This is a genomic window from Pseudomonas sp. PA-4-8C, from assembly GCF_021606625.1.
GTDB lineage: Bacteria > Pseudomonadota > Gammaproteobacteria > Pseudomonadales > Pseudomonadaceae > Aquipseudomonas > Aquipseudomonas lactis.
In genome coordinates, this window is sequence record NZ_WKCD01000009.1 from 1 (window position 1) to 57,671 (window position 57,671).

Here is a 57,671-nt window from a genome sequence, read left to right on the forward strand (position 1 = left end):
GGCCTGGACATGCCTGGCCCAGGACTCGCGCCGCGCGTGCATCGTTTCCATGTGAATCCCCTGCTGAAAAATACAGAGGATGCGGGCAGGGGTGCTCGAGGAGAAGGTGGGCGGGCTGGACGCTTACAGTACACCTACGCATTCACCAACCTGAACCGGGAAACCTATAAGGCGCTTCCGGCGATTTTTGCCGACTCGCTTCCGGATGACTTCGGTAATGCCTTGATCAACGCATGGTTGGCGCAGCAGGGTCGCGACAAGCTTTCGTTCACGCCGGTGGATCGACTCCTCTACCAAGGTAATCGCGGCATGGGCGCGCTGGAATATCGGCCGGCCATGAACACTGAGGCCAATGAGGCCGAAACCATCGAGGTCGCGGCGTTGGCCCAGTTGGCTGGGGAGGTGCTCTCGGGGCGCCAAAGCCTGGAGGACCGGCTGACATCCAATGACCCTAGCGTGGACGACGCCGCGTTGCAGCGCTTGATCCAGGTGGGCACAAGTGCCGGTGGCGCTCGCGCAAAGGCGATCATTGCCATCAATCGCGAAGGGCATATCAGGTCAGGGCAGGTTCCAGCGCCCAAAGGCTATAGCTACTGGTTGCTCAAGTTCGATGTCGCAAAAAACACCGACGTGCTTGCCGATAGCCAGGGGTTTGGTCGCATTGAATATGCCTACCACCTGATGGCCAGGCAAGCCGGTGTGGTAATGACTGAGTGCCGTCTGCTTGAAGAGGGCGGGCGTGCTCACTTCATGACCAAGCGATTCGACCGCACCGATGACGGCGACAAGATTCACACCGCGACGTTGTGCGCACTGGACCATGCCGACTACAAAAAACCGGGTGAGTACTCCTACGCCGAGGCCCTGAGCGTGTTCAGGGCGCTGAAACTGGGGCGCCGGGAGGCGGAGCAGTTTTTCAGGCGCATGGTGTTCAACGTTATCGCTCGAAACCAGGACGACCACACCAAGAACATCAGCTTTTTGCTGGACACTGACGGTACCTGGTATTTGTCGCCTGCCTATGACGTTACCTGGTCCTACATGCCTGGAAACTTCTGGGTCGACAGCCATCAGATGAGTATCAACGGTAAGCGCGACAATTTTGTGGTGGCTGACCTGCTCAGTGTGGGCAGCCAGATCAAAGGGCTGAAGGCCAAGCAGATCATCCGCGAGGTGCATGAAGCGGTGATGCAATGGCCCGTGATCGCTGCAAAAACGGGGGTCTCGTCGGTCATGATCGATGCCATTGCCAAGACCCATCGACTGGACCTTTCGCCTGACTCTTAAGTCAATAAAACCGCCACTTTGCGCCGCTAGACAGATGGTCATCCCAGGGGCTGTTTATCTGGATTATTACGGTATACTGCGCGGCCTTCGGCCGGTCCAACCGGCCTTAATTCGTACACCAAGCCACGCCGGTCTCCCGCGTGGCTTGTTGTTTTTTGACGCGCCTGCGGGCGCCCAGAGAGAAGAGGCACGACGATGAGTGCATTGGTTGGCGTGATCATGGGCTCCAAGTCCGATTGGTCCACCCTTAGCCACACCGCCGATATGCTGGAAAAACTCGGCATTCCGTACGAAGTGAAGGTGGTCTCCGCCCACCGCACCCCGGATTTGCTGTTCCAGTATGCCGATGAAGCAGAATCCCGTGGCATCGAGGTGATCATCGCCGGTGCCGGCGGCGCTGCGCACTTGCCTGGCATGTGTGCGGCCAAGACTCACCTGCCCGTACTTGGCGTGCCGGTGCAGTCGTCGATGCTCTCGGGCGTGGATTCGCTGTTGTCCATCGTGCAGATGCCGGCCGGCATCCCGGTGGCAACCCTGGCGATCGGCAAGGCCGGCGCGATCAACGCAGCCTTGCTGTCGGCCAGCATCCTGGGTGCCAAGCACCCGCAGTTTCATGCGGTGCTGAAAAAATTCCGTGCTGAGCAGACAGACAGCGTGCTGGACAATCCAGACCCACGCATCGCCTGAGGTTGTTATTGATGAAGATCGGTGTAATCGGTGGCGGCCAACTGGGCCGCATGCTGGCTTTGGCGGGTACGCCGCTGGGGATGAACTTCGCTTTCCTGGACCCGGCGCCGGACGCCTGCGCTGCGGCCCTGGGTGAACACCTACGCGCTGACTACAGCGACCCGGACCACCTGCGCCAACTGGCCGATGAAGTCGACCTTGTGACCTTTGAATTCGAAAGCGTCCCGGCTGAAACCGTGGCCTTCCTGTCGCAGTTCGTGCCGGTGTACCCGAGCGCCGAAGCCTTGCGCATCGCTCGCGACCGCTGGTTCGAAAAGAGCATGTTCAAGGACCTGGGCATTCCGACACCCGCCTTCGCCGATATCCAGTCCCAGGCCGACCTGGACGCCGCAGTCGCCAGCATCGGCCTGCCGGCGGTGTTGAAAACCCGCACCCTGGGTTACGACGGCAAGGGCCAGAAAGTCCTGCGCACCGCCGCCGATGTGGTCGGTACCTTTGCCGAGCTGGGCAGCGTCGCCTGCCTGCTGGAAGGCTTTGTGCCGTTCACCGGCGAAGTGTCGCTGATCGCCGTGCGGGCCCGTGATGGTGAAACCCGCTTCTACCCGTTGGTGCACAACACCCACGACAGCGGCATTCTCAAGCTTTCCGTGGCCAGCACCGACCACCCGCTGCAGGCCCTGGCCGAAGATTATTCCAGCCGCGTCCTCAAGCAACTGGATTATGTCGGCGTGATGGCGTTCGAGTTCTTTGAAGTCGACGGTGGCCTGAAGGCCAACGAAATCGCCCCGCGTGTGCACAACTCCGGGCACTGGACCACCGAAGGCGCCGAGTGCAGCCAGTTCGAAAACCACCTGCGGGCGGTGGCGGGCTTGCCGTTGGGCTCCACGGCCAAGATCGGCGAGAGTGCCATGCTCAACTTCATCGGTTCTGTGCCGCCAGTGGAGCGCGTGATGGCGATCAAGGATTGCCACGTGCATCACTACGGCAAGGCCTTCAAGGCCGGGCGCAAGGTCGGCCACGCCAACCTGCGTTGCAAGGACCGCGCGACGCTGCAGGCGCAGATCCTCAAGGTTGAAGCGCTGATCGCCGAACAATAAGCCTGGCCCTGGCGGGAACCATTGGGGTTCTGCGTCTCTCTGATTGCAGGATGCCAAAGCCTGACTAGGCTTTGGCATGACTCATACCAATCAGAGGGAAATGCCATGGGTATCATCGGAACCATCTTTATCGGCTTGATCGTCGGCCTCCTGGCGCGCTTCCTCAAGCCTGGCGACGACAGCATGGGCTGGATCATGACCATCCTGCTGGGTATCGCCGGTTCCCTGGCCGCGACCTACGGCGGTCAGGCCCTGGGGATATACCAGGCAGGCCAGGGCGCAGGCTTCATCGGCGCGCTGGTAGGCGCCATCGTGTTGCTGGTGATCTACGGCCTGGTCAAAAAGAAGTAATCAGCCGACAAAGTCCTCTGCGCTGCGCAGGCGCAGAGGGCTAGAATGCTCGGCACTTGTATTTGCCGAGCCTCTCCATGCGCCGTCTTCTGTTAACGCTTCTTCTGCTGGGCTCTGGCCTGGCGCACGCTGGCGAACTGCCGGAAACCGACTGGCTCGACCTGATGCCGCTGTCGGATCAGAAAGCCCTCGAGGCCATGCCCGAGATCGACCACAACTCCCCCGAAGCCCAAGGCACGTTCACCGAAAAGGGTGGCTTGAAGCAGAGCAAAGGTTTGCCTGCGGTGATGTATTCCACCAAGACCGTAGCGGCCATGAACGGCAAGAATATCCGCATTGGTGGCTACCCGGTGCCGCTTGAAACGGACGCCAAGGGCCGCAGCACGCTGTTCTTCCTGGTGCCTTACCCGGGCGCCTGCATACACGTGCCGCCACCGCCGCCTAACCAACTGGTGCTGGTGCGCTATCCCAAGGGGCTGAAGCTGGATGATATCTACACGCCGCTGTGGGTCACGGGCACGTTGAAGGTGGAGAAGGTCAATAACGACTTGGCGGATGCCGCGTATGCGCTGGAGGCCGGGAAGGTTCGGGTGGTGCAGGAGTCTGATCTCTAAAGCCCAAAGCATAACCCCTGTGGGAGCTGGCTTGCCTGCGATAGCAGCGCCTCGGTGTTCCTGACACATCGAGTTGTCTGCATCGCAGGCAAGCCAGCTCCCACATTGGGTTGGGTTTACAAGGCCAGGGCCGTGATACGAACGCCCAAGGTGTGGCTTTCGCCGGGCGCCAGGTTCACCACATCATCCAGCACATTCGCTGTCTCGATGCACAACATACCCTGCCAGCCGTCATCGGCCATATCGTCGAAAGCCTTGGCGCGTTCGGTCCAGGGGTTCCAGACCACGGTGGATTTGGAGCCTTCGCTGGTGAGCTGGATACGGCGCTGCCAGTCGCTATCAACGATATTCAACTGTGCCGGCGTATTCAGGTAAATGCGGTCTGTCTCGGCGCGAAAGTGCAGCAGCCCGGCTTGCTGCTTCTCGGCCCACCCATCGGCGGTATCGATGTAATCCACGCCATCCAGGCCCTCGACCTGCACCTTGCGCACATCACTCACGGCGAAGTAGGTGTGCAATGCCTGGCTGAGGGTCACGGTGTCGGTGCCACGGTTGTGACTGGTCAGGCGGATATGCAGGTGATCGTCCAGCAGCAGGCTCAGCGTCAGGTCTACCTGATGGGGCCAGCCTGGAAAGCCGCCCGCCGGCACCGGCAATACCAGGTCCACTCGCAGCGTCTGGCCGTCGAGTTCGGTGGTGGCCAGCTCCCAACGCGCGGTGCGCACAAAACCGTGGGCGCCGGCAGGCTGATCGCTCTGGCGCATGGCTTTGACGCTTTGCGGGTTGCGGTCGAACACCCCAAACCACGGCCAGCACACCGGTACGCCGGTACGAATGCCTTTGCCCTGCTTGAACACGGCCTCAGGGTTCGGCCAGATCAGCGGCTGTTCGCCCTCGCGCTGGTAACTGAAGATATGCGCACCCTGTTGGGCCACCATCAGCTCGGCACCGTTGTGGCGGATGCGCCAGCAGTCCAGCTCGTCGATTTTTACCGTCTCAACGTGGGGCGTAGGCATGACAAAGCTCTCTTAATGGCAGGCAATGGGGCAATTGACCGTTAAAACCCGGCGAGGTTTAACGCGCCCGTGACGGTACGGAACGCGTGCGGCCGCTGCCATCGATGGCGACGAACACAAATACGGCTTCGGTCACCTTGCGCCATTCGCTGGACAACGGATCGTCGCTCCACACTTCGACCATCATCTGGATCGAGCTGCGGCCGATTTCCAGGGCCTGGGTATAGAAGGAAAGCTGCGCACCCACGGCCACCGGCACCAGGAACGCCATGCGATCAATCGCCACGGTGGCCACGCGCCCACCGGCGACCTTGCTGGCCATTGCCGTGCCCGCCAGGTCCATCTGCGCGACCAACCAGCCGCCGAAGATATCGCCAAAGCCGTTGGTTTCACGCGGAAGCGCGGTGATTTGCAGGGCGAGATCGCCTTGCGGGATAGGATCTTCTTGTTCGAGTTCGATCATGCCGGGGGTGCCTCTGACCCGTGACTCTTGGACTATGTAATCGGTGAATAGCCGTCTTGGAAAAACGATTCAGCCCCGAACATACTACGTTCGTCACGTTTTTCGAAAGGCGCCTTGAGGGAAACTCTGCGAAATCGGCTGGCCGGTGCCAACGACGGTTTCGCGCAACTTCCACGCAATAGACCGGTGCAGGGCTGGGAGTATATCGGTCGATAGCCTGCGCGACGACCATCTGCTCCTGATTTTGTGCATCTATATAGAAGAGTTTCCAGGCGTCAAAAAATTGGCCAAAACGGTCATTCAACTTGAGGGGTTTGACCATTGTTTCTTTTTAGCGCTGGCCGTCAGTATCTGATGGCGTTTTCGGCCCCCCATAACAATTCGGAAAGGGAATAAGGTGCTTCGCAAGTGGGGATGCTTGCGAGGTGGCGCTGATGCGGCGCAAGGGTTTGGACTGTGCTTTTCCGGGCAATTTGCTATCGTGCCGGACCTGCCAGGCGCAAACCCACGCTGTTGCGGATTCCTGATCTGACTAATAAGAGAAGCCTTGCCATGACCACAGTGCCTTCAAGCATTGCGCCGCCCGCACGACCGCTTAACCGCAACGACTACAAAACCCTGTCGCTGTCTGCCCTGGGTGGAGCGCTGGAGTTCTACGACTTCATCATCTTTGTGTTTTTTGCCACTGTGGTCGGGAAGTTGTTCTTCCCCGTCGACATGCCCGAATGGCTGCGCATGATGCAGACCTTCGGCATCTTCGCCGCAGGCTACCTGGCCCGCCCCTTGGGCGGCATCATCATGGCGCACTTCGGTGACCTGCTGGGGCGCAAGAAGATGTTCACCCTGAGCATCTTCATGATGGCCGTGCCGACCCTGATCATGGGCCTGCTGCCGACCTATGCACAGATCGGCCTGTGGGCGCCGCTGCTGCTGCTGTTGATGCGCATCATCCAGGGCGCAGCGATTGGCGGCGAAGTACCGGGCGCCTGGGTGTTCGTCTCCGAGCACGTGCCGCCGCGCCACATCGGCTACGCCTGCGGCACCCTGACCAGCGGCCTCACCGCCGGTATTCTGCTGGGCTCGCTGGTAGCCACCGCTATTAATACGGCCTATACACCGGAACAGGTCTCTGATTACGCCTGGCGTATCCCGTTTCTGCTCGGTGGCGTATTCGGCCTGCTGTCGGTGTACCTGCGTCGCTGGCTGCATGAAACCCCGATCTTCGCCGAGATGCAGCAACGCAAAAGCCTGGCCGCTGAACTGCCGTTGCGCGCCGTGTTGCGCGATCACCGTGGCGCCATTGTGTTGTCGATGCTGCTGACCTGGCTGCTGTCGGCCGGCGTGGTGGTAGTCATCCTGATGACCCCGACCGTGCTGCAAACCATCTACCACTTCAGCCCTACGGTTGCGCTGCAAGCCAACAGCCTGGCCATCGTGACCCTGAGCCTGGGCTGCATCGCCTCGGGTGCCCTGGCCGACCGTTTTGGCGCCGGCCGCGTGCTGGTAACCGGTTGCGCACTGCTGCTGGCGACTTCCTGGACGCTGTATCACAGCCTGATGGCCCACCCGGACTGGCTGTTCCCGTTGTATGCCTTGACTGGCCTGTTTGTCGGCACCATCGGTGTGGTGCCCTACGTGATGGTCAAAGCTTTCCCGCCGGTGGTGCGTTTCAGTGGCCTGTCGTTCTCCTACAACGTTGCTTATGCCGTGTTCGGCGGGCTGACGCCATTGGTGGTGTCGCTGCTGATGAAGGAGAGCCCGATGGGGCCGGCTTACTACGTGGCTATCCTCTGTGTGATGGGGATGGCGGTAGGCGGCTACCTGTGGAAACACGGCCGCTAAAACCCGCCTGATCACTGTGGTGGGGGAGTAGGCTGCCTCACCACAGTGAACGTGTTTGTTCTGTTTTTTACTTCGCTTCCCGATAGTGGCCTTTCATCTAATTGTCATATTTAAGACATAGAGTGTTCACACGGCCTGCCGATACTTGGCCCCGATCCAATTATCCCTATCTGCTAGGAGCAAGGCATGAAACTGAAACGTTTGATGGCGGCAATGACTTTTGTCGCTGCTGGCGTTGCGACCGCCAACGCGGTGGCCGCTGGTGTTGATCCGGCAATCCCGGCTTACGTCAAGACCACTGGTGTGTCGGGTAACCTGTCCAGCGTCGGTTCCGATACCCTGGCTAACCTGATGACCCTGTGGGCCGAGGGTTACAAAAAGGAATACCCGAACGTCAACATCCAGATTCAAGCTGCCGGCTCTGCCACGGCGCCACCTGCGTTGACTGAAGGCACCTCCAACCTGGGCCCGATGAGCCGCAAGATGAAGGACACGGAACTTGCGGCCTTCGAGCAGAAGTACGGCTACAAGCCAACCGCTATCCCGGTTGCCGTGGATGCCTTGGCGGTGTTTGTGCACAAGGACAACCCGATCCAGCACCTGACCATGGAACAGGTCGATGCGATCTTCTCGTCGACGCGTCTGTGCGGCGCCAAGGCTGATGTGAAAACCTGGGGCGACCTGGGCGTGACCGGCGACCTGGCCAACAAGCCAGTGCAACTGTTCGGGCGTAACTCGGTATCCGGCACCTACGGCTACTTCAAGGAAGAAGCCCTGTGCAAAGGCGACTACAAGCCAAACGTGAACGAACAACCGGGCTCGGCTTCGGTTGTGCAGTCGATCAGCTCCTCGCTGAACGGCATCGGTTACTCGGGCATCGGCTACAAGACCGCCAGCGTGAAGACCGTGCCACTGGCCAAGAAAGGCAGCACTGACTACATCGAAGACTCCGAAGAAAACGCCCTGAACGGCAAGTATCCGCTGTCGCGTTTCCTCTACGTGTACGTCAACAAAGCCCCGAATAAGCCACTGGCGCCGCTGGAAGCTGAGTTCGTGAAACTGGTGCTGTCCAAGCAGGGCCAGGAAGTCGTGGTCAAAGACGGCTACATCCCACTGCCAGCCAAAGTCGCCGCCAAGGCCCTGGCTGACCTGGGTTTGAAAGAAGGCAACTAAGCCTGCGATACCTGATGTAGACGCATGCTTTTTTGTGGGAGCGGGCTTGCCCGCGATGCTGGCGACGCGGTTTAGCGTTGAAATCGTGTTGATGCCATCGCGGGCAAGCCCGCTCCCACATAAGCAGTCTGCATCCCTAATTTTTTATCCGCTGCCAGCCCTGCTTCGCGGCGGATTTGTTGCGTCACTGCACTGTCATCTTTCTGTCATACAGGATCGCTAGGGTGTGCGCATGAATGATCTGGCCAATTCCACCATGACGACGACTTCCCCTCCCAAGCGCATTGATTTCAATACGCCTGAGCTGCAACGCAAGCGCCGCATTCGCGCGCTCAAGGATCGCTTCACCCGTTGGTATGTGCTGGTCGGCGGCCTCGCCGTGCTGGCTGCCATTACCCTGATCTTCTTCTTCCTCGCCTACGTGGTCGCGCCCCTGTTCCAGGGCGCCTCGTTGACCAAGGAAGACGCGTTGACGCCCGCCTGGATGCAAGACGCCGGCAAGCCGTTGATGATTTCCCTCGAAGAACAGAACCAAGTCGCCATGCGGGTTTCCGACAAAGGCCAGGCGCTGTTCTTTGCCGTGGACACCGGTGCCGAGCTCAAGCGTGTCGACCTGCCGATTCCCGCCGGTACCAGCGTTGCTTCCATTGGTGAAGACCAGCCGGGCAGCCCGCTGGTGATCCTCGGCTTGTCCAATGGCCAGTCCCTGGTGTTCCGCCACACCTATAAGGTGTCGTACCCGGACGGCAAGAAAACCATCACCCCGGCAATCGAATACCCCTACGGCGAAACGCCGATCGTGCTGGATGACGCCGGTCGCGCTCTGGAACACGTCGCGCTCAACGCCACCGACACCTCGCTGGTGGTGGCAGGTTCCGCTGGTTCGCACTTGAACGTGCTGACCCTGAGTCGTGAAGAAAACATGATGACCGGTGAAGTCACCAGCGAGCAGAAACGTGTCGAGCTGCCGCAGATGACCGAGCCGGTGAAGGCGATCTTCATCGACCCACGCCAGCAGTGGCTGTATGTGATCAACGGCCGTGCCCTGGCCGACGTGTTCAGCCTGCGCGACAAGAGCCTCAACGGTCGCTACAAACTGCTGGAAGACGCCGACACCGAAATCACCGCCAGCACCCAGTTGGTTGGTGGTATCTCGCTGATCCTGGGTAACTCCAAAGGCGGCCTGGCCCAGTGGTTCATGGCCCGAGATGCGGATGGCGAACAGCGCCTGAAACAGATCCGCACCTTCCAGATGGGCACTGCGCCCGTCGTCGAAATCAGCGCTGAAGAGCGCCGCAAAGGCTTCACCGCCCTGGATGCTGCTGGCCAGTTCGGCGTGTTCCACAGCACCGCCCACCGCACCTTGCTGGTGGACCCGGTGGTCGACGGCCAGGGCCTGTTCGGCATGTCGCCACGGGCCAACCGTGTGATCGTCGAGGCGGGTGGCAAGCTGCAACCGTTGCTGCTCGACAACCCGCACCCGGAAGTGTCGTGGAGCGCGTTGTGGAGCAAGGTCTGGTACGAGAACTACGACGAGCCTAAATACGTCTGGCAATCTACGGCCGCCAACACTGACTTCGAACCCAAGATGAGCCTGGCTCCGTTGACCTTCGGTACCTTGAAGGCTGCGTTCTACGCCATGCTGCTGGCGGCGCCACTGGCGGTTGCCGCAGCGATCTACACCGCTTACTTCATGGCACCGAGCCTGCGCCGCAAGGTCAAGCCGGTGATCGAGCTGATGGAAGCCATGCCGACGGTGATTCTCGGCTTCTTCGCCGGCCTGTTCCTGGCGCCGTATGTGGAAGGGCACCTGCCGGGCATTTTCAGCCTGTTGATGCTGTTGCCGATTGGCATCCTGGTCGCCGGCTTTGTCTTCAGCCGTTTGCCTGAGTCGATCCGCCTGCGTGTTCCCGATGGGTGGGAAAGCGCGATTCTCATCCCGGTGATCCTGTTCGTGGGCTGGCTCTCGCTGTACATGAGCCCGTACCTGGAAACCTGGTTCTTCGGCGGTGACATGCGCATGTGGATCTCCCACGATCTGGGCATTACCTACGACCAGCGCAACGCGTTGGTGGTCGGCCTGGCCATGGGTTTTGCGGTGATCCCGAACATCTACTCCATCGCCGAAGACGCCGTGTTCAGCGTGCCGCGCGGCCTGACCCTGGGCTCCCTGGCCCTGGGTGCCACGCCGTGGCAGACCATGACCCGCGTGGTCATCCTCACTGCCAGCCCGGGCATCTTCTCGGCGCTGATGATCGGTATGGGCCGCGCCGTGGGCGAGACCATGATCGTGCTGATGGCCACCGGCAACACCCCGGTGATGGAGATGAACCTGTTCGAGGGCCTGCGCACCCTGGCGGCCAACGTTGCGGTGGAGATGCCCGAGTCGGAAGTGGGCGGCAGTCATTACCGCGTGCTGTTCCTCTCGGCGCTGGTGCTGCTGTTGTTCACCTTCATCATGAACACCCTCGCCGAGCTGATTCGTCAGCGTCTGCGCAAGAAATACTCGTCGCTTTAAGAAAGGTAGAAGTCTGTGAAACAGAACTCCCTGAATGGATGGTTCAAGAGCGGCGCCCCCGGCGTCTGGATCAGCGGTGGCGCGGTGTCCATCGCGGTCATCATGACCATTGGTTTGCTGGCTGTGATTGCGGTGCGGGGCCTGGGCCATTTCTGGCCGGCCGACCTGATCCAGGCCAACTACAACGTGCCAGGCCAGGCCAACCACATCGTGATCGGCGAAGTGGTGCAGAAAGAAGAAGTGCCGCGTGAGCGCCTGAAAAGCGCGGGCCTGCCGGTGCCGGACCAAGGCCCGGAATTCATGACCCGTGAGCTGATCAAGGTCGGCAACCGCGACCTGAACGGCAACGATTTCACCTGGATCGTCGGCGAGTGGCTGAAGGACCAGACCAAGCCTGCGAACCTGATGGCCATCGAGCGTCGTGAGTGGGGCAACTTCTACGGCACCCTGGTCAACGTCAAGCAGGATGGCAAGGTTATCGCTGAAGGCGAAGCTGCGTGGCCGGAACTGCAGGCGCGTGTCGAGCGTGTGAACAAGCTCGCCGCTCAGCTCAAGACCTTGGAAAAATCCGATATCGGCGCGATCAACGCCGGGCTGGAGCGCATCCGCCTGCACGGTCGCAAACTGGAACTGGAAGGCAAGCTCGACGCAGCCGCCCAGGCCGACATGGACGCCGACCGCGCTGAGCTGAACGCCCGCTACCAAGACATCGAAGCGCGCCTGGCCGACCTGCACGCACAGTTCAACCGCGACGCCCTCACCGCACGTGACGGCAACGGTAAGGAAGTGGAAATCGGTATCGGCAAAGTGGTGCACGCCTACCAGCCGAACGCCATGGGCACCATGACCAAAATCGGCTTCTACTTCAGCAAGGTCTGGGAATTCCTCAGTGATGACCCACGGGAAGCCAACACCGAAGGCGGGATCTTCCCGGCCATCTTCGGCACCGTGATGATGACCCTGATCATGGCAATGATCGTGACCCCGTTTGGCGTACTGGCCGCGGTGTACCTGCGTGAATACGCCAAGCAGAACACCTTGACCCGCATCATCCGCATCGCCGTGAACAACCTGGCCGGTGTACCGGCTATCGTCTACGGCGTTTTCGGCCTGGGCTTCTTCGTGTATGTATTGGGGGGCTCGGTCGACCGTCTGTTCTTCGCTGAAGCCCTGCCGGCGCCGACCTTCGGTACGCCGGGGCTGCTCTGGGCCTCGCTGACCCTGGCCCTGCTGGCGGTGCCGGTGGTGATCGTGGCCACCGAAGAAGGCTTGGCGCGCATTCCCCGCACTGTGCGTGAAGGCTCCCTGGCACTCGGCGCGACCAAGGCGGAAACGCTGTGGAAGATCGTGCTGCCGATGGCCAGCCCGGCAATGATGACCGGCATGATCCTCGCCGTGGCGCGTGCCGCCGGTGAGGTGGCACCACTGATGTTGGTGGGTGTAGTGAAGCTGGCGCCGTCGCTGCCGCTGGACGGTAACTATCCGTACCTGCACCTGGACCAGAAGATCATGCACCTGGGCTTCCATATCTATGACGTCGGCTTCCAGAGCCCCAACGTCGAAGCCGCACGGCCGTTGGTGTACGCCACTGCCTTGCTGCTGGTACTGGTGATCGCCACGCTCAACCTGTCGGCGGTGTGGATTCGTAACCACCTGCGCGAGAAGTACAAGGCGTTGGACAGTTAATGCGATCCAATGTGGGAGCTGGCTTGCCTGCGATGCAGACGACGCGGTGTATCAGTAAGACCGCAGTGATGCCATCGCAGGCAAGCCAGCTCCCACAGGCACAGAATTTGAGTAAGCCGCCCCGGCGGTTCAACGAAATGAATTGGTAGCACAGGGAGCATCCCATGCAACACGAAACCCAATCCCACGGCATCAACATGTCTGCCCTGGGTCGCGACAAGCAGAGCCTGAGCCTGGCCCAGGAAACCGTGGCCATCGAAGTCCCTGGCCTGAGCCTGTACTACGGCGACAAGCAGGCGTTGTTCGACGTCAGCATGAACATCCCCAAGCAACGCGTGACCGCCTTCATCGGCCCGTCGGGCTGCGGCAAGTCCACGCTGCTGCGAACCTTCAACCGCATGAATGACCTGGTGGACGGTTGCCGTGTAGAAGGTGCGATCAACCTCTACGGCACCAATATCTACCGCAAGGGCGAAGACGTGGCCGAGCTGCGTCGCCGCGTGGGCATGGTGTTCCAGAAGCCCAACCCGTTCCCCAAGACCATCTACGAAAACGTGGTCTACGGCCTGCGTATCCAGGGCATCAACAAGAAACGCATCCTCGACGAAGCGGTTGAATGGGCGCTCAAGGGCGCGGCATTGTGGGACGAGGTCAAGGACCGCCTGCACGAATCGGCACTCGGCTTGTCCGGCGGCCAGCAGCAGCGTCTGGTGATCGCCCGTACCATCGCCGTAGAGCCGGAAGTGTTGCTGCTCGACGAACCGTGCTCGGCCCTCGACCCGATCTCCACCCTGAAAGTCGAAGAGCTGATCTACGAGCTCAAGTCCAAGTTCACCATCGTCATCGTCACCCACAACATGCAACAGGCGGCGCGGGTTTCCGACTACACCGCGTTCATGTACATGGGCAAGCTGGTGGAGTTCGGTGATACCGACACCCTGTTCACCAATCCGGCGAAGAAGCAGACCGAAGACTACATCACCGGTCGCTACGGCTAGGAAGCTGTGGTTCTGATTGCACTGACGCTGCGGTTCTCCGCACCTTACCGGACGCTCCAAGGACGCCAACATGATTAGCAAAGAAGGCCTTACCCACCACATCTCCGCGCAGTTCAATGCCGAGCTTGAGGAAGTGCGCAGCCACCTCCTGGCGATGGGCGGGCTGGTGGAGAAGCAAGTCAACGATGCGGTCACCGCGCTGATCGAGGCCGACTCGGGCCTGGCCCAGCAGGTGCGTGAGATTGATGAGCAGATCAACCAGATGGAACGCAATATCGACGAAGAGTGCCTGCGCATTCTCGCCCGTCGCCAGCCGGCAGCCTCGGACCTGCGTTTGATCATCAGCATTTCCAAGTCGGTGATCGACCTGGAGCGCATCGGTGACGAAGCCACCAAGATTGCCCGCCGCGCCATCCAGCTGTGCGAGGAGGGTGAAGCCCCTCGTGGCTACGTGGAAGTGCGCCATATCGGCGATCAGGTGCGCAACATGGTGCGTGATGCCCTCGACGCCTTCGCTCGCTTTGACGCCGAACTGGCGTTGTCTGTGGCCCAGTACGACAAAATCATCGACCGCGAATACAAGACTGCGCTGCGCGAGTTGGCCACTTACATGATGGAAGACCCGCGCTCGATCTCGCGAGTCTTGAACATCATTTGGGTGCTGCGTTCCCTGGAGCGTATCGGCGACCATGCGCGCAATATCTCGGAACTGGTGATTTATCTGGTGCGCGGCACCGACGTGCGGCACATGGGCCTCAAGCGCATGAAAGCCGAAGTTGAAGGCACTGCTGATCTAATCCCTAATGTTTCGGGCGAATCTGACGATAAGTAAGGTTGCCCGAGAAATTAACGCCCGGCCTCTGGCCGGGCGTTTTCGTTTGTGGCATCTGAATTTTTTGCACAGCAGGCGCCATAAAGTCCTTCTGTGACCCGCGAGCTTTGGCAAAATGCCATCAGTCAGGCGTTTTGCAGACGTTTTTATAGGATGAAGGGTCGATGAGTAAAGTCAGTGTGTTGGTGGTGGATGACGCCTCGTTTATTCGCGACCTGGTGAAGAAGTGCCTGCGCAATTACTTCCCTGGGATCAAGATCGAAGATGCGGTGAACGGCAAAAAGGCGCAATCCATCCTGATGCGCGAAACCTTCGACCTGGTGCTGTGTGACTGGGAAATGCCGGAAATGTCCGGCCTTGAGCTGTTGACCTGGTGCCGCGAGCAAGCCCACCTGAAGGCCATGCCGTTCGTGATGGTGACTAGTCGTGGCGACAAGGAAAACGTGGTGCAGGCCATCCAGGCAGGCGTTTCCGGCTACGTCAGCAAGCCGTTCACCAACGAGCAGTTGCTCAACAAGGTCAAGCAGGCCCTGCACAAGATCGGTCGCCTCGATGCACTGATTGCCAGCGCGCCGACCAAGATGAACTCAGCCTTCGGCAACGACTCCCTGAGCGCCCTGACCGGCGGCAAACCCGAAGCGGTCAAGCCGGCCCCGGTGGCGGCGCCCAGCAAAGGCCTGCTCAACACCCCGCCCGTCAAGGCCCCCGCGGCAGCGGCGCCGGCTGGCAGTCGCGGTCAGGGCCAGTTGCGCCTCGCAAGCGGCACCCAGCAATGCGTGATCAAGGCCCTGAGCATCAAGGAGGCGTTGCTGGTGGTAAAGCGTGGCGAGGTCCTGCCTCAGGTACTGGAAAGCGCCGTGCTCGACCTTGAGCAGGGCGACAACGCCGAAGTCGCACGGCTCAACGGCTACCTGCACGCCATCGTCGCCTACGAGCCAAAGCCCGACAGCGACTGGTTGCAACTGACCTTCCGCTTTATCGACCAGGATGCGCAGAAGCTGGATTACATTTCCCGCCTGATCGCCCGTGGCACGGCGCAGAAGCATTTCGTGCCGGGTGCGTGACCCTTCAAGGCGACGCTTGGTCCATGTGGGAGCGGGCTTGCCCGCGATAGCAATCTATCAGTCAACGATGCGCTGGCTGACCCACCGCTATCGCGGGCAAGCCCGCTCCCACACACAGCACTGCGCCTGCAGTCAGTCCAGCAGCAGCACCTTGGCCAGTACGATCTTCGGCCCTTTCATCTTCTTGATGATGATCCGCAAGCCTTCCACTTCCAGCACTTCCTCTTCTTCCGGCACGCGCTTGAGCGTGTCGTAGATCAGGCCGGCCAGGGTTTCGGCTTCGATGTGGTCCAGGTCGACGCCCAACAGGCGCTCCACCTTGAACAACGGCGTGTCGCCACGCACCAGCAGTTTGCCGGGCTGGTAGGCGAGGATGCCGCGCTCGGCCTTGCGGTGTTCGTCCTGGATATCGCCCACCAGCACTTCCAGTACGTCTTCCATGGTCAGGTAGCCGATGATCTTGCCGTCGGCTTCTTCCACCAGGGCGAAGTGCGCGCCGCCTTTGCGGAACTGCTCCAGCAGTTGCGACAACGGCATATGCCGCGATACGCGTTCCAGCGGGCGGGTCAATTCGGCCAGGTTGAACGATTCGGGGATATGGTCCAGGGCCGCCAGCTCCAGCAGCAAATCCTTGATGTGCAACAAGCCGACAAACTCGTTGCGCACCGCGTCATACACCGGGTAACGGCTGAATTTGTGACGACGGAACAGCGCGAGGATTTCCTTGAGCGGGGCGTTGAAATCCAGGGTCACCAGGTCTTCCCGGGAGTTGGCCCAGTCCACCACTTCCAGCTCGCCCATTTCCACGGCGGAGGCCAGTACGCGCATGCCTTGGTCGCTGGGGTCCTGGCCACGGCTGGAGTGCAGGATCAGCTTGAGTTCTTCGCGGCTGTAATGGTGCTCATGGTGCGGGCCAGGCTCGCCTTGGCCAGCGATGCGCAAAATGGCGTTGGCACTGGCGTTGAGCAGGTAGATGGCCGGGTACATCGCCCAGTAGAACAGGTACAGCGGCACGGCCGTCCACAGCGACAGCAGCTCGGGTTTGCGGATCGCCCAGGACTTGGGGGCCAGTTCGCCGACCACGATGTGCAGGTAGGAAATCACGAAGAAGGCGGCAAAGAACGACACGCCCTTGATCACTTCCGGCGACTGCACGCCGACCGCGCCCAGCATCGGCTCGAGGATGTGCGCAAAGGCCGGTTCACCGACCCAGCCCAGGCCCAGGGACGCCAGGGTGATACCCAGCTGGCAGGCCGACAGGTAGGCGTCGAGCTGGCTGTGCACGGTACGCAGGATCTGCCCGCGCCAGCCGTTCTTATGGGCGATGGCCTCGACGCGGGTGGCGCGCAGTTTGACCATGGCAAATTCCGCCGCAACGAAGAAGCCGTTGAGCAGTACCAGGATCAGTGCAAAAAGAATCATGCCGAAATCGGCGAAGAGTGTAGCCAGGGTAATGCCAGGGGAAGGGTCCATGATGGGGTTTTGCAGGTTCCGTGTGTTCAATAAGGGGTGACAGGTGGGCCTGAAAGGCAGGCACAAGTCGGCCAATGTAGCGGCTGACGGGGCGCTTGCCTAGTGCCCGCTGCCGGGCGGGGCTGCAAAGTCGTGACGCAGAGCCCGTGTGGGAGCTGGCTTGCCTGCGATGGCGGCCTGCCTGCTACCGATGATTTGGCTGACCCGCCGCCATCGCAGGCAAGCCAGCTCCCACATTAGGCCGTGCTCACTTCAACTTAATTATCGGCCTCGACCGCTCGCTCACGGGTCACCTGCGCCGGCGGAAAATGGCAGGTAAAGGTACTGCCATGCCCCAGCACGCTGCTGATCTCCAGGCGGGCCCGATGGCGCAGCAGCACATGTTTGACGATGGCCAGGCCCAGACCGGTGCCACCGGTGTTGGAGTTGCGGCTGGAGTCGACACGGTAGAAGCGTTCGGTCAGGCGCGGCAGGTGCTTGGCGTCGATACCGATCCCCGAGTCCTGCACACTCAGGTGCGCGCCATGCTCGTCGGCCCACCAGCGAATGCGGATATTGCCCTTGTCCTGGGTGTACTTCACCGCATTGAACACCAAGTTGGAGAAGGCGCTGCGCAATTCGCCTTCGCTGCCCTTGAGCAATACGGTTGGGTCGGCCTCCAGTGTGATCTGCTGCCCGCGTTCGCCCGACAGGGCCTGGGCATCGTTCTTGATCGTCTGCAACAGGCTCTGCACAGCCACGGGGTGGTTGTCCGAGGGGTAGTCCGTGGCTTCAAGCTTGGCCAGCAACAGCAGGTCGTTGAGCAGGGTCTGCATGCGTGAGCCTTGCTGCTGCATCTGTTGCAGGGCGCGGCTCCAGCGCGGGTTGATCTCGTCGACATTGTCGAGCAACGTCTCCAGGTAGCCGCAGATCACCGTCAACGGCGTGCGCAGCTCATGAGAAACGTTGGCCACGAAGTCTTTGCGCATCTGTTCCAACTGGTGGATACGGGTCACGTCACGCACCAGCATCAAATGCTCGTTGTTGCCGTAGCGGGTCAGGTACAGCTGGATGCGCACGCGGTCGTTGGTGGGCGAGGGGATTTCCAGGGCTTCTTCGTAGTTGTCCTGCTCGAAGTATTCCTTGAAGCGCGGGTGGCGCACCAGGTTGGTCACCGGCTGGCCGCTGTCCTGGGGCGTCTTGAGGCCCAGTAGTGTCTCCGCGGCACGGTTCCACCATTCCAGGTTGCCGTCGCTGTCGAGCATGATCACCGCGTCCTTGAGCGCGGCGGTGGACTCCTGCACCCGGTCGATCACCGCTTGCAGCCGCCCGCGTACCCGTTGGTCGCGGCGTTGCAGGTGGTAGATGCTGTCGAACACCTCGCCCCACAGGCCGTAGCCATCGGGCGGTGCTTCATCGGGTTTGTGCTGGCGCAGCCATTCATGCAAGCGCAGCAACTGCTTGAGGGTCCAGCCCAGGTACAAGGCAATGCCCGCGGCCAGGCTCCAGCCGTAGTAGCCGCTGACCAGCCCCACCAACAGGCAGCCGGTGACCAGCAAGAGCATGTGGCGGATCAGGGTGCCATGCCAGTTTTGATTCACTTGAACATGCGTCCTTGTCAGCTGTTTAAGTCAGGCTATTGATTCACGAAACGGCTGGCTCAGCCTTTGGTAGAAAATCGATAGCCGGTGCCGCGCACGGTTTGTACCAGATTCTCGTACGCATCGCCCAAGGCTTTGCGCAGGCGGCGGATATGCACATCCACCGTGCGCTCTTCCACATAGACGTTGCCGCCCCACACCTGGTCGAGCAGTTGGCCACGGGTGTAGGCGCGCTCCTGGTGGGTCATGAAGAATTGCAGCAGGCGGTATTCGGTCGGCCCCATTTCCGCAGGCTTGCCGTCGATGGTCACGCGGTGGCTGATCGGGTCCAGGATCAAGCCGTCGACTTCGATAGGCGCTTCGCCATCGGTCGGGCCGGCACGGCGCAGCACGGCTTTGAGGCGTGCCACCAGTTCCCGTGGGGAAAACGGCTTGGTGATGTAGTCATCGGCGCCGACTTCCAGGCCCTGGATCTTGTTGTCCTCTTCGCCCTTGGCGGTGAGCATGATGATCGGGATATCCCCGGTCAGCTCGTCACGCTTGAGACGGCGGGCCAACTCGATGCCCGAGGTGCCGGGCAGCATCCAGTCGAGCAGAATCAGGTCCGGCTTGCGGTCGACGATAATGGCGTGGGCCTGCTGGGAGTTCTCCGCCTCCAGGCAGTCATAGCCGGCCATTTCCAACGCGACGGCGATCATTTCGCGAATGGGCGCTTCGTCGTCAACGATCAGAATGCTCCTGCCAACCATGCTCAATCCTCTTGTCATTTAACTGTCTTGCGCCGCATTAGATAACGGAATTATTGCAGTCGTGTGACAGTAATTTAGTCGCTTGGGCAATTAACGGCACTCTGGACTACCCTTTGGGTCCGAATCCTGACAACCACAAAAGGAAGGTTCCGATGACTTACAGCACTGTTTCCTGGAAAGCCCTGCTGGTATCTGCGGTGTTGACGCTGCCAGGCCTGGCGTTTGCGGCAGAGCCGGCGATGACCAAAGACGGGATGTTGGTGGATCACAAGGGGATGACGCTCTACACCTTCGACAAGGACGCTGATGGCAAATCAGTGTGCAAGGACCAGTGCGCGACCAACTGGCCACCGCTGAAAGCAGAATCCACCGACACCAAGACCGGCGATTGGACGGTGATCACCCGCGACGACCAGACCAGCCAGTGGGCCTACAAAGGCAAGCCTGTCTATACCTACAAGGACGACAAGAAAGCCGGTGACAAGACCGGTGATGGGAAGGGTAGCGTCTGGCACATCATCAAGCCTTAAGTCTGCGGCGCTGCTGAATCCATCGGGGGGCAAGCCTCTCCCAATTTTTTGATCTGCGAATACAGTCAAAATGTGGGAGCTGGCTTGCCTGCGATGACGTCCCAACAGTCACCACAGAATCCTCAGCGAACTGCGTAATCCACCACAATCCCGACAAAAATCGCCAACCCGGCCCAGTGGTTATGCAAGAACGCCTTGAAGCACTTCATGCGGTCCCTGTCCCGTGTGTACCAGAACTCCCAGGCAAAACAGCCCGCTGCCGCCAGCAGCCCCAGGTGGAACCACCCGCCCAGCTCGAACCGCGCGCCGGCCAGCAACAGACACGCCAGCGCCAGGCCTTGCAACGTGAGGATGATCACGCGGTCGGCATCGCCAAATAGAATGGCGGTGGATTTCACCCCGATCTTCAAGTCGTCATCGCGGTCGGTCATGGCGTAATAGGTGTCGTAGCCCACCGTCCACAACAGGTTGGCGATGTACAGCAGCCACGCGGTGGCAGGCAAATCGCCGGTCTCGGCGGTAAACGCCATCGGCATGCCCCAGGAAAACGCGGCGCCCAGCACCACCTGGGGGTAATAGGTGTAGCGCTTCATGAACGGGTAGCTCGCCGCCAGAGCCAGGCCGCCCAGGGACAGCAGGATGGTACTGGCGTTGGTCAGCAGCACCAGCAGGAAACTGATGCCCATCAGCACGGCAAAAAACACCAGGGCTTCTTTCGAACTGATCTTGCCGCTCACCAGCGGGCGTTGCTCGGTGCGTTTCACATGGCCATCGACCTTGCGGTCGGCCCAGTCATTGATCACGCAGCCGCCGGCCCGGGTGAGTACCACGCCCAGCACGAAAATCACGATATTGATCAGCGACGGCGAGCCCTTGCCGGCGATCCACAGGGCCCACAGTGTCGGCCACAGCAGCAGGTAGATGCCGATGGGCTTGTCCATGCGCGTCAACTGAATGAAATCCCAGGCCCTGGGGTTCAGGCGGTTCAAGGACTTGAGCAGACGTTGGTACATCAGCAGTTCTCCGGATGATCGTGCAACGCGTGCCAGAAACTCGGCAGAAAGACTTCCGCCACCAGCACGCTCAGCGCCCCGCGGTCGAAGCGCGAGCGGCGCGCCCACAGGTTATCGGCCTGGTCCGCTGTTGGCAGCCAGGCACGAGGGTAGTGACACACTTCAATAGCCTGGCGGGTAAAGGCGCGGTCGCAGAACAGCAACTCGCCCAGCGAACGGCTGCCCAGCTCGTCCATGTGCAGCCCGTCGCCCTGCAAGGCACTGCGGGCCGCCACGCTGCGGGCGAACACCCAAGGCTGGCCGTGCCCGCGCAAATACACCTCGCGTACCCAACCGATACTGGCCGGCGGCAGGTCCAGCGCGGCACATTCGTCGTCGCGCAACGGTTGCCAGCCTTCGAACAGCGGCGTCACGCTGAAACCCTCGTTGGAAAGCCACGTCAGCCGTCGCGTCAGCGAGCCTTCGTCAAACAGCCAATTGAGGGTCAAGGGCGTGGGCAAGGGGCTCAGAAGGCTCTGGGTCAGCCATTGGCAAGCATCGGGAAGGGCGATTGAGTGCGGCACGGTGAGTCAGTATTGGCAGCAAAAGAGGCCGCGAGCTTACCATGGCACCCTGGGCTTTTGCCGTGCCAAACCCGTCGTTTGCGTCGAACATGCTTGCATCTGCAGGCCCCGATCAGTACAAAACGCCCTGAGCCGCGCGGCAACGCTGGATCCATCGACCGCCGGCCAACACGCCTGAACCTGAGGAAGCACGTAATGAAGAAGTGGCAATGTATCGTCTGTGGCCTTATTTACAACGAAGCGGACGGCTGGCCGGATGACGGTATTGCACCAGGCACTCTGTGGCAGGACGTCCCGGAAGACTGGCTGTGCCCGGACTGCGGTGTGGGCAAAATGGATTTCGAAATGATCGAAATCGGCTAATCAACGAATTAAGAAACGTACTACAAGGAGAAGGGAATGAACGCACCTGTCGTGATCATCGGCACAGGATTGGCCGGTTACAACGTCGCCCGGGAGTTTCGCAAGCTCGATAGCGAGACCCCATTGCTGCTGATCACTGCCGATGACGGACGCTCCTACTCCAAGCCCATGCTCTCCACCGGCTTTGGCAAGAACAAGGAAGCCGATGGCCTGAGCATGGCCGAGCCTGGCGCGATGGCCGAGCAACTCAAGGCCCAAGTGCGCACCCATACACGCATCAGCGGCATCGACCCAGGCCACAAGCGTCTGTGGATCGGCGAGGAAGCAGTGACCTACCGCGACCTGGTCCTGGCCTGGGGCGCAGAAACCGTGCGCGTACCGGTCGAAGGCGATGCGGCTGAGTTGATTTTCCCGATCAACGACCTGGAAGACTACGCGCGCTTTCGTGCCGCCGCTGCCGGTAAACGACGCGTACTGCTGCTCGGCGCCGGCCTGATCGGTTGTGAGTTTGCCAATGATCTGATCCTGGGCGGCTATGAAATCGACCTGGTCGCGCCGTGTGAGCAAGTCATGCCGACCCTGCTGCACCCGGCGGCAGCCGCAGCGGTGCAAGCCGGGCTGGAAGGCATCGGCGCGCGTTTCCACCTGGGCCCGGTGCTCAATCGCCTGCAACGCACGGCTGATGGCCTTGAAGCGCACCTGTCGGACGGCGAAGTGATCCACTGTGACCTGGTGGTGTCCGCCATTGGCCTGCGCCCTCGCGTGGACTTGGCCGCAGCCGCCGGCCTGCAAATCAACCGCGGCATCATGGTGGACCGCCACCTCAAGACCTCCCACGCCAACATCTACGCCTTGGGCGACTGCGCAGAGGTTGATGGTCTGAACCTGTTGTACGTGATGCCATTGATGAGCTGCGCCCGCGCCCTGGCGCAAACCTTGGCCGGCAATGCCACGGCGGTGAGCTATGGGCCTATGCCGATCACGGTGAAAACCCCGGTGTGCCCGCTGGTGGTGTCTCCTGCGCCACGGGGCACCGAAGGTGTGTGGAGCGTCGAAGGGCAGGGTGCCGACATCAAGGCCCTGTGCCGCGATGCCAGCGGCCGCCTGCTGGGTTACGCACTGACCGGCAGCGCCGTCATGGAAAAACTGGCGCTGAACAAAGAACTTCCGCCGTTACTGGCGTAAATACCAGCCGTTCTGTCGCAAACATCACGTTCATACCCGGAGAAAGGCCGCCGCGAGACTGGCGCGGCGCCCGAGGGCATGCCATCCTCACTCCCGTCTGCCGCAGAGTAGAGCCTGCGGCGCCTTGGCGCTGCTCCACCAGAGAGCAGCACGGACATAACAACAAAAAACCGTCAAAGAGGCTTCACATATGCGTAAACCAGATCTCGCAGCCGCCATCGCTGAAAAAGCCGATCTCACCAAAGAACAGGCCAACCGCGTCCTCAACGCCGTCCTTGAAGAAATCACCGGCGCCCTGCACCGCAAGGACAGCGTCACCCTGGTCGGCTTCGGCACCTTCCTGCAACGCCACCGCGGCGCCCGCACCGGCAAAAACCCGCAAACCGGTGAGCCAGTGAAGATCAAGGCCAGCAACACCGTCGCTTTCAAGCCAGGCAAGTCGCTCAAAGACAGCGTCAACCCGTAAGTTAAGCGGTACCGTCTCGAAGGGAGGCGGGGCGGTAAAGAAGATGGGCACGCCGACTGGGTCGGGTGCCCATTTTTTGTTGGGTGCTGATGCGTATGCCAGATTAAGCCAGCTCGCCTAATCGCATTTTCAGGTGAATTGAACTAGGAAATAGCCGCCCACATCCCCTTCCTTCAGCTTTTTCGCTCGATTATCGGCGAACACATAGCCGATACCTCCACCGAATATTCCTTCGTGACTAGGGCTGATTTTTGCAATGTCGGCGTCGGTGAGTTGAGCCAAGAAATAGTAGCGAGGGCTTTCATACAAAGGGTCTTGCAACCAAGCGGGGCGCCCAAGGGCCTTGCTGATACCCGCGCCACTGTCCACGTCTTCCAATTCTTCCTCCATTTGTTCGGGAGTGAACGGTTGCTGGGCAATATACGTTCGCGGAATTGGATCAACCAACGCAGCGGGTGTGAGTTCGGAAGTCGCCAGCGCGTGAAGCAGAACCTGGCTATGGCCAAGTTGAAGTTTTTCCATCTCGCTTTGTTGATGGACAGTCAACTTTCGTACAGACGATCGTGTGTACGTTTCGTCAGTTCGCTCAACGGAGACGAACACCGTAAGCGCCATCCCGGAGGGTATGAATGGGACGTCCAAGAACGTTGAGGTCATCGTAATCACCGGCAGCATAAGCTGACCGGTTTGCGGATCTTTAGGCCACAGTGCAAGGTCTGCAAGCCACGCACCTCCGCCTATTTGTCCAAGGTTATGGTCTTGCTCTGAGAGGATAATTTGATTGATACCCATAGCCGGTGATCCTTTAGAAACAACCTTTTCGTTTGGCGAATAACGTGGCAGAGCGCCTCTCGCTGTGGATTTCGATCAAGCGATGCTCGGCATCGTAGATGAAGGTTCCCGTTGACCTTGGGTGTTGTTCTGGTTATCAAGACAGATGCAGGTAAAACAGTTCCACTTCATTTGGGTCTTCAGAGGACCTCAGCACAGCTTTGTATTTGTCTTCAAGTTTCTGATTTAGACCTTCGTTATATAGCAAATAAAGAGCAGGATAATCAGTGTTGGTGCGAATCCAGTCTTCCGAATCTGCTTCGTCAAACCAACATTGGGCTAATCCAATACTGGTCAGCAACTGCTCTTTCCAGTCAGGTTTTTCATCCAGGCTGTCAAATGAATACAACCATATTGAAAAACGCTCATTGAAGTTCTCAAGCGTTTCGCCGGGATTTTTTAGTGGCCGCCAGTCCGTCAGTTCGGCGACAACATGGTTGGAAGTCCGGGTTTTAATAGTCTTCTCGATAATAGACTGGGACCAGTTTTCCGGATATTCAAACCGTTCGTCTCGGAGTGCTTTATTAAGGACGTTGTTCACGCACGTCATCAGCGCTGGGTCCACTATCTGAAGCGTCAAGTGGAGAGAAAACCATCCCTTGCTCTTGGATAGATTTATCGTGTAGCGACGAACTCGACCACGCTCGCCATTCGTTTCAAAATTTCTGCCTTTTTTTAGCGCGTACCCATGTTTCGCGAAGGGTTCTGCTAAGAATGAGGTCAGTAACTTCAATATATCTTTTACAGTTTCAGTCATTACGGCAACCTCCATAGTGGGACCCTGGCTTCGCTAACGGTTACGCCTTTTGTGCTCTTTCCAGAATTACCAAATATGCCTTTCCCATCGGCGATGATTTTGTCTTTTGCAAGCTGGGCTTTAGACCGTACAGCACCACCTGACTTGACCTCAATTGCGACGACTTTCCCGGTTTTGTTATTTTTTATCAAAATGTCTACGTAGCGGCCTCTCCCTGCACCTGGAGTTTTGACATAAACCTGTGTACCGAGCACGGTCACTTTGGGATTATTTAATAGCTTCTGATGCACCAGGTTTTCAGCGGCTTTACCGTTGACTTTATTCTGCCTCCTTTGTGCTGAGGAACAGGCCCAGCCCCAGGGGTCTATCCAACCCGTCGGGTTAGGAGCGTATTGGTAAAGATTGCCGCCTCCCGCCAACCCAATCGGATCCGGCGTCGTAAACCTCCCCACATCCGGATCATAAAACCGAAACGTGTTGTAGTGCAGCCCAATCTCCCGATCCAGATACTGCCCCTGGAGCCGCAAATTCTGCTCTTCTATAAAGTACGCTTCACGCACTTCTTCGTCCGCATTCCCCCACACCTGATAGCGCGCCTGCCACACCGTTTTCCCATCAGCTTCGGTCAGTTGCTCAGGCAATCCATTCAGGTCGTTGTGGTAGTAGCGCACGCTTTGATGCTCACCCGTGCCGTCCACTCGAGCCAGCGGTACATAGCCGTCTTCTTCATAGAGATAGAGGCTGGTCTGGCTATGCCGATGCTCCTGCAGCAGGCGCAACCCCTCCCAATCAAAGCGGGTTTCACCCAACGGATAACCGTTGCTGTCATGTTCGGTTTTAGCGATGCGCCGGCCGAGGGGGTCATAGGTCATTTTTACGACCGTTTCGCGTCCATCCTTCTGGCTACGGACTTCGATCAGGCGATGCTCTGCGTCGTAGGCAAAGAGCTGTACGCCGCGTAGGGCACTGCGCTTTTCGATCATTCGGCCGAAACCGTCGTAACGATAGCGTTTGTCCTGATAGGTCAACAGCTTGTTATGCACCACCAGCCCCGCACTGGCTGACGGACCGTCCAGCAGGTTTGCTGCGGCATCGTAGGCAAACGTTTCTCGCTGGCCCTGAGCGTTGTCCTGGCTGGCGATAATGCGCCCGGTCGCGTCGTAGTGGAGCAGTTGGCGCTGATCCCGACGGTTATCGCGGTCACGCTCCAGGCGGCCGATCAGGTTATCGGCCGGGTCATAGTCAAAGTGTTTTTGCTGGGCGGCCGGCAGTTGCGTGGGCTGGCCGTTGGAACGGCGTATCCGTGAGCGCAGGCGGCCGCTGCGGTCATATTCGCTGCGCGTGGTGATCTGGCCTTGGGTACGCAGGACTTCACGGTGCAGGCGGTCGCGTTCGAAGTCGCAGATGACGCGCCCGTCGAGGTTGATCTGGTGCAGGTGGCCGCTGCCGTAGTACAGGCGGTTGAGCCAACGGCCGTCGGGCAATTGCGTCTGGATCAGGTTGCCGAGCTCATCGTAGTGGTAGTTCAGGCTGCCGGCGGCGCTTTGTTCGATAAGCAATTGGCCGCGCGCGTCGTAGGCGAAGGCCAGTGCCTGGGTGGTTTCGTCATTGCCGATGAAGGTGACAGCGGTGAGTTGGTCCAACGGGTCGTAGGTGTATTCGGTGCGACCATCATCGGTTTGTTTCAACAGCAAGCGGCCCACTGCATCGCGTTCGAGTCGATGCACAATTGAAGGCTCAGGTGTCTGCCCTGTGGGCACGTACTCAACGGCGGCTACGTTATCCAGAAGGTCATAGGCATAACGTCGGGCGCTGCCGTCGAGGTCTTGCTGCTCTACCAGACGGTCGCACGGGTCCCAGGTAAAGCGGTAACTCTCACCATTTTCATTGGTCAGGGTTTGGAGGTGTCCGTAGGCGTCGTAGCGGAACTCAATCTGCCTGCCATGGGCATCTATTCGTTGGCGCACTTGCCCGCGGCGTCCGTATTGGTAGCGGGTGGTGTGACCTGCGGCATCGGTATAGCCGATCAACAACCCGCTGGTGTCACGCAGGTACTGCTCGATGCGGCCGTCCGGCATTTCGCTCTGTAGCAACCGGCCTTGGCTGTCGTGTTGATAGCGCTGGCGCTCACCCAAGGCGTCAATGACCACCTGCAAATGACCCTGGCGGTCGTACTCGAATGCTGTGGGGTACCCCGAACAGTCGATATGCTGGATTAACTGTCCGGTTTCATTCCAACGCAGGGTTTTGCTTTTGCCCGTGGCATCGATGATCTCCACCACCTGTCCAAACGTATCGTAGCGATATCGTGTGACATGCCCCAACGGATCGATTTCACTGACGCAATTGCCGCGCTGGTCATACTGATATTGCCACGCGTGGCCTGCCGCATCGGTCTCCACCAACGGCAGCGACCAATGCTCCAGCCATAACGTCGACTCGATACGCCCCAATGGATCCCGAGTGCTGCACAGGTTGCCGGACTCGTCGTAGCCGAACTGCCATTTGCCGCCTTGCGGATCGGTGGCGCTGAGCAGCTGACGCTCGTCATTCCATTCAAACTGCCAGGTTTTTCCCAGGTTGTCGCTGTACTCGGTTATCTGGTACTGCGGGTTCCAGCGGCGTGTGCTGACCCGTTGCAAACCATCAGTAATGCGCGTCACACCGCCCGGCAGGTCATAGTCGAACCGGTACTCGTCACCTTCGTCGGTCCAGTGCCGCACCACGCGCCATTCGCTACCGTCCACACAGTCCCATTGGTAGTAACAACGCAGCCCGGTGGGCAGCTGATGCTCGACCATGCGCTGGCCGCTGTCGTAGGTGAAGCGGCGTTGCACATTTGCGTCGGTATCGCGAACTTCGGCCAGGTCGCCGCGAGCATCGTAGCCGTAACTGACAAGGGTTTCTTGGCTGTGATCGGGGTATAGCCGTTTGACTTGCTCCACTCGCGCAGGCCATTGCTGGCTGTAAACAAGTTCGACACGCACATGGTCGAACGTATCTCGTAAGTGGCTCAGCCGACCCTGAATGTCATAGTCAAGGAAGATTCGGTTGTCGTTGCGATCCCCCAATTGGCTAAGGCGCAGGTGTGAGGCGTTGCCTGGCGTTGGTTCGAATAGCCGATACAGCCCATCAACGCTTTCGATCAGTAGTTGGCCATTGGTATTGCGCCGTACGCTCAAGCCTTCTCCTGCGCTGAATACGGCACCGCCCAGCGGGATCACGCCCATGTCGATCTGTCGCGCTTGCTCATCGGTGTAGACCAGCCGTTCCCCACCGTCGGGGTGTACGCCGATCTCGACGCAGACCTCGTAGATCACGCTCCAGCTGGCACCGAACAGACCGTCGCGACGCTCGTCCCGGCTGCTGTAGTAGCGCTGCCACTCGATAGGGAGCAGGCCGGGCAGGGTGAAGTCCAGGTCGTCTTCCCCATCAAGAATTTTCGCGCCCGTGGAGCTGTGTACCGGGTTAGGCGAGCCTGCTACTGCGGAGGTAATGGCATTGGTCACTTGGCTGGTGCCCCACGACACCAGTCCACCAACGACCATGCACGGCAGCTTGCTGAAAAACTTGGAGCCCCCACCGCGCAGCATCAACAGCGCGGTCACCGCCAGCCCGACACCGGGGGTCTTGCCGCTGCGGATCTCGCGCACCACCACGGGGCTGCCGCCAATACGCACGTTGCTGGAGATCATCCCCGACTCGACAATCGATGCGTCGCAGGTACTTCGGTCACCGCTGCGGGCGGCCGGCTGCCCATTAATCGTGACCTTGCTGGAGCCTTCGGCAATAAACTGCGGTGGCATGGGTGGATGCTTGGTGCAGATGACGATGTCCAGCGGTTTGGGGACTGCGCCCGGCGCAGGAACCGCCACGGTGGGGCGCCACATCTGCGAGAAAAATCCCTTGGCCATGTCCAGGTAGCTGGCTTCCTCGGGATTGCCGCCTTCGGCAGGTTGCGGGCTGACCGGGCCGATTGCGCCTGCGGCACGCGCAGCGGGTATGCCGTTGGTGAAGGTGTTATGTGAGCCGGTGGCAATGGTCGCCATCACCACCGGCGGGAATAACGCATTGCCTATCCAGTCACAAACTTTTGTCAGTCCCTTGTCTGCCCCCGTCTTGCTCATGCCAATGCCGACGATGATGCCTACCACGGCGCCCAGTACAAAGCAGCCTAGCCCGCCGGTTACAACCGTAATACCGGTGGCGGCCACAATCGCAGCCGTGGCGACGGCCGTAATAGCGATGTTGGCCGCAATTTCCAGCACGCCGCCCAGGATGTCGGCCATCGCCGAGGTGTGCAGCAGGCCGTCGCCGAGGCGTGCCGCCCAGAGAGCGTCAGACATGGATTAGGGGCTTCAAGGTTTGGGATTCAGCTGCAGGGTGCTTTTGATGGTTGCCCAATGGGCGCTTTCAGCATCGCCCAGGGGTTGGGCTTTGACATAACTCAGGGCAAGCATCTGCCGAGTGCCGGGTATCACAAGTGCTAACTGGTATTGATGGATGCGCTCGGTGCCTTTGCTGAACTGGTTATGCACTTCGATGGCGTCTATCTCCTGCGCCGCGCCTACACGAAGAGCCTTGGCCGGTTGATAGCGCAAGTCCTGTACCTGCTTTTCCAGCTTCGCCAGTTGCTCTTCGAAGTTGCTCTGCAGCGTCTCGCCATCACCCAGCAGGCTGCGGCTAACGATCAGCGACGTACCCAGCGCGGCGAACTTCAGAATATTGATGGAAGCATCCTGAACCTCATCGCTGGGCAGGGTGAATTCAAATTCATTGAGTCGATAGGTCATTGAAACGGAGTCTCGTTATTGGCCGGAAGACGGCTTGGGAAACATGGCGTTGACGGCGGCGTCAATGTCGCCCTTGACCCCTTGGCCCATGGGTGTGGTGCCGCCTTTGCCGCCAATATTCAAATGCAGATTGCCTCCGGTGTTGATCTCGGAGCTGCCTTCGGAATACACATTGATCTGAACACCGGTGAGATTGATCTGCCCGCTGGCATTGAGCTCCAGCACGCTTTTGCCACAAACCAGACGCAGGTTTTCGCCCACTTCAATCAGGTAACTTTTACTGATGGCGTCTGTCTTGCTGAACCCCACCATGAGCATGTCGTCGTGCTTGACTGCACGTACCCGGTCGTTGCCGACGGTCACGATTTCGTCATGCCCAATGCTCTTATTCCGGTCATGCCCCACCGAGTGGCTCTCATCCACCTCCACCACGATGTCCTGGTTACGCTCGGCATGGATATACAACTGCTCCAACCCCTTCTTGTCCTCCATGCGGATTTCATTGAAGTTGGCCGGCGTTCCGCCTTTGCTGGAGCGGCTTTTCATGCCGCTCTGGGTTGCGTTCTCCGGCAAGTCGTAGGGCACCGTCTGCTCAGCGTTGTACACCCGCCCGGTGATGATCGGCCGGTCGGGGTCGCCTTCGAGGAAGCTGACGATCACCTCCTGGCCGATGCGTGGAATCTGCATCGAACCCCAGTTCTTGCCGGCCCAGGATTGCGACACACGAATCCAGCACGAGCTGTTCTCGTTGGATTGGTCGTGGCGGTCCCAGTAGAAGTGCACCTTCACGCGGCCGTACTGGTCGGTCCAGATTTCCTCGCCCTTGGGGCCTACCACCAACGCGGTCTGCGGGCCTTTGACGATGGGGCGGTGCGTGTTGGCCAGCGGGCGGAAACTCTGTTGGGCGTCGATGCAGGTCAGGCTGCTTTCGAACTGCGCCGAGCCTGAGCCGCCACCGCTTTCCAGGCTTTCCTGCACGATGAAGTAACGGCAACCGACGATCAGGTATTCGCGGTTCTGGTCCTGGCGGCTGAAGCCGGTGAGGCTGAACAGATGGCCCGAGCCCAGGCCGCGCGCGTTGCCGCTGAACTCGATCTGTTCATGCAGGGTTTGCAGGGCTTCGATGCGGGTGCGCGCATAGTGTTCGCCGTCGGCGCTTTGCACGTAGGTGCCGGGGTAGTCGTACAGCGGGTAATCGCCGGCGGTGTGCGGGCGCGGCATGGCCGAGCGCACGTCGATGCTCGCGCTGGGGCGCTGGAAGTCGTAGTCGTTCAGCTCCAGTGAGCCTGGCTGCACCTCCTGCGCCAGGTGCCAGTTGTGCATATGGTCGCGTTCGCGCTGCTGCTCGTCCTTGGGGTAGTAGGGGATCGACGCATAGCCAGGCACGTTGGTGTGAGCGCCATAGGCGTCGGCCAGCACCAGCACATGGCGATCCTGTTCATGGCGGAAGAAGTAGTAGATGCCTTCCTGTTCCATCAACCGGCTGACGAAATCGAAGCTGGTCTCGCGGTACTGCACGCAGTATTCCCACTCGCGATATGGCCGGCTGAGGGCGTCTTCGAAGTCGGAAAAACCCAGGTCGCGGAACACCTGCTTGATAATCTGCGGGATGCTCAGGTTCTGGAAGATACGGCAATCGGAGGTACGGCTGAGCAACCACAACCAGGGGCGCAGGGTGGCCTGATAACTGGCGAACTGGCCCTGGTCGATGTTCTGGCTGCAGCGCGCGACGATGCCATGAAAGTACCGTTCGCCACCGTCGGCCAGTTGCAGGCCCACGCTCATCGGTTTGCCCAGCAACTGGTTGAGGTCGATGTTGGCGTCCAGGGACGTCAGTTGCAGCTCATAGTTGAACAGCCGGCCCAGCTCTTCACCGCCGCCCATTTCGTTGAGCAGCAGCACATCTGGCCCGAGGGGGCTGGTGATCTTGGCCAGGCGTGAGGCTTGGTTGAATAGCATCGGTAGTCCCGTAAATACCTTAATAACTGAAGAAACCGAATCCAGTGTGGGAGCTGGCTTGCCTGCGATGGCAGTGGTTCAGTCAACATTGATGTTGAATGTCAGACCGCTATCGCAGGCAAGCCAGCTCCCACAGTTTTGACCGTGTTTCTTCAGGTCAATCGTTGAACTGGTAGTGCAGTTCATTATCCCGACTGCTGATCCGCACCCCCGCCAACGCCTTGCCTTCCAACATGCGCGTGAGGAACTCGCGGCTCATGTCCGGCAGCAGGCTGTTGGTGAGGATGGTGTCGATCATGCGCCCGCCGCTTTCAGTCTCGGTGCAGCGCGAGACGATCAGGTCGACCACGGCGTCGTCATACTCGAACGCGACTTTGTGGGTATTCTCCACGCGCTTCTTGATGCGGTTCAGTTGCAGGCGCGTGATCGCCTTGAGCATCTCGTCGCTCAGCGGGTAGTACGGGATGGTCACCAGTCTACCGAGCAAGGCCGGTGGGAAAATCTCCAGCAGCGGCTGGCGCAGGGCCTTGGCGATTTCCTCGGGCTCGGGGATGTTCGCCGGGTCTTTACAGACGTGGGAGATCAGTTCGGTACCGGCATTGGTGGTCAGCAGGATCAGGGTGTTCTTGAAGTCGATCACCCGGCCTTCGCCGTCTTCCATCACGCCCTTGTCGAACACCTGGAAGAAAATCTCGTGCACGTCCGGGTGGGCTTTCTCCACCTCATCGAGCAGCACCACGCTGTAGGGCTTGCGCCGCACCGCTTCGGTCAGCACACCGCCTTCGCCGTAGCCGATATAGCCCGGTGGCGCGCCTTTGAGTGTGGACACGGTGTGGGCTTCCTGGAACTCGCTCATGTTGATGGTGATGACGTTCTGCTCGCCGCCGTACATGGCTTCGGCCAGGGCCAGTGCGGTTTCGGTCTTGCCCACACCCGAGGTGCCGGCCAGCATGAATACGCCAATCGGCTTGCTCGGGTTGTCGAGGCCAGCACGGGAGGTCTGGATGCGCTTGGCGATCATTTGCAGCGCGTGGTCCTGGCCGATGATGCGTTTCTTCAAGTGTTGGTCGAGGTTGAGCACAGTCTCCAGCTCATTGCGCGCCATGCGGCCCACCGGGATACCGGTCCAGTCGGCGACCACCGAGGCCACGGCCTGGTAATCCACGGTCGGCAGGATCAACGGGGTTTCGCCTTGCAGGGTGGTAAGGCGTTGTTGCAGGTCGACCAGTTGTGCACGCAACTCATCGTTGCCGCTGTCCACCACACCGGCTTTTTCGCGCAAGGTGGCACGGGTAGCCAGCAACTCATCTACCAAGGCTTTTTCTTCAGCCCAACGGCTTTCCAGCGTGGCCAGACGCTCACGCTCGGCGGTCAGCAGCGCTTCGCTATTGGTTTGACGCGCACCAATGGCAATGCCGATCGCATGCTCGCGGGCGATGATTTGCAGCTCGGTTTCCAGGGCCTCGATACGGCGACGGCTGTCGTCCACTTCCGCCGGCACAGCGTGCAGGCTGATAGCGACGCGGGCGCAGGCGGTGTCCAGCAGGCTCACGGATTTGTCCGGCAACTGGCGCGCCGGAATATAGCGGTGGGAGAGCTTCACCGAGGCTTCCAGAGCTTCGTCGAGGATCTGCACCTGGTGGTGTTTTTCCATGGTGGACGCCACGCCGCGCATCATCAGCAGGGCCTTGTCTTCCGACGGTTCGGCAACCTGCACCACCTGGAAGCGGCGGGTCAGGGCCGGGTCTTTCTCGATGTGTTTTTTGTACTCGGCCCAAGTGGTGGCAGCCACGGTACGCAAGGTGCCACGGGCCAGGGCAGGCTTGAGCAGGTTGGCCGCGTCACCGGTGCCGGCGGCGCCACCGGCACCCACCAGGGTATGGGCTTCGTCGATAAACAGGATGATCGGCTTGGGCGAGGCCTGCACGTCTTCGATGACCTGGCGCAGGCGCTGTTCGAACTCGCCTTTCATGCTGGCGCCGGCTTGCAACAGGCCCACGTCAAGGCTGCGCAACTCCACATCCTTGAGTGCAGGCGGCACGTCACCGGCGACGATGCGCAGGGCGAAACCTTCGACCACGGCGGTCTTGCCCACCCCGGCTTCACCGGTGAGGATCGGGTTGTTCTGGCGCCGACGCATGAGGATATCCACCAGTTGGCGAATCTCCTCGTCACGGCCCACGATGGGGTCGAGCTTGCCGCTGCGGGCCTGTTCGGTCAGGTCCACAGTGAAACGCTTGAGCGCTTCCTGCTTGCCCATCGCGCTGGGCGCCATGGCGCCGCTGGCCTCGCCAGGGACACCGGCATTGAAGCCGTCGCTGGCGCTCAAGGCGTTTTCCGGCGAGTCACCGATGTATTCATCAAAGCGCTCGCTCAAGGCCTCGGCCTTGATCTTGTCGAACTCGCCGGACAAGCCCAGCAGCGCATGGCGCAGGCTCGGTGTCTTCAAGATGCCCAGCACCAGATAACCGGTGCGCACCTGGCTTTCGCCGAACATCAGGCTGCCATACACCCAGCCGCGCTCTACGGCCTCTTCCACATGGGAGGACAGGTCGGTGATCGATGTGGAGCCGCGCGGCAGGCGGTCCAGGGCTTCGGTGAGGTCGCGGGCCAGGCGCGCCGGCTCCACGTTGAACTGACGGATGATGCGGTGCAGGTCGGAGTCCTGCAGTTGCAGCAACTGGTGAAACCAGTGGGCCAGTTCCACATACGGATTGCCCCGTAATTTGCAGAACACGGTGGCGGCTTCGATGGCTTTGTAGGCCACGCTGTTGAGTTTGCCGAACAGTGCGGCGCGACTGATTTCACCCATGCTCTGGATTCCTTGAGGTGGTGGCGTGGTCGGCGTAATGCCGGGCCAGGATTAGGTCGTTGGCGTCATGCGCAGGTTGGCCGAGCCAGGTGTTGAAGCCCAGGCGGAACTGGCCGTTGAGTTGCAGCGCCGGTACTTCGGGTTGTTGCAAAACCAGGTTCAAGTCCCAGTCCAATTCATGGCCCAGGTACTCGGCCACCCACGCCACCAGCTCGTTGAACGGCTGTTGGCCGGGCAGCATGCCCATGTAGTTATCCAGCGTGAGCGGGCCCAGGCGGATGCGGAATTTGTGCTGGCGGTCCCATACGTGGCTGCCCAGGCAGAAGTCCACGCCCAACTGGTTGGCGCTGACCCCCACGCGGCTGCGTTCGGGCAGTTCAAGCCATTGGCCGACGTATTCCTCGATCTCTACCGGCAGGCCGAAGTACTCGCCCAGGATCGCTTTCAAGCCATCCGGGTAGCGGGTTTGCGCCGACAGATGGCCGCTGTAATGCAGCTTCGCGGTATCGGGGATCAGCCCTTGATTGAGCAGGCTCGGCATCCCGCGGCCACTCAGGGCGGCGAGGCGGGCGGACCAGTAGTCATCGTCCGGGCGGTCATGGCTGACCGTTGGCCGCGCCTCGGCCCAGGCCCGATAGAACAGGGTCAGCAGGCGATGGTGGAATACATCCAAGAACTGCTTGCTGGTGCTGTCGGCGTTGTTGCGCTGGCGCTCGCGCACGTACTCGGTGATGTGCAGCGGCAGCGGGCCGTTGGGGCCGCCGAGGCCGAAGAAGAACTGCTCCAACCGCGCCGGCTTGCCATCGCCTCCTGGCTCGACCGAGGCAAGGGTGGCGGGTGCGAAGGTGCAATCGGCCTGCTGCCCCAGGCGCAGCGGATCATCGGCCAGGCGCAGGGAATGGCCCAGGCGTGGCAGCTCGGGCGTTTCGCACTCGATGCGCCGCAATGCCTGGAAAAAGTCATATTCCCAGGGCTCCTGGTGCATCGCGTCCAGGGTTCTCACAGGGTCGGACGCCGTCCGGGCTTGGCTTTCCATCGCATGATCTCGCCGCGTTCGGTGGTACGGATCACCGTCTCGGTAAAGCTGTTGATCGACACGTAGCGTGCCAGGAAGCGCTCCAGCACTGCACCGAGCAGGAACACGCCGGTGCCGCGAAACGCGTTTTCATCGAACTCCAAGGTGATTTCCAGGCCGCGACCAAACACAATCGGGCCAGGCATCGGCAGGCGTCGGGTCACCGCCTTGCTGCTGACTTCGCGCAGACCTTCGATCTGCAATTGCAGGGCGGCGTCATTGCTGTCGCCGTATAGGCGCAGCAGTTCGCGCAAGGCGCCGGCGCCCTGGCCCTGTTCGCTCAAGGACAGGTAGTTGAGCGATAACTGGCTGATCAGGCGCCAGGCCTTGGCGTCATGCGCATGGCTGGCACGCGGGCGGCTTGGCCCGGCGACGCACCGCACGGCCAGCACCGGCGCACTATCGGCCAGGGTGAAGTCGGTCTTGCCGTTGCCCACGCTCATGAACAGCGGCAGGTCGCGGTTGGTACACAGCGCCGTCACGCCCAGTTGGCGCAGGTCATGGCGATACGGCGCCTGGCGGCTGTCCACCAAGCTGACGAAGGTTTCACTGCCCACATAAGTGGAGCGTGGGCCATTGCGGCGCTGATCGCTGGACAGCACCCGCGGCTCGCGGCGCACGCTGTAATAGGCCTGGTCGCGGCCATAGCGCGACGGATCGCGCACCGCATAGAACGGCAAGAACGGCTGCTCCGGCCCGGTGCCATGGCCGGTGATGCCGCTCAACGAGTGAATCTCGAAATCCATCGGCCGCGTACGGTCGGCGATCACGTGGTGTTCATTGACCCGGTCGGACAAGTGGATGCGGTCCACGCGCTTGGGGAACAGGTTGATGGCGGGCGTGCAGAACGGCAAGAACTGCGCCGCGCCGACACTGCCTTCCAGGCTCGGTTCGTGGCGGTCGAACAGCACGATCAGTTCCAGCTCCTGGCCGTCACACCGTTTGACTGCACGGCTCAACTCGGCGAACTCAACGAACAGGAAGCGATGGGGCAGGGCAAAGTATTCCTGCAACAGGCGATAGCCCTGGAACGCCCGCGCCACCACCGGCATGGCCGCATCGGCATCATCGAACCCCCGCGAGCGCAACGCGCCCTGGGGCAGGCGCTCGACCCAATCGCCACCGGGCTGGCGCGCAAACACCGCGCAGGCATTGCCCAGCAGTTGTTCGTAGAGGCGAAACGGTTGTTCATCGGCGCCGCTCAGGTACAGCGGCAAGGTATCCAGGTCGAGGCTGTTGAACGGCAGCTCGGCACCGGTGCGCAGGGTCAGGCGCAGGCCGGCCTTGGCTTTCGGTTCGCTGGCGGCCAGGCGGCCGAGCACGGCTGCGGGGTTGCCGAAGTACTCGGCGTTGCTGACCTGCAACGGCCACAGCGTCACCGGGTGCGCGGTGCGGTACTCGCAGCAGGTCTGGGTTTCACGGCCCAGGGCGGCACGCAGCACGGTGTCACGGGGTAGCGGGAAACCGCCGGCCAGGGAGCCTTCATCGGGGTCGGTCTGCAGTTGCACTACGGTCATCGACGGCGTCGGTGCCAGGTAGTGCGGGTAGGCGATTTCCAGCAAGTTGTGGGTGAAGGTCGGGTACTCGGCGTCGAGCTTGAGCTGCACGCGGGCGGTGAGATAGGCGAAGCCTTCAAGCAAACGTTCGACGTATGGGTCGGCGCAGTCCATACCGGACAGGGTCAGCCGACTGGCGATCTTCGGGTATTCCTTGGCGAACTCGGCGGCGCTTTCGCGCACATGGTGCAGTTCCTGGTTGTACAGCTCCAGCAGGCGCGGGTTCATGGGCGTCTCCGCTGGTCGGCATTGAGCACGCGCACATGGCCGGACTCCAGGTCCACGTCGGTCTGCAACAGCAAACGCAACGGCACCGGCTGTGCCCACAGGTCGCCTTCAATCTCGAAACTCAGGGCGTTGTGATTCATCTCGCCATGGCCCATGCGCGCCTTGACCCGCAATGTGTGGCGCAAAATACGCGGCTCGAAGGTGGCGATTGCCTGGTAAATCAAGGCTTCCAGGGCTTTGATATCGACGCTCGAAGCGCTGTTGCCCGCCAGTGCCGGCAGGCCGTAATTGACCACCGATGTACCGGCCGGGGTGTGCAGCGTGGCATCGGTATCGAGTAACGAGGTGGTGTTAAGCAACCACGCCAGGTCACGCAGCACCGAGGCCTTCAATTGGGTCAGGGACAGCACGCGTTTGTCGGCGCTTTCCTTGGGGTTGGTCGGGTCGTCGTCGGTCAACCGGTCCAGCAGGGACGGTTGCAGACGGTCGCGGGAAGCGATTTCAGTTACCACCAAAGCAGCTCCACGGACGGGTTGAGAGAGGGACACAATGGCCGTGGCACCGGGCCACGGCCACAAGGGCTATCAGCGTTTGGTGTTGGAGCGGATGTTCCAACCAAACTTGATCGCGCCGCCGTCTTTGGTGCCGTCGGCTTTCTGCGGCTGGTAGTCGACCATCACTTGGGCGAAGTTCAGGGTGACGTTTTCGGTCAGGCGATCATCGCTGCCCGAACCGCCGGTGCTCAAGGAGGTGACCAGCACTTCTTCCAGGTTGATCACCATGTACTCGACCTGGCTCTCGCCACCGGCCTTGCGCACGGTCAGCTTGACCTTGTCGATGTGCTTGCCGCTGGCGCAGTGCATCATCAGGTTGGGCGAAGCCTTGTCGACGTACTTGGTCAACGACAGGTCCTGGATATTCACCTTGCCCGCACCACCGCCACCGCCGACGTGCATGTTGCCGGACTGGGACATGCCCCAGCTCCAGTTCAACACATCGATTTCGTCCTTGTGGGCCTTGTCCATGGACTCGCCCTTGATGTCGCCGATCTTGATGAAAATATCAACAGCCATGTTTTCTCCCTGTGTGGCTCATGCCACTTGATTGGGTGATCGTTCCCACGCTCTGCGTGGTAACGCATCCTGTGACGCTACGCGTCACCGGGACGCAGAGCGTCCCGGGCGGCATTCCCACGCGGAGCGTGGGAACGAGCTAGCTCAACCGTTACTTATGCGCTTTTTGCCGAAGGCAGCTTCGATACCAGGCGCAACGACACCGTCAGCCCTTCAAGCTGATAGTGCGGGCGCAGGTAGAACTTGGAGTTGTAATACCCCGGGTTGCCTTCGACTTCTTCCACGATCACTTCGGCGGCTGCCAGCGGGTGCTGGGCCTTGGTGGTTTCGGTGGAGTGTGCCGGGTCGCCGTCGACGTAGTTGAGGATCCAGTCCTGCAACCAGCGCTGCATTTCGTCCTTCTCTTTGAAGGAGCCGACCTTGTCGCGCACGATGCACTTCAAGTAGTGGGCGAAACGGCAGGTGGCGAACAGGTACGGCAGGCGCGCGGCCAGGTTGGCGTTGGCGGTGGCGTCCGGGTCGTCGTATTCGGCAGGCTTTTGCAGCGATTGGGCGCCAATGAACGCGGCGAAGTCGGTGTTTTTCTTGTGCAGCAGCGGCATGAAACCGTTCTTCGCCAGTTCCGCTTCACGGCGGTCGCTGATGGCGATTTCGGTCGGGCACTTCATGTCCACGCCACCGTCATCGGTAGGGAACGTGTGGGCCGGCAGGTTTTCCACTTCACCGCCAGACTCGATGCCGCGGATGCGCGAGCACCAGCCGTAGTGCTTGAACGAACGGTTGATGTTCACCGCCATGGCGTAGGCGGCGTTGGCCCAGGTGTACTTGGAGCTGTCGGCGCCGTCGGTGTTTTCTTCGAAAGCGAAGGCTTCCACCGGGTCGGTTTTGGCGCCGTACGGCAGGCGTGCCAGGAAGCGCGGCATGGTCAGGCCGATGTAGCGCGAGTCTTCCGATTCACGCAGCGAGCGCCAGCCGGCGTATTCCGGGGTGGTGAAGATCTTGGTCAGGTCGCGTGGGTTCGACAGTTCCTGCCACGAGCCCATGCCCATCACGGTCGGCGAGGCCGCCGCGATGAACGGCGAGTGCATGGCGGCGCAGACTTTCGACAGTTCGCCCAGCAGTTCCACGTCGGGCGGCGACTGGTCGAAGTAGTAGTCACCCACCAGGCAGCCGTACGGTTCGCCACCGAACTGGCCGTATTCTTCTTCGTACATCTTCTTGAAGATCGGGCTCTGGTCCCACGCGGTGCCCTTGAATTTCTTCAGGGTCTTGTGCAGGTCTGGCTTGGAGATGTTGAGCACGCGAATCTTCAGTTGCTCATCGCTCTCGGTGTTGTTGACCAGGTAATGCAGGCCACGCCAGGCGCTTTCCAGTTGTTGGAAGTCCTGGTGGTGGATGATCTGGTTGACCTGGGCGGTGAGCTTGGCGTCGATGGCGGCGATGATCGATTCGATCGACTTGATCGCGTCGTTGGACACCAGGTCGGTTTGCGCCAGGGCCTGTTCGGCCAGGGTGCGCACCGCGGTTTCAACGGCTTCGCGGGCACGCTCGGTCTTGGGTTTGAATTCTTGCAGCAGCAGGTTCGCGAACTCGCTGGCTTCTTCGGTGGTACCCAGGATCTGGCTGCCTTCGCGGGCGGTATTGTCCGTCATGATTACTGCTCCCCTGCAGGCTTGGGCGCACTGGCAAGTGCCTGAAGCAATGCCGGGTCCTTGATCGCCTTCATGATGATTTCTTCAGCGCCAGTCTTGCCGTCCATGTAGGTCAGCAGGTTGGCCAATTGGGTGCGGGCTTCGAGCAGCTGGTTCAGGGAGTCGACCTTGCGCGCCACGGCGGCCGGGCTGAAGTCGTCCATGCTTTCGAAGGTGATGTCCAGGCTCAGGTTGCCTTCGCCTGTCAGCTCATTGGGTACGTGGAACGCGACGCGTGGCTGCATGGCCTTGAGGCGTGAGTCGAAGTTGTCGACGTCCACCTCAAGGAACTTGCGGTCGGCCACGGGTGCCAGCGGCTCGGCAGGCTTGCCGGCGAGGTCGGCCATCACGCCCATTACGAAGGGCAGCTGGACCTTTTTCTCGGCGCCGTAAAGCTCGACGTCGTACTCGATCTGCACTCGAGGCGCACGGTTGCGCGCGATGAATTTCTGAGAACTTTGCTTCGCCACGTTGCTGCTCCTGGTCGCTTGAGCGACGGTGTTGTTACTGCACGGTCCGGCGGCTTACTCGCTTTCGGGGCCGCGCAGGTTTTCAAATTGGGACATGCCATCGGGAATCAGATTGCGCACGATGGCCGCAAAGTCGGCATGCACCAGATTCTTGGCTCGGTTCAACAACACCGGCAGCGGGCTCGAAGGCTCGTGGCGGGTGTAGTACGCGAGGATTTTGTCGAGGCTGCGCAGCACATCGTCGCGGGTGGCGATGTCGCCAGAAGGGCGAGGAGCTGCGGGCGCGGCGGCGTTATCGACCGAGGGGGCATTGTCTTCACTGACGGCCTCGGGATCGCTGCTGCTGTCGGTGCCTGGCACCGCTTGATTGAGCAGTTGCAGGGCCTGTTTGAGCGGCTGCTTCAAGGCGCTGAGGTCCACGCCCTGGGCGGAACCGACTTGGTCATTGACCTGTTGCTCAATGGCCTCGCACGCCGCACGCGCCGCGCTCAAGGCGTCACGGGTGGCTTGCAGTTGTTCGGGGTCGCTGTCCAGGAACGCGGCGTTGAGTTGCTGGTTGCCCAACTGCTCATCGGCGAAACTCTGCAGGCCGCTGGCGTTGAGCGCTGCGCGCAGGGTCACGGGCCCGAAGGTGCGCGAGCGCGTCAGGATGCTTTCGCGCAGCAGACGAATATTGGTCTCGCAGGTCAGGCCGGTAAGGGCGTTGATGCGCACGGTGGGGTCGTTGTCATCGTCGGCATCCAGGCGCGGGTGCAGCTCGGCCCAGTATTGGCGCAGCAAGGCGTCGATCAGCGTGAGGACTTCGGCCAGCCCGGCCACACCCTGGAGGGCGAGGGTGCTTTGCAGCAGAAAGTGGGTGATGCGCAGGTCTTTGCTGCGCTGCAACAGGTCGAGGCTTTGCTGCTGGATGCTGCGCCACTCGGGCGGCTCAGCGGGCAGGATCGAGTCGCCCATGCTGCGTTCGGGTTGGCCCTTGGCATCACGTTCCAACTGCAGAAATTGCGCGTCATATTCCATGTCTTCGCCACAGGGTGACGTCGCGGAAACGGCGGTGAGCAGCAACGGCACATCCACTGAATTCGATCTCCTTATCGGCCCGCTGGACGGCGGGCAATGCATGCACTAGTTGCGTAATGAACTTTGCATGTTTTCTTGGTCATATACTCAGCGTGCCACTACTGCGCCATCACTGATGTTCAAGAAGTTGTGCATTTTTGGTGTAGTACTTATGGCTTGTCAAGGTAAGCTATTCGCCCTCTGTGACAGATGTGCGGTGTTTAACAACCTGCGCGACTGGCGGGTCGAAAGGCGCGCCCAGAGCGGATTTTTGTCATGGAAGCCAGTTAAGATCAGCGATCATGCTGGTAAAAGCAGATTTTGGCGGTCGTTTGTACGACAGGACGGGACTTTCCAGGGCGGCACAGCCTCCTGGGTAGGCTGCGCGCGATGTATCAGCAAGGAGGCAAGATGTCGCTGTGTTTGACTATCACTAGTTATCACAAGATCACCCCTGGGCAATGCCCCGAAAAGTCCATGGATCAGGGCGTGATGGCTATTGGCCGCAGTTCTGACAATGACTGGGTATTGCCCGACCCCGAGCGTCTCGTCTCTTCGCAACATTGCGTTATTCAATACAAAGATGGCCGTTACTACTTGACCGATAACAGCACCAATGGTGTGGAATTGGTCAAGGCGGGTATTCGTATGCGTCGCGGTAACAGCGAGCCGTTGCAAGACGGTGAGTTGATCCGCATCGGTGATTACGAAATCCAGGCGCGCATCGACTTCAACGTGCAGGCCATCGACAGCCAGCCCTTTGCCGGTGACTCACCCAATAGCTTTGAAGCGCTGATGGGCGCCGTGGCGAGCTCGCCTGCGCCCACGCCGATGATCGCGCCGCAGTTCCAGGGCGCCTCGGCCATGGAAACCCTGCCAGACCTGTTCGACTTCCTCAGCCCCACCGCCGTGCCGCCGCCCACCGTGGCGGACCATGTGCCATCCGAGCAACACGATTTTCGCCCCCCGGCTCCAGTGGCCGTACCGGCGCCCGAAAAGCCGGCGGTGCAAGGCTCGGTGATTCCCGAAGACTGGGACCTGTTCGGCGACGCGCCCGCGCCCGTGGTCAATGCTGCGCCCGCCCCAGACCCGATCATCCCGCCGCCACCTGTGGTTGAGCCTGTTGCGCTCCCCGTGGCCAATGCCGAGCCACAACCGGACCTCCTGCAAGCCTTCCTACGGGGTGCGGGCCTGGACCAGTTGCGCCTGGACAAAGCCGACGCCTGCGCGCAGATGGAAAGCATCGGCCGCAGCTATCGGCTGATGGTCGAGGGCTTGATCGACGTATTGCGTGCGCGTGCCAGCCTCAAGGGCGAGTTCCGCATGCAGCAGACGATGATCCGCCCCGCCGAAAACAACCCATTGAAATTCGCCCCGAATGCCGATGAAGCGTTACTGCTGTTGCTGCGTCATGGCAACCAGGCATTCATGGCGCCGGACCTCGCCGTACGTGACAGTTTCGACGACCTGCGCGCCCACCAGTTGGCCGTGATGGCTGGCGTGGAAGCGGCGATCAAGCACCTGCTCGCGCGCTTTGAACCGGCGCAATTGGAGGAGCGCATGGGCAAGCCCGGCGGCCTCTCGAGTCTTTTCAACGGTTCGCGCCAGGCCCAGTACTGGCAGCAGTTCACCGAGCTCTACAGCAACATTTCCCGCGAGGCCCAGGACGATTTCCAGGACCTGTTCGGTCGCGAATTCAGCCGGGCCTACGAAGAACACAGTGCACGACAGCGAGGCTGAAAACGCCTCGCATTAATGGATAAAACGGATAGCTAAATACGTCATTGAGGACGCAGGATGATTCCCAGGTTTTTACTCGCAGCCGCTACCGCGCTGCTGCTGACGGCGTGTGCCAACGACGCGGTCAAACCCCAGGCGGCTGCCGAGGCCGAAGCCGACACGGCCGCCGTCGAATTGCACTTTCACGCGATTGCTGGGCTTAACCCCGGTGCCAACGGCCAGGCCGCGCCGGTGCGGGTGCGCATTTTCGAATTGAAAAACGCCGCTACCTTTTCACGCTCCGATTACTTCGCCCTGGCGGACCGTGCGCAATCGACCCTCGGCCTCGACCTGCTGGACCAGGACGAAGTGATGGTGCAGCCCGGCCAACAACTGAGCGTGCAGCGCGACCTCGACCCGTCCACGCGCCAGATCGGCCTGCTGGTGGGCTACCGCGAGTTGGACCGTGCGCAATGGCGCACGGTCATCAACGTGCCGCCGCGCCAATACAGCGAATACCAGATCAGCCTCGACGTGCATGCCGTGCGCGCCGACGTCGTGGCTTCCCCATCCAGCCCAGCCCAATAACAAGCAATCGGAGCCCCCATGTCCTGGAACAATCGCGTGGTCTGGTCGGAAGGCATGTTCATCGGAACGCAGCACTTCCAGCAGCATGACCGTTACCTGGAAAACCTGATCGACGCCCGCAGCCGCCCGTTGTCGGCGGGTGCCTGGGGGTTCTCCGAGTTGCTGATCGACCAGGGCCTGCTGGCCCAGGGCAAGCTGGCGATCGTGTCGGCTCGCGGCCTGCTGCCCGATGGCACGCCGTTCAATATTCCCCAGGACGACCTGGCGCCGAGCCCGTTGAATATCGACGACAACCTGCGCGACGGCCTGGTGTACCTGGCCCTGCCGCTCAAGCGCGCCGGCGCCCGTGACACGGTGGACGAGGGTGAAGCCCTGGAAGCGGCGCGCTACGTGAGCCAGGTGCGCGAAGTGCGCGACGACAACGCCCCGTTCGAAAACCGTGCACCGGTGGCGGTGGGGTCGCGGGCATTGCGCCTGCTGACAGCGCAGGATGGCATCAGCGACTACGCCGCCATCGGCCTGGTACGCATCAAGGAAAAACGCGCCGACCGCGCATTGGTGCTCGATGACACCTACATCCCGCCGGTGCTGGACGTGGCTGCGAGCAAACCGCTGACGGCCTTTCGCAGCGAACTGCTGGGCCTGTTGCACCAGCGTGGCGAAGCGCTGGCCGGTCGCGTGGTGGCTTCGGGTGCCGGTGGTGCCTCGGAGATCGCCGACTTCATGCTGCTGCAACTGGTCAACCGCGCCCAGCCGCTGATCCAGCACTTCAGCCAGTTGAGCCCGTTGCATCCGGAGCGCTTTTTCAGCGAACTGGTCAGCCTGGCCGGTGAGTTTTCCACCTTCTCAACCTCCAGCCGTCGCCCCCAGGAATACCCGCAGTATCAGCACGATGACCTGGCCCTGAGTTTCATGCCGGTGATGGCGGCCCTGCGTGAAGCGCTGTCGATGCTGATCGACAGCAAGGCCACGCCGATCCCGATTGTGGAGAAGGCCTACGGCATCCATGTGGCGATGCTGGCCGACAAGACCCTGCTCGACAACGCCAGTTTCATCCTCGTGGTGCGCGCCGATGTGCCCGGCGAAACCCTGCGTGCGCGTTTCGGCCAGCAGAGCAAGGTTGGCTCGGTGGAGCACATCCGCGACATGGTCAACCTGCAACTGCCGGGCATCGGCCTGCTGCCATTGCCGGTGGCGCCACGCCAATTGCCTTACCACGCCGGCAGCACCTACTACGAGCTGGACCGTGGCAGCGAGCACTGGCAGCAGCTGAACAATTCCGGCGGTTTCGCCTTCCATATCGCCGGGCAGTTCCCGGGCTTGAACCTGGCCTTCTGGGCGATCCGAGGATAATTGGCGATGCATCCCAATGATGATGACCGCACCCAGTTCATGCCGCGCCCGGGTGGCCGAGAGCCTGCACCCTCGCGTGCCGAACCTGCGCCGCTGTCGATGCCGGCTGCGCCGATCCTCACCGGCAAGAGCCAGGGCCTCAACCCGCTGGAAAGCGCCGCCGGCCCGTTGCTGGCGTTGTTGACGCGGCTGCGCAACACCATCGCCCACCCCGCGCCGGCCAGCCTGCGTGCGCAGTTGCTGGCGTACCTGCGCCAGTTCGAAGAACGCGCCGAAGCCGCCGGTGTGGCACGCAATGAAGTGCTGTTGGCCCGTTACGCGCTGTGCACCGCCTTGGATGAAGCGGTGCTGAGCACGCCGTGGGGCAGCACCAGCGATTGGGGTAAACAGAGCCTGCTGATCACCGTGCACAACGAAGCCTGGGGTGGCGAAAAGGTTTTCCAGTTGCTTGACCACTGCCTGCAAAGCCCACGGGAGCGTCTGTACCTGCTGGAGCTGTTGTACCTGTGCATGTGCCTGGGTTTTGAAGGGCGTTACCGCGTGATGACTGACGGGCGCAGCCAGTTGGAAGCCTTGCGCGAGCGCACCGCCGCGGCGATTCGCAGCGCCCGTGGCGAACACGAGCGTGAGTTGTCACCGCACTGGCGCGGTGTGACCGTGGCCCGTGATCGCCTGGCGCAATTCATGCCGCCGTGGATCGCCGTGGCGATTGGCTTGGCGCTGCTGTTGGCGTTGCTGTTCGGTCTGCGCCTGAAGCTGGCCTCGGACGCCGAGCCGGTGTTCAAGAACATCCATGCCCTGGGCGAGATCCCGGTGCAGGCCATCGACCGTCCGGTGGCGCAGCCCAAAGTGATTGAGCGCCCGCGCCTGGCCGGGTTCCTGGCCGATGACATCAAGGCCGGCCGCGTGGCGGTGGAAGACAAGGTTGACCGCTCTGTCGTGACCATCCGTGGCGATGAGCTGTTCGCCTCGGCCAGCTCCAGCATCGTCGATGACTACCAGCCGCTGATGCTGCGCATCGCTGACGCCATCCGCAAGGTCAAGGGCCAGGTGCGTGTCACCGGGCACAGCGACAATCGCCCGATTGCCACGTTGCGCTTCCCGTCCAACTGGGCGCTGTCCGAAGCCCGGGCCAAGTCGGTGCTGGAAATTCTCGCGGCCAAGACCGGCCAGGCCGAGCGCTTCAGTGCCGAAGGCCGCAGCGACACCGAGCCGTTGGCCACAAACAGTACTGCCGAAGGCCGTGCCCGCAATCGTCGGGTTGAAATCACCGTATTGGCGGAGGGCGTCGAGTGAAGGCGTTTTTCAGTTTCATGATTCGCTGGGTGATTCCCGTGCTGGGCCTGATTGCCCTTAGCCTGATCATCTGGTTTGTTGGCCCGCTGCTGGACGTGCTGGTGCCCGAAGGGCGCCGTTGGGCGCTGATCGTGCTGGTGTTTGCGCTGTGGGTGGCCTATCGCGTGTTTCGCATCATCCAGGCCCGTCGCCAGGCCGCCGAAGTGATGCGCAGCCTGGCCGCAGAAACCCCGGTCGACCCCAACAGCGTCGCGACTGCCGAAGAACTGTCCACGCTGCGCCAGCGTATGGACGAAGCCCTGGCACTGCTGAAAAAAGCCAAGCTGGGCGGCGATGAGCGCCGCAACCTCTACGAGTTGCCGTGGTACGTGATCATCGGTCCGCCGGGCTCGGGCAAGACTACCGCGCTGGTCAATTCCGGGCTGCATTTCCCGCTGGCGGCGCAATTGGGCGCCGGTGCGGTGCGCGGCGTGGGGGGCACGCGCAACTGCGACTGGTGGTTTACCGACCAGGCCGTATTGCTCGACACCGCTGGCCGCTATACCACCCAGGACAGCAACTCCACGGTGGATAAAGCCGCCTGGCTGGGCTTTCTCGACCTGCTGAAAAAGCAGCGTGCGCGCCGGCCTATCGACGGTGCGTTTATCGCCATCAGCCTCTCGGATCTGCTGCTGGGCACCGACGCCGAGCGCGCTGCCCATGCCGCCGCGATTCGCTTGCGCATCCAGGAGCTGTATACGCAGCTGGGCGTGCGTTTCCCCATCTACCTGATGCTCACCAAGCTCGACCTGGTGCCGGGCTTCATGGAGTTCTTCGACAACCTGAGCAAGGAAGAGCGCGCCCAGGTGTGGGGCATGACCTTTGCCCTGGACGACGGCAAAAACAGCGACAGCCCGCTGGCGCACCTGCAAAGCGAATTCGCCGGCCTGGAGCAGCGCCTCAACGAACGCCTGGTCGAGCGCTTGCAACAGGAACGCGACCCGGCACGGCGCGACCTGATCTACGGCTTCCCGCAACAGTTCGGCGCGTTGAAAGATTGCCTGCAAAGCTTCCTGGAAGGCGTGTTCAAACCCAATGCCTTTGAAGAGCGCGTGTTGCTGCGTGGCGTGTACTTCACCAGCGGCACCCAGGAAGGCAGCCCGATTGACCGCCTGATCGGTGCCATGGCCCAGAGCATGAACCTGGACCGCCAGCACCTGGCGCGCCAGAGCGGCACTGGGCGCAGTTACTTCATCGAAAAACTCTTCACCGCCGTGGCCTTTGCAGAGCGCGGCCTGGTGGGGGTGAACCCGAAAGTCGAGCGGCGCCGCAAGTGGATCGCCCGTGGCGTACTGGCGGCCACCGTCACGCTGGTGGTGGTGGTCAGCAGCCTGTGGTGGGTAAGCTATCGCGCCAACCAGGCGTATATCGCCCAGGTCGATCAGAAGGTCGCGCCCCTGGGCCAGACCGTCCAGAACCTGAGCCCGGCACAGCGGGAAGTGCTCGCCGTGCTGCCGTTGCTCAACGCCGTGAAGAACCTGGCGGGGGATTCACCGAGCTGGTCCGAAGGGCTGGGGCTGTACCAGGGCGATATGCTCGAAGCCGAGTCCGCCAGCGTGTACCGCAAACTGTTGATCGCCGTGTTCGCGCCACGCCTGGTGACGCGTATCGAAGAGCAACTGCACGGCGGCGGCAACTCGGACTTTCTCTACGAGGGCCTCAAGGCTTACCTGATGCTCGCCGACACCGAGCATTATGACCCGGACTTCATCAAGGCCTGGATCGCCCTGGACTGGGACCGCAACCTGCCCCGCGACCTGCCGGCCGACCAGCGTCAGGCCCTGGCCGGGCACTTGCAGGCGCTGTTCGAACGCCACCCGCCGAACGCGCGCCTGGACCCACGTCTGATCGACGATCTGCGTCGGCAGTTGCAGCAATTGCCGGTAGCCCAGCGCGTGTACGACCGCGTCAAGCGCCAGAAACTGCCCGAAGGTATCCCGGACTTTCGCATCAACGAGGCCGCCGGTCGCGATGCCGCACTGGTGTTCAGCCGCAAGAGCGGTAAGCCGTTGGGTGAGCCGTTGAGTGGTTTCTTTACCACCAAGGGCTATCGCCAGGCGTTCTTGCTCAGCAGCCTGAACCAGACCGGCACCCTGGCCGAAGAGCAATGGGTGCTGGGCCATGAACAGGCCGACCAGCAGAACGTGGTGAGCCTCGCCGCCGACGTGCGCCGCTTGTACTTCCAGGATTACCAGCGCCAGTGGGACGCGTTGCTCGCTGACATCGACTTTGTGCCGATCACCAGCGTGGCCCAGGCCGCCGATGTGCTGCGGGTGATTTCCGGTCCCACCTCGCCGCTGAAAAAGCTGCTGGTGGCGGTTGCCAGGGAAACCGACCTGCAAGCCGAAGAACGCCAACTGGCCGCCAAAGGCGTACCGGTGGAAGGCGGCGTGGACAAGCTCAAGGAACGCCTCGGCAGCTTGCTGGGCGAGGCGCAACCGACGGCGAATGCCCCGGCGCCGGCGGATGATCCAGTGACCGCGCACTTTGCCGAACTCAACAGCACCGTGAGTAAAAACGAAGGTGAACCGGCGGCCATCGACGGCCTGCTGTCGGACATGAATGCACTGTATGTGCAGGTCAGCGCCATGGTCGGTGCCAGCGGCGATGCCTTGCTCGGCGAGGCCAAGAACCAGGCGGCGGCTGCGGCCACACGGGTCAGCCTGAACGCCGAGCGCCAGCCGCCGCTGGTGCAGGGCATGGTCAAGTCGGTGGTCAATTCCACCACCAACAGCATGATGGGCGGGGTGCGTAACCAGCTGAACGCGGCCTGGGTCAGTGAAGTGGTCAACGTGTATCGCCAGTCGTTGGCCGGGCGCTACCCGATGTCACCGGGCAGTGCACGGGACGCCACCCTGGATGACTTCGGCCAGTTCTTCGGCGTGGGCGGGGTGATGGACAACTACTTCCGCAAATACCTGCAACCCTATGTGGACACGTCGGCACAGACCTGGCGCTGGCAACCGGGGGCGGCGCAGAAGCTGGGGATTGCTCCTGGCGTGCTGCAAACCTTCCAGCGTGCGGCGACAATTCGGGACGCGTTCTTCCGCTCCGGTGGCACCCAGCCGATCGTGCGTTTCGAGCTCAAGCCGGTGTCGATGGACCCCACCATCACCCAGTTCCTGCTCGACCTGGACGGCCAGCAACTGAGCTACGACCACGGCCCGAGCCGCCCGGTGGCGATGCAATGGCCGAACCCCGGCAGCATTGGCGTGGTGCGTATTTCCATCATGCCGCCGTCGGCCAGTGGTCGCTCCGGCATCACTCTGGACGGCCCGTGGGCCTGGTTCCGTCTGCTGGAGCAATCAGACCTCACCGCAGGCAACTCGCCGGACCGTTTCAACCTGCGCCTGCGGGTCGATGGCGCGAGCATCGCCTACGAGTTGCGCGCCAACAGTGCGTTCAACCCATTCAAGAGCCGCGTGCTCAGCGGCTTCAGCCTGCCGGAGCGGCTATGACGGCCCTGGGTTTTTACGGCAAGTTGGCCAGCCGCGGCGACTTTGTCAGCCGCGCCTTGCCCCAGAGCTTTATCGGCCCGTGGGACAGCTGGCTGGCTGCGGGTTTGCTCGCCAGCCAGAACAGCCTCGGCGCTGACTGGCTGAATGCGTACCTGGTCAGCCCGTTGTGGCGCTTTGTGCTGGCGCCGGGCGTGTGCGGGCCGGATGCGGCGGCGGGCGTGGTGATGCCGAGCATTGATCGGGTCGGGCGGTATTTTCCGCTGGCGGTGGTGACCTTGCTGGATCACAACACCAACCCGGCGTCGCTGGTGGGCGGTTCGGACGCCTGGTTCGAGCAGGCTGAAACCTTGTTGCTCAGCACCCTCGACAGCGGCGCGACCTTCGAAAGCTTCAACGCCGGGCTCGACGAGTTGGGTGTGCCGGCCAGCGAGCCGCGGGCGGTGGACAGCCGTTTCGCCGGCCTGCAAAGGGTGGCAGCCACCGTGCCGCACCAGCGTATGACCGCGCTGGCTGAACAGGCGTGCGAGGGCGCAAGCCTGTGGTGGGGGCGAGGTTCGCAGCGTATCTCCCCTGGTTTATTACGGTGCCAGGGCCTGCCTGCTGCCAGCGATTTTGCGCAGTTTTTGCTCGGACAAGAAGGTGTGGTGTAGATGGGCGTGACGTACGAATCCGCGAGCAAAAGCCATGTGGGCATGGTTCGCCAAGTCAACGAAGATGCCTTTCTGGACCTGCCGGAAAACCGCCTGTGGGTGGTGGCCGATGGCATGGGCGGGCACGCGGCGGGGGACTATGTCAGCAGCTTGATCGTCGACAGCCTGCGCCATGTGCCGCTGGGCCGTTCCCTGGACGAATACTCGGCGGCGCTGCGCAATGACCTGCTGCGCATCAACGCGGCCGTGCGCGAAGAAACCGCCAACCGAGGCGTAACCATGATGGGCAGCACCGTGGTGGTGTTCGCCGCGCGCGGCTTGCGCGGGGTGTGCCTGTGGGCCGGCGACAGCCGCCTGTACCGCCTTCGCGACGGCGTGCTGGAAAGCATTTCCCGCGACCACAGCTACGTGCAAGACCTGCAAGACAGCGGCCTGCTCAGCGAAGCCGACGCCCGCACCCACCCGCGCTCCAATATCGTCACCCGCGCCATCGGCGTGGAGGCCCAGTTGGACGTCGCTTCAGTGGACCTGTTGATCGCCCCCGGCGACAGCTACCTGCTGTGCAGCGATGGCCTCAACAAAACCGTCGAAGACCACGAAATCCGCGAGGTGCTCAGCCATGACGCACCGGATGAAATCGTGCGCAGCCTGGTGCACCTGGGGCTCAATCGCGGCGCACCAGACAACATCACCACCCTCGTCGTGAAGGTCTCGTCATGAACATCGTGATTCCGGGTTATGACATCGAGGGCGAGATTGGCGAAGGCGCCATGGCCAGCGTGTACCTGGCGACCCAGCGTTCGCTGGAGCGCAAAGTGGCGCTGAAGGTGATGGCGGCAGCGCTGGCAGCCGACCCGAGTTTCTGCGAACGCTTCCTGCGCGAGGGCAAGACCCTGGCGCGCTTGTCGCACCCGCACACGGTGACCATCCATGACATCGGCAACGTCGGTGAGCTGTATTACATGGCCATGGAATACCTGCCCAACGGCACGCTCAAGGAGCGCATTGCTGCTGGGCTGACCCCGGAGCAGGGCGTGACGCTGATCCGCCAGATTGCTTCGGCCCTGGGCTATGCCCATGCCCAAGGGCTGGTGCACCGCGACGTCAAGCCGGCGAACATTCTGTTTCGGGCCGATGGCACGGCAGTACTGTCCGACTTTGGTATCGCCAAGTCGCTGGACGACCGCACCCAATTCACCCAGGCCGGGTTTGCCGTGGGTACACCCAGCTACATGAGCCCCGAGCAGGCGCGGGGCCAGGAGATCGACGGGCGCGCCGATCTCTACGCACTCGGTGTGGTTTTGTACGAAATCCTCGTCGGCAAGCTGCCTTACAGCGGCACCGATGCGCTTTCCACTGCGCTGGCGCACCTGACTGAGCCGTTGCCGGAATTGCCGGTGCATCACGGGCGCTACCAGGGTGTGCTGCGCAAGTTGTTGGCCAAGGACCCGGCGGAGCGTTATCCGGATGCGGCAGCGTTGTTGTTGGCGCTGGATCAACTGCCGGCGGATGAATCGGATGCCACGCTGGTACGGCCGCTGCCGATTCCATTGAGCGTTGATCTGGCGGGCATCACGCCTGTTACCATCGACATTCCGACGGATAAACCGCAGCCGCAGCCAATAGTGCGCCAACCGGTGGTCACGCCGACCCAGCACAATGCCCCGTCCGAGCAGCGCAGTGGTCCGGTATTGGCCTTGGCCGCCGTGGCGGTCGCCGTCGCGTTGGCCATTGGTGGCGCCAGCTACTGGTGGTTGAGCGGCGGCGATGAACCGGCCCCGCCGCCAGCCGCCGTGGTGCCCAAGGTGACGCCAGCGGTGGCTGTCGCTGAAGTGGATGGCGGTCAACGCCCGTTGCTGATGGCAGGCAAGAAAACCTTGTTCCAGCGCGTACTCAGCAAACCCGGCGCCCAGCTTTCAGCGGACGCAGGGAGCTCGCCGGGTAAAGCGCTGCCGGCGTTTTCCGTGCTCTACGTGTACCAGCGCAAAGACGTCGACGGCAGCCCGTGGGTACGCGTCGGCGCCGCCACCGATGGTCGCAGCGACGGTTGGCTGCCGGCCTCCCAGGTCAGCGACTGGAAACAAAGCCTGGTGCTCAAGTTCACCGAGCGCTCAGGCCGGGCGCCCGTGATGTTCCTGCGCCAGCCCGGTGAGGTGGAAAAACTACTGGCTGACCCTGCTGCAGCGAAAAGCGCCTTGGCCAAGGCGCAGAACAACCGAGAAGACAACCAGCAAGTCCTGGCCCTGGAACCCACCGCCAGCGCGGTGCCGCAGAACGAGTTCTACCTGTTGCCGATCTTCGATTCCAAAGAGAGCTTCGACGACAACGGCCAGCCGGTGCAGTTGCTCAACGTGGCCTCCATCGACCCAGGCAGCCGCGCCGCTGCCAGACCGGCCAGCCCGACGCTCAGCGCGAATGCCGACGCGTTCCGCACGGCCGTGGTGCTGGTGGTGGACACCACCGTGTCGATGCAGCCCTACATCGACCAGATTCGCGACGTGGTGCATGAGCTACAAACCCGTATTGCCGAGCGTGGCGAGTTGGACAGCGTCAGCTTCGGCATGGTCGGCTTTCGCAGCAGCATCCAGAAAACCCCGGGCCTTGAGTATGTCGCCAAGACCCTCATTACCCTCGACCAAGGCCGCGATCCGCAGCGCTTCCTGGATATGGCGCGCCAGGTCAAAGCGTCGACGGTGTCCAGCCACTCGTTCAACGAAGACGCGTTTGCCGGGGTGATGCAGGCGGTGGACGGCATGGATTGGTCCGGCTACGGCGGGCGCATCATCCTGCTGGTCTCCGATGCCGGCGCGCTGCGCAAGAACGACCCGTTCGCCGCCACCCAGATGAACGAAGCCGAAGTGCGCCAGGCGGCGCTGGGCAAGCAGATCAAAATCTACGCGCTGCACCTGCGCACCGACGCCGGCAAGAAAACCCATGCCGGCGCCGAGAGCCAGTACCGCGTCCTCACCGCCGACGCCAACCCGCAGATCGGCGACCTGTACACGCCAGTGCCAGGGGGCGATGTGCGCAAGCTGGGTGAGCGCGTCGATGAGATCGGCACGGTGTTCGCCAACCTGGTGCATCAGGTGCGCAGCAACACGCCGCAGCCCGTGCCGTTGCTCAGTGCTGCGCCGAGTCTGGCGGACAAGTCCGCCGCCGTCGGCTATGCCATGCACATGGACTTTCTCGGGCGCAAAACCGCGAGTCAGGCACCGCAATTGGTCAGCGCCTGGACCGCTGATCGTGACCTGACCAACCCGGCGCTGCCAGCGTTCCAGGTGTGCGTGATGCTGACCAAGCTGCAACTCAACGACCTGCAACAATCGTTGAAGTTGATCGTGGATGCGGCGCGCAAGACCCAAAGCTCGCCCAAGGATTTCTTCCAGGAAATCGCCAGCGCCTCGGCCTATATGAGCCGTGACCCGCAGGCCCTGCGCAAGGGCGGCAACCTGGCTGACGGCGGCCTGCTCGGTGAATACCTGGAGGGCCTGCCGTACCGCAGCAAGTCGCTGAACATGACCCAGGACCTGTGGTTGTCATTGAGCGTGGCCGAGCAGGAAGACTTTATCGACGAGCTGGATTCGAAAATCCGCCTGTATGAAACCTTCCATAACGACGTGGTCAACTGGGTCCGTTTCGGCGATGCCGAACCGGGCGATGCGTTGTACCGCGTGCCACTGTCGACACTGCCGTAATGCTGAACCTGAGCGCGGTGCATAAGAGCCGGGGCCTCGGTAGCCAGCGCTACAGCCTGGTGATCCCTGCGTTGCAGCTGGGCGCGGGTGAACAACTGGCAATTGTCGGCCCCAGCGGTTGCGGCAAGAGCACCTTGCTCGACCTGCTGGCGCTGGTGTTGGCGCCGGATCAGGTGGGGCAGTTTGCGTTCAACCAACAGGACATCGGCGCGCTGTGGCGTGCCGACCGGCAATCGGCGCTGGCCGCGTTGCGCAGCCAGCACTTGGGCTATGTGCCGCAGACCGGAGGCTTGCTGGGGTTTCTGGATGTGCGCGGCAATATCGCGCTGTCGCGCCAACTGCTGGGCTTGCAGGACGACGGCCGGGTGGCGCGCCTGGCTGAGCAGTTGCAGATCAGCGATCAGTTGGCCAAGCGCCCGGCGGCGTTGTCGGTGGGCCAACGCCAGCGGGTCAGCTGCGCGCGGGCTCTGGCCCATGGGCCGCAACTGGTGCTGGCCGATGAGCCGACGGCGTCCCTGGACCCGCTCAACGCCGAGCGCGTGATGCAGGCGCTGCTGGCCCAGGCCCGCGAACACCGTACGGCCTGTGTGATCGCCACCCATGACGAACCGCTGGCCCGCGCCAGTGGCTTGCAGGTGCGGCGTATCAGTTGCCAGCGCGATCCAGACGGCGGCGTCACCGCAACCCTCGGGGAGGCGTGCTGATGCGCATCGGCCTGGTTGCCTCGCTCGCCTGGCAGGACTACCGCAACGATGGGTGGCTGTCGGCCTGCTCGGTGTTGGCACTGGTAGCGGTTATCGCGCCATTGCTGGTGTTATTCGGGCTGAAATTTGGACTGGTTAGCAGTTTGACCGAACGCTTGGAGACCGACCCCGCCAGCCGTGAAATCATCCCATTGGGTGGTGGCCGATTCAGCGCGGCGTTTATCGCGCAACTGGGTGAGCGCAGCGATGTGGCCTTTGCTGTGCCGCGCACACGGCAAATTGCGGCCACGGCGCAGGTGGGCACCTTGACCTTGGAAATGCTGCCGACTGCCGCAGGGGACCCGCTGTTGGCAGGCTTGCCGATGCCCCACGGCCTGGACCAGATCGTGCTCAGCCATACCGCCGCCGAAAAGCTCGCGGCAAGGCCCGGTGACTGGCTGGAAACCAGCTTTGCGCGGCAAGTGGCGGGGCGCGTCGAGGCCCAGCGCACGCGGTTGCAGGTGCTGGCGGTGTTGCCGCTGGAGGCCTTCGTTCGCGAGGGCCTGTTTGCCGATCTGGCGTTGTTGGAGGCAGCGGAAGATTATCGCGATGGCCGTGCGGTGCCGGCGTTGGGTTGGGCCGGTGAAGCGGCGAGCGTGAGCGAACAGCGTATCTACCCGGCGTTTCGCCTGTACGCGCGCAGCCTCAGTGATGTGGAACCGTTGCGGGTGTATTTCGCCGGGCAGAACCTGTTGGTTTCAACCCAGGCGCACACCATCGCTCAAGTGCAATCGTTGAGCCGCAACCTGTCGATTGTGTTCTGGATCATCGCCGGGTTGGCGTTGGCCGGGGCGTTTGCGGCGATTTTCGCGGGCACCCTGGCGGCGGTAGCGCGTAAGCACCGTGAACTCTCGGTGTTGCGCCTGCTGGGGTTTTCCACCGCCGCCTTGTTGCTGTTTGTGCTGCTGCAAGCGCTATACAGCGCGGGTTTTGCCGCTGTGCTCAGCGTTGGGCTGTATGGCCTGGCTGAGGCGGCGTTGAACAAGCTTTTTGTGCAGGTGCCGGGCGAGTACGCCAGCCACCTGTTGGCGCGCCATTATGGCCTGGCCCTGGTGGCGGTGCTCGGTGTCAGTGCCGTGGCGGCCGCCTGTGGTGGTTGGCGGGTGGCACGTATCCAGGCTTCTGAAGGAATCAGAGATGTATAAATTACTGGGCGCCTGCGTGGCGCTGAGCCTGGCCTCGCTGGCCTGGGCCGATGAGGCAAGTGACAAGCTCGACAACCCCAAGCCGTTGCCGGACGACGTGAGCCTGCCGCTGCCCTGCGAAGGTAACATGGTATTCCGCTACGCCTACATTCTGGCCCAGGGCACCCTGGATGACCGTGAAATCAACCTGGGCTACCCCTTTGCCGAAGGCGAGGCGGGTTATCAGCAGTCGTTTATTTCCGGCTACCGGCGCGACTTCATCAACGGCCAGTTCACCCTCAAGGACTTGCCCAAGGACTGGAGCAAGGTCATCGCGCCGCAGATGCCGAAGACCGACGCCAAGACCCCGCTCAAGCCCATGCTGTACTTCATTGGTAAATACGAAGTGACTGCTCGCCAATACGCCCAGGTGATGGCCCAGGCGCAATCCCTGGCCAGCGGTGAACCGGCTCCCGCATGTGAGGCGCCCACGGGCATGGCCGGGCGTTTGCCCAAGGTGAAGCTGTCGCGCTTTGAAGCCGAGCGTTTCTCGGCGGTGTACAGCGCCTGGCTGATGAAATATCACCGCGAACTGCTGCCGGTAAGCGGGCGCGGTGCGTCGGCCGAAGACGGCGGCCTGGGCTTCGTGCGCCTGCCCACCGAAGTGGAGTGGGAGTACGCCGCACGCGGCGGCCAGGCGGTGAGCCGCCAGGACCTCGAAGGCCGCCTGTATCCACGGCGCGCCGAAGGCAGTGAAAGCGATGGCCCGCTGGCCGATTACGCGGTGTTCAACCAAGTGGCCGGCGGCACCGGCCAGGCGGCGCGGTTGATGCCCATCGGTACCAAATTGCCTAACCCCATCGGCATGTTCGACGTGATCGGCAACGCCGCGGAAATGGTCCAGGAATCCTTCCAACTGGTCCACGCCGGCCGCCGCCAGGGCACCTACGGCGGCTTTGTGGTCAAGGGCGGCAACTACCTGGAAGGCGAGGGCACGTTGTTCACCGGCATGCGCCGCGAATACCCGCTGTTTGCCGCTGATGGCACCGAGCAAAGCAACGAGACCACCGGTTTTCGCGTGGCGATTGGCGCGTTGTCGGCGCCGCGCTCGCGTTACAAGGAATTGTTCGCCCAGTGGCAGAAGGAAGGCCGCCT

General features: G+C 61.6%; 47 protein-coding genes (1 of these 47 running past the window's edge). 27 read left to right on the top strand and 20 right to left on the bottom strand.

Features of this window, described 5'->3' with window-relative positions:
* From GIW04_RS03135 to GIW04_RS03155, 5 genes are all read left to right on the top strand, one after another.
* Positions 1-1,287 (top strand): type II toxin-antitoxin system HipA family toxin (locus GIW04_RS03135; RefSeq protein ID WP_329607552.1); only part of this gene is annotated, 1,287 nt, incomplete at its 5' end.
* Between the two features lie 195 nt (positions 1,288-1,482).
* A complete protein-coding gene (gene purE / locus GIW04_RS03140; RefSeq protein ID WP_003195648.1) occupies positions 1,483-1,974 on the top strand; it encodes a 5-(carboxyamino)imidazole ribonucleotide mutase in 492 nt (163 codons plus the stop codon).
* A gap of 11 nt (positions 1,975-1,985) precedes the next feature.
* Positions 1,986-3,071, top strand: coding sequence for a 5-(carboxyamino)imidazole ribonucleotide synthase (locus GIW04_RS03145; RefSeq protein WP_003195644.1), 1,086 nt, complete (start codon positions 1,986-1,988; stop codon positions 3,069-3,071).
* Between the two features lie 105 nt (positions 3,072-3,176).
* Entirely contained in the window at positions 3,177-3,422 is a 246-nt protein-coding gene (locus tag GIW04_RS03150; protein ID WP_003195642.1) for a GlsB/YeaQ/YmgE family stress response membrane protein, read from the top strand.
* A gap of 77 nt (positions 3,423-3,499) precedes the next feature.
* The gene (locus GIW04_RS03155; RefSeq protein WP_014720519.1) at positions 3,500-4,036 is read left to right on the top strand and encodes a DUF3299 domain-containing protein; all 537 of its coding nucleotides are present in this window, start codon (positions 3,500-3,502) and stop codon (positions 4,034-4,036) included.
* Between the two features lie 116 nt (positions 4,037-4,152).
* On the opposite strand, the gene GIW04_RS03160 is transcribed toward GIW04_RS03155, so the two are convergent.
* Positions 4,153-5,052 carry a D-hexose-6-phosphate mutarotase gene (locus tag GIW04_RS03160; RefSeq protein ID WP_120247436.1) on the bottom strand — a complete coding sequence of 300 codons (900 nt, stop codon included), beginning with the start codon at positions 5,050-5,052 and terminating at the stop codon, positions 4,153-4,155.
* Between the two features lie 58 nt (positions 5,053-5,110).
* Positions 5,111-5,515: an acyl-CoA thioesterase gene (locus GIW04_RS03165; protein WP_003176975.1), complete on the bottom strand. Its 405-nt coding sequence runs from the start codon at positions 5,513-5,515 to the stop codon at positions 5,111-5,113.
* 561 nt (positions 5,516-6,076) lie between these two features.
* Between GIW04_RS03165 and GIW04_RS03170 the strand changes: the two genes are divergently transcribed.
* From GIW04_RS03170 to GIW04_RS03200, 7 genes are all read left to right on the top strand, one after another.
* Positions 6,077-7,357, top strand: coding sequence for an MFS transporter (locus GIW04_RS03170; RefSeq protein WP_169855744.1), 1,281 nt, complete (start codon positions 6,077-6,079; stop codon positions 7,355-7,357).
* A gap of 186 nt (positions 7,358-7,543) precedes the next feature.
* Entirely contained in the window at positions 7,544-8,530 is a 987-nt protein-coding gene (locus GIW04_RS03175; protein ID WP_003195633.1) for a phosphate ABC transporter substrate-binding protein PstS, read from the top strand.
* Positions 8,531-9,014: 484 nt separating this feature from the next.
* Positions 9,015-11,048 (top strand): ABC transporter permease subunit, encoded by a 2,034-nt coding sequence (locus GIW04_RS03180; protein ID WP_169912906.1) that lies wholly within the window; start codon positions 9,015-9,017, stop codon positions 11,046-11,048.
* Between the two features lie 15 nt (positions 11,049-11,063).
* Positions 11,064-12,734, top strand: coding sequence for a phosphate ABC transporter permease PstA (gene pstA, locus GIW04_RS03185; protein WP_003195629.1), 1,671 nt, complete (start codon positions 11,064-11,066; stop codon positions 12,732-12,734).
* A gap of 164 nt (positions 12,735-12,898) precedes the next feature.
* Positions 12,899-13,732 (top strand): phosphate ABC transporter ATP-binding protein PstB, encoded by an 834-nt coding sequence (pstB, locus tag GIW04_RS03190; protein WP_003195626.1) that lies wholly within the window; start codon positions 12,899-12,901, stop codon positions 13,730-13,732.
* A gap of 70 nt (positions 13,733-13,802) precedes the next feature.
* A complete protein-coding gene (gene phoU, locus GIW04_RS03195) occupies positions 13,803-14,564 on the top strand; it encodes a phosphate signaling complex protein PhoU (RefSeq protein ID WP_003195624.1) in 762 nt (253 codons plus the stop codon).
* Between the two features lie 164 nt (positions 14,565-14,728).
* Positions 14,729-15,628 carry a response regulator gene (locus GIW04_RS03200; protein WP_003195622.1) on the top strand — a complete coding sequence of 300 codons (900 nt, stop codon included), beginning with the start codon at positions 14,729-14,731 and terminating at the stop codon, positions 15,626-15,628.
* A gap of 132 nt (positions 15,629-15,760) precedes the next feature.
* On the opposite strand, the gene GIW04_RS03205 is transcribed toward GIW04_RS03200, so the two are convergent.
* From GIW04_RS03205 to phoB, 3 genes are all read right to left on the bottom strand, one after another.
* The gene (locus GIW04_RS03205) at positions 15,761-17,101 is read right to left on the bottom strand and encodes a hemolysin family protein (protein ID WP_003195620.1); all 1,341 of its coding nucleotides are present in this window, start codon (positions 17,099-17,101) and stop codon (positions 15,761-15,763) included.
* Between the two features lie 257 nt (positions 17,102-17,358).
* The gene (phoR, locus tag GIW04_RS03210) at positions 17,359-18,645 is read right to left on the bottom strand and encodes a phosphate regulon sensor histidine kinase PhoR (RefSeq protein WP_186354929.1); all 1,287 of its coding nucleotides are present in this window, start codon (positions 18,643-18,645) and stop codon (positions 17,359-17,361) included.
* 95 nt (positions 18,646-18,740) lie between these two features.
* Positions 18,741-19,430, bottom strand: a complete 690-nt coding sequence (phoB, locus tag GIW04_RS03215) for a phosphate regulon transcriptional regulator PhoB (protein WP_003195617.1) — start codon at positions 19,428-19,430, stop codon at positions 18,741-18,743.
* A 152-nt stretch (positions 19,431-19,582) separates the two neighbouring features.
* Between phoB and GIW04_RS03220 the strand changes: the two genes are divergently transcribed.
* Positions 19,583-19,960 carry a COG4315 family predicted lipoprotein gene (locus GIW04_RS03220; RefSeq protein WP_003195615.1) on the top strand — a complete coding sequence of 126 codons (378 nt, stop codon included), beginning with the start codon at positions 19,583-19,585 and terminating at the stop codon, positions 19,958-19,960.
* Positions 19,961-20,082: 122 nt separating this feature from the next.
* Here GIW04_RS03220 and ubiA read toward each other — a convergent pair whose 3' ends face one another.
* A complete protein-coding gene (ubiA, locus tag GIW04_RS03225; RefSeq protein WP_120247440.1) occupies positions 20,083-20,973 on the bottom strand; it encodes a 4-hydroxybenzoate octaprenyltransferase in 891 nt (296 codons plus the stop codon).
* Positions 20,973-21,536: a chorismate--pyruvate lyase family protein gene (locus GIW04_RS03230; protein ID WP_003195610.1), complete on the bottom strand. Its 564-nt coding sequence runs from the start codon at positions 21,534-21,536 to the stop codon at positions 20,973-20,975. The genes ubiA and GIW04_RS03230 overlap by 1 nt, the downstream gene beginning before the upstream one ends.
* A 195-nt stretch (positions 21,537-21,731) precedes the next feature.
* On the opposite strand from GIW04_RS03230, the gene GIW04_RS03235 reads away from it, so the two are divergent.
* The 3 genes from GIW04_RS03235 to GIW04_RS03245 all read left to right on the top strand — a co-directional run bounded on the left by GIW04_RS03235 (position 21,732) and on the right by GIW04_RS03245 (position 23,550).
* The gene (locus GIW04_RS03235; protein ID WP_002555879.1) at positions 21,732-21,899 is read left to right on the top strand and encodes a rubredoxin; all 168 of its coding nucleotides are present in this window, start codon (positions 21,732-21,734) and stop codon (positions 21,897-21,899) included.
* Positions 21,900-21,935: 36 nt separating this feature from the next.
* Complete coding sequence (locus GIW04_RS03240; protein WP_003195591.1) at positions 21,936-23,084, top strand: NAD(P)/FAD-dependent oxidoreductase; 1,149 nt, start codon at positions 21,936-21,938, stop codon at positions 23,082-23,084.
* A 190-nt stretch (positions 23,085-23,274) separates the two neighbouring features.
* Positions 23,275-23,550: an HU family DNA-binding protein gene (locus GIW04_RS03245; protein ID WP_003195589.1), complete on the top strand. Its 276-nt coding sequence runs from the start codon at positions 23,275-23,277 to the stop codon at positions 23,548-23,550.
* Positions 23,551-23,679: 129 nt separating this feature from the next.
* On the opposite strand, the gene GIW04_RS03250 is transcribed toward GIW04_RS03245, so the two are convergent.
* The 13 genes from GIW04_RS03250 to tssA all read right to left on the bottom strand — a co-directional run bounded on the left by GIW04_RS03250 (position 23,680) and on the right by tssA (position 41,869).
* Positions 23,680-24,342 carry a hypothetical protein gene (locus GIW04_RS03250; RefSeq protein ID WP_120247441.1) on the bottom strand — a complete coding sequence of 221 codons (663 nt, stop codon included), beginning with the start codon at positions 24,340-24,342 and terminating at the stop codon, positions 23,680-23,682.
* A gap of 136 nt (positions 24,343-24,478) precedes the next feature.
* Positions 24,479-25,138 (bottom strand): hypothetical protein, encoded by a 660-nt coding sequence (locus tag GIW04_RS03255; protein ID WP_057975240.1) that lies wholly within the window; start codon positions 25,136-25,138, stop codon positions 24,479-24,481.
* Complete coding sequence (locus tag GIW04_RS03260; RefSeq protein ID WP_120247442.1) at positions 25,138-29,484, bottom strand: RHS repeat-associated core domain-containing protein; 4,347 nt, start codon at positions 29,482-29,484, stop codon at positions 25,138-25,140. The genes GIW04_RS03255 and GIW04_RS03260 overlap by 1 nt, the downstream gene beginning before the upstream one ends.
* Positions 29,485-29,496: 12 nt before the next feature.
* Entirely contained in the window at positions 29,497-29,931 is a 435-nt protein-coding gene (locus tag GIW04_RS03265) for a DcrB-related protein (RefSeq protein WP_120247443.1), read from the bottom strand.
* 15 nt (positions 29,932-29,946) lie between these two features.
* Entirely contained in the window at positions 29,947-31,890 is a 1,944-nt protein-coding gene (locus GIW04_RS03270) for a type VI secretion system Vgr family protein (protein ID WP_120247444.1), read from the bottom strand.
* A 157-nt stretch (positions 31,891-32,047) separates the two neighbouring features.
* Entirely contained in the window at positions 32,048-34,702 is a 2,655-nt protein-coding gene (gene tssH / locus GIW04_RS03275; RefSeq protein ID WP_003195568.1) for a type VI secretion system ATPase TssH, read from the bottom strand.
* Complete coding sequence (gene tssG, locus GIW04_RS03280; protein ID WP_034134071.1) at positions 34,695-35,738, bottom strand: type VI secretion system baseplate subunit TssG; 1,044 nt, start codon at positions 35,736-35,738, stop codon at positions 34,695-34,697. Before tssG ends, tssH begins: the two co-directional genes overlap by 8 nt.
* Positions 35,702-37,561 carry a type VI secretion system baseplate subunit TssF gene (gene tssF, locus GIW04_RS03285; protein WP_003195564.1) on the bottom strand — a complete coding sequence of 620 codons (1,860 nt, stop codon included), beginning with the start codon at positions 37,559-37,561 and terminating at the stop codon, positions 35,702-35,704. Before tssF ends, tssG begins: the two co-directional genes overlap by 37 nt.
* Positions 37,558-38,073 carry a type VI secretion system baseplate subunit TssE gene (gene tssE / locus GIW04_RS03290; protein WP_003195563.1) on the bottom strand — a complete coding sequence of 172 codons (516 nt, stop codon included), beginning with the start codon at positions 38,071-38,073 and terminating at the stop codon, positions 37,558-37,560. The genes tssF and tssE overlap by 4 nt, the downstream gene beginning before the upstream one ends.
* Before the next feature lie 72 nt (positions 38,074-38,145).
* On the bottom strand, positions 38,146-38,634 hold the full coding sequence (locus GIW04_RS03295) for an Hcp family type VI secretion system effector (protein ID WP_003195562.1): 489 nt from the start codon (positions 38,632-38,634) through the stop codon (positions 38,146-38,148).
* 155 nt (positions 38,635-38,789) lie between these two features.
* Entirely contained in the window at positions 38,790-40,286 is a 1,497-nt protein-coding gene (gene tssC, locus GIW04_RS03300) for a type VI secretion system contractile sheath large subunit (RefSeq protein WP_003195559.1), read from the bottom strand.
* 2 nt (positions 40,287-40,288) lie between these two features.
* Complete coding sequence (gene tssB, locus GIW04_RS03305; protein ID WP_003195557.1) at positions 40,289-40,795, bottom strand: type VI secretion system contractile sheath small subunit; 507 nt, start codon at positions 40,793-40,795, stop codon at positions 40,289-40,291.
* A gap of 54 nt (positions 40,796-40,849) precedes the next feature.
* Entirely contained in the window at positions 40,850-41,869 is a 1,020-nt protein-coding gene (gene tssA, locus GIW04_RS03310) for a type VI secretion system protein TssA (protein ID WP_003195555.1), read from the bottom strand.
* Positions 41,870-42,262: 393 nt separating this feature from the next.
* Here tssA and tagH point away from each other — a divergent pair, with 393 nt between their 5' ends.
* The 11 genes in view from tagH to GIW04_RS03365 are tightly spaced (at most 57 nt apart) and all read left to right on the top strand, a layout consistent with a single transcriptional unit that may run on beyond the window.
* Positions 42,263-43,591, top strand: a complete 1,329-nt coding sequence (tagH, locus tag GIW04_RS03315; RefSeq protein ID WP_120247445.1) for a type VI secretion system-associated FHA domain protein TagH — start codon at positions 42,263-42,265, stop codon at positions 43,589-43,591.
* A gap of 57 nt (positions 43,592-43,648) precedes the next feature.
* On the top strand, positions 43,649-44,158 hold the full coding sequence (gene tssJ / locus GIW04_RS03320; RefSeq protein WP_003195552.1) for a type VI secretion system lipoprotein TssJ: 510 nt from the start codon (positions 43,649-43,651) through the stop codon (positions 44,156-44,158).
* An 18-nt stretch (positions 44,159-44,176) separates the two neighbouring features.
* Positions 44,177-45,511 carry a type VI secretion system baseplate subunit TssK gene (tssK, locus tag GIW04_RS03325; protein WP_003195550.1) on the top strand — a complete coding sequence of 445 codons (1,335 nt, stop codon included), beginning with the start codon at positions 44,177-44,179 and terminating at the stop codon, positions 45,509-45,511.
* A 6-nt stretch (positions 45,512-45,517) separates the two neighbouring features.
* A complete protein-coding gene (locus GIW04_RS03330) occupies positions 45,518-46,807 on the top strand; it encodes a DotU family type VI secretion system protein (RefSeq protein ID WP_003195548.1) in 1,290 nt (429 codons plus the stop codon).
* Positions 46,804-50,304 (top strand): type VI secretion system membrane subunit TssM, encoded by a 3,501-nt coding sequence (gene tssM / locus GIW04_RS03335; protein WP_120247446.1) that lies wholly within the window; start codon positions 46,804-46,806, stop codon positions 50,302-50,304. Before GIW04_RS03330 ends, tssM begins: the two co-directional genes overlap by 4 nt.
* The gene (gene tagF, locus GIW04_RS03340) at positions 50,301-50,954 is read left to right on the top strand and encodes a type VI secretion system-associated protein TagF (RefSeq protein ID WP_003195544.1); all 654 of its coding nucleotides are present in this window, start codon (positions 50,301-50,303) and stop codon (positions 50,952-50,954) included. Before tssM ends, tagF begins: the two co-directional genes overlap by 4 nt.
* Complete coding sequence (locus GIW04_RS03345) at positions 50,955-51,674, top strand: PP2C family protein-serine/threonine phosphatase (RefSeq protein WP_003195541.1); 720 nt, start codon at positions 50,955-50,957, stop codon at positions 51,672-51,674. It abuts the gene before it with no gap.
* On the top strand, positions 51,671-54,649 hold the full coding sequence (locus tag GIW04_RS03350; RefSeq protein ID WP_120247447.1) for a serine/threonine-protein kinase: 2,979 nt from the start codon (positions 51,671-51,673) through the stop codon (positions 54,647-54,649). Before GIW04_RS03345 ends, GIW04_RS03350 begins: the two co-directional genes overlap by 4 nt.
* Positions 54,649-55,353, top strand: a complete 705-nt coding sequence (locus GIW04_RS03355) for an ABC transporter ATP-binding protein (RefSeq protein ID WP_034134066.1) — start codon at positions 54,649-54,651, stop codon at positions 55,351-55,353. Before GIW04_RS03350 ends, GIW04_RS03355 begins: the two co-directional genes overlap by 1 nt.
* Complete coding sequence (locus GIW04_RS03360; RefSeq protein ID WP_120247448.1) at positions 55,353-56,537, top strand: FtsX-like permease family protein; 1,185 nt, start codon at positions 55,353-55,355, stop codon at positions 56,535-56,537. The genes GIW04_RS03355 and GIW04_RS03360 overlap by 1 nt, the downstream gene beginning before the upstream one ends.
* Positions 56,530-57,671, top strand: partial view of a formylglycine-generating enzyme family protein gene (locus GIW04_RS03365; protein ID WP_120247449.1) — the 5' portion only. 571 nt of this gene lie beyond the right edge of the window; the window shows 1,142 of its 1,713 coding nt (coding positions 1-1,142); its start codon is at positions 56,530-56,532; its stop codon lies off the right edge, out of view. Before GIW04_RS03360 ends, GIW04_RS03365 begins: the two co-directional genes overlap by 8 nt.

Coding starts and splice junctions, on each gene's coding strand:
- purE (WP_003195648.1), top strand. CDS start 1,483: ATGAGTGCATTGGTTGGCGTGATCATGGGCTCCAAGTCCGATTGGTCC.
- GIW04_RS03145 (WP_003195644.1), top strand. CDS start 1,986: ATGAAGATCGGTGTAATCGGTGGCGGCCAACTGGGCCGCATGCTGGCT.
- GIW04_RS03150 (WP_003195642.1), top strand. CDS start 3,177: ATGGGTATCATCGGAACCATCTTTATCGGCTTGATCGTCGGCCTCCTG.
- GIW04_RS03155 (WP_014720519.1), top strand. CDS start 3,500: ATGCGCCGTCTTCTGTTAACGCTTCTTCTGCTGGGCTCTGGCCTGGCG.
- GIW04_RS03160 (WP_120247436.1), bottom strand. CDS start 5,052: ATGCCTACGCCCCACGTTGAGACGGTAAAAATCGACGAGCTGGACTGC.
- GIW04_RS03165 (WP_003176975.1), bottom strand. CDS start 5,515: ATGATCGAACTCGAACAAGAAGATCCTATCCCGCAAGGCGATCTCGCC.
- GIW04_RS03175 (WP_003195633.1), top strand. CDS start 7,544: ATGAAACTGAAACGTTTGATGGCGGCAATGACTTTTGTCGCTGCTGGC.
- GIW04_RS03180 (WP_169912906.1), top strand. CDS start 9,015: ATGCAAGACGCCGGCAAGCCGTTGATGATTTCCCTCGAAGAACAGAAC.
- pstB (WP_003195626.1), top strand. CDS start 12,899: ATGCAACACGAAACCCAATCCCACGGCATCAACATGTCTGCCCTGGGT.
- phoU (WP_003195624.1), top strand. CDS start 13,803: ATGATTAGCAAAGAAGGCCTTACCCACCACATCTCCGCGCAGTTCAAT.
- GIW04_RS03200 (WP_003195622.1), top strand. CDS start 14,729: ATGAGTAAAGTCAGTGTGTTGGTGGTGGATGACGCCTCGTTTATTCGC.
- GIW04_RS03205 (WP_003195620.1), bottom strand. CDS start 17,101: ATGGACCCTTCCCCTGGCATTACCCTGGCTACACTCTTCGCCGATTTC.
- phoR (WP_186354929.1), bottom strand. CDS start 18,645: ATGCTCTTGCTGGTCACCGGCTGCCTGTTGGTGGGGCTGGTCAGCGGC.
- phoB (WP_003195617.1), bottom strand. CDS start 19,430: ATGGTTGGCAGGAGCATTCTGATCGTTGACGACGAAGCGCCCATTCGC.
- GIW04_RS03220 (WP_003195615.1), top strand. CDS start 19,583: ATGACTTACAGCACTGTTTCCTGGAAAGCCCTGCTGGTATCTGCGGTG.
- ubiA (WP_120247440.1), bottom strand. CDS start 20,973: ATGTACCAACGTCTGCTCAAGTCCTTGAACCGCCTGAACCCCAGGGCC.
- GIW04_RS03235 (WP_002555879.1), top strand. CDS start 21,732: ATGAAGAAGTGGCAATGTATCGTCTGTGGCCTTATTTACAACGAAGCG.
- GIW04_RS03240 (WP_003195591.1), top strand. CDS start 21,936: ATGAACGCACCTGTCGTGATCATCGGCACAGGATTGGCCGGTTACAAC.
- GIW04_RS03245 (WP_003195589.1), top strand. CDS start 23,275: ATGCGTAAACCAGATCTCGCAGCCGCCATCGCTGAAAAAGCCGATCTC.
- GIW04_RS03250 (WP_120247441.1), bottom strand. CDS start 24,342: ATGGGTATCAATCAAATTATCCTCTCAGAGCAAGACCATAACCTTGGA.
- GIW04_RS03255 (WP_057975240.1), bottom strand. CDS start 25,138: ATGACTGAAACTGTAAAAGATATATTGAAGTTACTGACCTCATTCTTA.
- GIW04_RS03260 (WP_120247442.1), bottom strand. CDS start 29,484: ATGTCTGACGCTCTCTGGGCGGCACGCCTCGGCGACGGCCTGCTGCAC.
- GIW04_RS03265 (WP_120247443.1), bottom strand. CDS start 29,931: ATGACCTATCGACTCAATGAATTTGAATTCACCCTGCCCAGCGATGAG.
- GIW04_RS03270 (WP_120247444.1), bottom strand. CDS start 31,890: ATGCTATTCAACCAAGCCTCACGCCTGGCCAAGATCACCAGCCCCCTC.
- tssH (WP_003195568.1), bottom strand. CDS start 34,702: ATGGGTGAAATCAGTCGCGCCGCACTGTTCGGCAAACTCAACAGCGTG.
- tssG (WP_034134071.1), bottom strand. CDS start 35,738: ATGGAAAGCCAAGCCCGGACGGCGTCCGACCCTGTGAGAACCCTGGAC.
- tssF (WP_003195564.1), bottom strand. CDS start 37,561: ATGAACCCGCGCCTGCTGGAGCTGTACAACCAGGAACTGCACCATGTG.
- GIW04_RS03295 (WP_003195562.1), bottom strand. CDS start 38,634: ATGGCTGTTGATATTTTCATCAAGATCGGCGACATCAAGGGCGAGTCC.
- tssC (WP_003195559.1), bottom strand. CDS start 40,286: ATGACGGACAATACCGCCCGCGAAGGCAGCCAGATCCTGGGTACCACC.
- tagH (WP_120247445.1), top strand. CDS start 42,263: ATGTCGCTGTGTTTGACTATCACTAGTTATCACAAGATCACCCCTGGG.
- tssJ (WP_003195552.1), top strand. CDS start 43,649: ATGATTCCCAGGTTTTTACTCGCAGCCGCTACCGCGCTGCTGCTGACG.
- tssK (WP_003195550.1), top strand. CDS start 44,177: ATGTCCTGGAACAATCGCGTGGTCTGGTCGGAAGGCATGTTCATCGGA.
- GIW04_RS03330 (WP_003195548.1), top strand. CDS start 45,518: ATGCATCCCAATGATGATGACCGCACCCAGTTCATGCCGCGCCCGGGT.
- tagF (WP_003195544.1), top strand. CDS start 50,301: ATGACGGCCCTGGGTTTTTACGGCAAGTTGGCCAGCCGCGGCGACTTT.
- GIW04_RS03345 (WP_003195541.1), top strand. CDS start 50,955: ATGGGCGTGACGTACGAATCCGCGAGCAAAAGCCATGTGGGCATGGTT.
- GIW04_RS03350 (WP_120247447.1), top strand. CDS start 51,671: ATGAACATCGTGATTCCGGGTTATGACATCGAGGGCGAGATTGGCGAA.
- GIW04_RS03355 (WP_034134066.1), top strand. CDS start 54,649: ATGCTGAACCTGAGCGCGGTGCATAAGAGCCGGGGCCTCGGTAGCCAG.
- GIW04_RS03360 (WP_120247448.1), top strand. CDS start 55,353: ATGCGCATCGGCCTGGTTGCCTCGCTCGCCTGGCAGGACTACCGCAAC.